At 68.6% G+C, this 54,747-nt stretch carries 57 protein-coding genes and 2 tRNA genes (1 of these 59 only partly in view); 39 read left to right on the top strand and 20 right to left on the bottom strand.

The genetic code is table 11. The annotated features are described in order from the left end of the window. From bchC to MFF01_RS03975, 13 genes are all read left to right on the top strand, one after another. Positions 1-307, top strand: the final stretch of a protein-coding gene (bchC, locus tag MFF01_RS04035) for a chlorophyll synthesis pathway protein BchC (protein ID WP_238222252.1). Its footprint begins 626 nt before the window's first position; 307 of the gene's 933 nt are visible here — the last part of the coding sequence; its start codon lies beyond the left edge, outside the window; the stop codon is at positions 305-307. Continuing rightward, the gene (locus MFF01_RS04030) at positions 304-1,305 is read left to right on the top strand and encodes a chlorophyllide a reductase iron protein subunit X (RefSeq protein ID WP_238222250.1); all 1,002 of its coding nucleotides are present in this window, start codon (positions 304-306) and stop codon (positions 1,303-1,305) included. The genes bchC and MFF01_RS04030 overlap by 4 nt, the downstream gene beginning before the upstream one ends. A 5-nt stretch (positions 1,306-1,310) precedes the next feature. Further along, positions 1,311-2,906 (top strand): chlorophyllide a reductase subunit Y, encoded by a 1,596-nt coding sequence (bchY, locus tag MFF01_RS04025; RefSeq protein ID WP_238222249.1) that lies wholly within the window; start codon positions 1,311-1,313, stop codon positions 2,904-2,906. Next, positions 2,906-4,372, top strand: coding sequence for a chlorophyllide a reductase subunit Z (gene bchZ / locus MFF01_RS04020; RefSeq protein WP_238222246.1), 1,467 nt, complete (start codon positions 2,906-2,908; stop codon positions 4,370-4,372). The genes bchY and bchZ overlap by 1 nt, the downstream gene beginning before the upstream one ends. A gap of 122 nt (positions 4,373-4,494) precedes the next feature. Then, complete coding sequence (locus tag MFF01_RS04015; protein WP_238222244.1) at positions 4,495-4,710, top strand: hypothetical protein; 216 nt, start codon at positions 4,495-4,497, stop codon at positions 4,708-4,710. A 183-nt stretch (positions 4,711-4,893) separates the two neighbouring features. After that, positions 4,894-5,115 (top strand): light-harvesting antenna LH1, beta subunit, encoded by a 222-nt coding sequence (gene pufB, locus MFF01_RS04010; RefSeq protein ID WP_056096638.1) that lies wholly within the window; start codon positions 4,894-4,896, stop codon positions 5,113-5,115. 13 nt (positions 5,116-5,128) lie between these two features. Next, positions 5,129-5,317, top strand: a complete 189-nt coding sequence (gene pufA / locus MFF01_RS04005; RefSeq protein WP_238222242.1) for a light-harvesting antenna LH1, alpha subunit — start codon at positions 5,129-5,131, stop codon at positions 5,315-5,317. 112 nt (positions 5,318-5,429) lie between these two features. Then, positions 5,430-6,254, top strand: coding sequence for a photosynthetic reaction center subunit L (gene pufL / locus MFF01_RS04000; protein ID WP_238222239.1), 825 nt, complete (start codon positions 5,430-5,432; stop codon positions 6,252-6,254). Between the two features lie 16 nt (positions 6,255-6,270). Beyond that, positions 6,271-7,251, top strand: a complete 981-nt coding sequence (pufM, locus tag MFF01_RS03995) for a photosynthetic reaction center subunit M (RefSeq protein ID WP_238222238.1) — start codon at positions 6,271-6,273, stop codon at positions 7,249-7,251. Beyond that, positions 7,248-8,369 (top strand): photosynthetic reaction center cytochrome PufC, encoded by a 1,122-nt coding sequence (gene pufC / locus MFF01_RS03990; protein WP_238222236.1) that lies wholly within the window; start codon positions 7,248-7,250, stop codon positions 8,367-8,369. Before pufM ends, pufC begins: the two co-directional genes overlap by 4 nt. A 371-nt stretch (positions 8,370-8,740) precedes the next feature. Continuing rightward, positions 8,741-8,866 (top strand): type B 50S ribosomal protein L36, encoded by a 126-nt coding sequence (ykgO, locus tag MFF01_RS03985; RefSeq protein ID WP_091972311.1) that lies wholly within the window; start codon positions 8,741-8,743, stop codon positions 8,864-8,866. Positions 8,867-8,986: 120 nt separating this feature from the next. Then, positions 8,987-9,571: a tetratricopeptide repeat protein gene (locus MFF01_RS03980; RefSeq protein ID WP_238222234.1), complete on the top strand. Its 585-nt coding sequence runs from the start codon at positions 8,987-8,989 to the stop codon at positions 9,569-9,571. A gap of 6 nt (positions 9,572-9,577) precedes the next feature. Continuing rightward, on the top strand, positions 9,578-10,576 hold the full coding sequence (locus tag MFF01_RS03975; protein ID WP_238222233.1) for an alpha/beta fold hydrolase: 999 nt from the start codon (positions 9,578-9,580) through the stop codon (positions 10,574-10,576). Between the two features lie 3 nt (positions 10,577-10,579). Here MFF01_RS03975 and pyk read toward each other — a convergent pair whose 3' ends face one another. Together pyk and MFF01_RS03965 are read right to left on the bottom strand one after the other, a co-directional pair. Next, complete coding sequence (gene pyk, locus MFF01_RS03970) at positions 10,580-12,016, bottom strand: pyruvate kinase (RefSeq protein ID WP_238222232.1); 1,437 nt, start codon at positions 12,014-12,016, stop codon at positions 10,580-10,582. Positions 12,017-12,345: 329 nt separating this feature from the next. Then, positions 12,346-12,528, bottom strand: coding sequence for a hypothetical protein (locus MFF01_RS03965; RefSeq protein WP_238223112.1), 183 nt, complete (start codon positions 12,526-12,528; stop codon positions 12,346-12,348). Here MFF01_RS03965 and MFF01_RS03960 point away from each other — a divergent pair. Both MFF01_RS03960 and MFF01_RS03955 read left to right on the top strand, forming a co-directional pair. After that, positions 12,449-13,933, top strand: coding sequence for a methyl-accepting chemotaxis protein (locus tag MFF01_RS03960; protein ID WP_238222231.1), 1,485 nt, complete (start codon positions 12,449-12,451; stop codon positions 13,931-13,933). The two genes, MFF01_RS03965 and MFF01_RS03960, sit on opposite strands and share 80 nt — an antisense overlap. A gap of 375 nt (positions 13,934-14,308) precedes the next feature. After that, positions 14,309-14,671 (top strand): hypothetical protein, encoded by a 363-nt coding sequence (locus tag MFF01_RS03955; protein ID WP_238222230.1) that lies wholly within the window; start codon positions 14,309-14,311, stop codon positions 14,669-14,671. A 76-nt stretch (positions 14,672-14,747) separates the two neighbouring features. Here MFF01_RS03955 and MFF01_RS03950 read toward each other — a convergent pair whose 3' ends face one another. Beyond that, complete coding sequence (locus tag MFF01_RS03950) at positions 14,748-15,149, bottom strand: DUF1036 domain-containing protein (RefSeq protein WP_283207153.1); 402 nt, start codon at positions 15,147-15,149, stop codon at positions 14,748-14,750. A 262-nt stretch (positions 15,150-15,411) separates the two neighbouring features. Continuing rightward, positions 15,412-16,719 carry a glycerate kinase type-2 family protein gene (locus MFF01_RS03945; RefSeq protein ID WP_238222229.1) on the bottom strand — a complete coding sequence of 436 codons (1,308 nt, stop codon included), beginning with the start codon at positions 16,717-16,719 and terminating at the stop codon, positions 15,412-15,414. Between the two features lie 241 nt (positions 16,720-16,960). Here MFF01_RS03945 and MFF01_RS03940 point away from each other — a divergent pair, with 241 nt between their 5' ends. Continuing rightward, a complete protein-coding gene (locus MFF01_RS03940; RefSeq protein ID WP_238222228.1) occupies positions 16,961-17,698 on the top strand; it encodes an N-formylglutamate amidohydrolase in 738 nt (245 codons plus the stop codon). 79 nt (positions 17,699-17,777) lie between these two features. Here MFF01_RS03940 and MFF01_RS03935 read toward each other — a convergent pair whose 3' ends face one another. After that, complete coding sequence (locus MFF01_RS03935; RefSeq protein WP_238222227.1) at positions 17,778-18,050, bottom strand: hypothetical protein; 273 nt, start codon at positions 18,048-18,050, stop codon at positions 17,778-17,780. Positions 18,051-18,267: 217 nt separating this feature from the next. Between MFF01_RS03935 and MFF01_RS03930 the strand changes: the two genes are divergently transcribed. Beyond that, positions 18,268-18,609, top strand: a complete 342-nt coding sequence (locus tag MFF01_RS03930) for a DUF1244 domain-containing protein (protein ID WP_238222223.1) — start codon at positions 18,268-18,270, stop codon at positions 18,607-18,609. Between the two features lie 165 nt (positions 18,610-18,774). After that, positions 18,775-19,041, top strand: coding sequence for a DUF2312 domain-containing protein (locus tag MFF01_RS03925; protein WP_056096607.1), 267 nt, complete (start codon positions 18,775-18,777; stop codon positions 19,039-19,041). 124 nt (positions 19,042-19,165) lie between these two features. Here the strand turns inward: MFF01_RS03925 and MFF01_RS03920 are convergent, their stop codons facing one another. From MFF01_RS03920 to MFF01_RS03910, 3 genes are all read right to left on the bottom strand, one after another. Continuing rightward, complete coding sequence (locus MFF01_RS03920; RefSeq protein ID WP_238222222.1) at positions 19,166-20,689, bottom strand: peptidoglycan L,D-endopeptidase MepK; 1,524 nt, start codon at positions 20,687-20,689, stop codon at positions 19,166-19,168. Positions 20,690-20,952: 263 nt separating this feature from the next. After that, positions 20,953-22,986, bottom strand: coding sequence for a L,D-transpeptidase family protein (locus MFF01_RS03915; protein ID WP_238222221.1), 2,034 nt, complete (start codon positions 22,984-22,986; stop codon positions 20,953-20,955). A 113-nt stretch (positions 22,987-23,099) separates the two neighbouring features. After that, the gene (locus MFF01_RS03910; protein ID WP_238222219.1) at positions 23,100-24,590 is read right to left on the bottom strand and encodes a sigma-54-dependent transcriptional regulator; all 1,491 of its coding nucleotides are present in this window, start codon (positions 24,588-24,590) and stop codon (positions 23,100-23,102) included. Between the two features lie 272 nt (positions 24,591-24,862). Here MFF01_RS03910 and MFF01_RS03905 point away from each other — a divergent pair, with 272 nt between their 5' ends. The 11 genes from MFF01_RS03905 (at position 24,863) to MFF01_RS03855 (ending at position 34,741) form a co-directional block, all read left to right on the top strand. Then, positions 24,863-26,737: a M3 family oligoendopeptidase gene (locus tag MFF01_RS03905; RefSeq protein ID WP_238222217.1), complete on the top strand. Its 1,875-nt coding sequence runs from the start codon at positions 24,863-24,865 to the stop codon at positions 26,735-26,737. Between the two features lie 60 nt (positions 26,738-26,797). Next, positions 26,798-27,022 carry an AbrB/MazE/SpoVT family DNA-binding domain-containing protein gene (locus tag MFF01_RS03900; RefSeq protein ID WP_238222216.1) on the top strand — a complete coding sequence of 75 codons (225 nt, stop codon included), beginning with the start codon at positions 26,798-26,800 and terminating at the stop codon, positions 27,020-27,022. Continuing rightward, positions 27,019-27,405, top strand: a complete 387-nt coding sequence (locus MFF01_RS03895; protein ID WP_238222215.1) for a type II toxin-antitoxin system death-on-curing family toxin — start codon at positions 27,019-27,021, stop codon at positions 27,403-27,405. The genes MFF01_RS03900 and MFF01_RS03895 overlap by 4 nt, the downstream gene beginning before the upstream one ends. Positions 27,406-27,535: 130 nt before the next feature. Continuing rightward, positions 27,536-28,900, top strand: coding sequence for an ABC1 kinase family protein (locus tag MFF01_RS03890; RefSeq protein WP_238222214.1), 1,365 nt, complete (start codon positions 27,536-27,538; stop codon positions 28,898-28,900). A 143-nt stretch (positions 28,901-29,043) separates the two neighbouring features. Beyond that, complete coding sequence (locus tag MFF01_RS03885; RefSeq protein ID WP_238222213.1) at positions 29,044-29,337, top strand: aa3-type cytochrome c oxidase subunit IV; 294 nt, start codon at positions 29,044-29,046, stop codon at positions 29,335-29,337. 117 nt (positions 29,338-29,454) lie between these two features. Further along, positions 29,455-30,594, top strand: coding sequence for a Re/Si-specific NAD(P)(+) transhydrogenase subunit alpha (locus tag MFF01_RS03880; RefSeq protein ID WP_238222212.1), 1,140 nt, complete (start codon positions 29,455-29,457; stop codon positions 30,592-30,594). Positions 30,595-30,611: 17 nt separating this feature from the next. Then, a complete protein-coding gene (locus tag MFF01_RS03875; protein WP_238222210.1) occupies positions 30,612-31,061 on the top strand; it encodes a proton-translocating transhydrogenase family protein in 450 nt (149 codons plus the stop codon). A gap of 3 nt (positions 31,062-31,064) precedes the next feature. Further along, a complete protein-coding gene (locus tag MFF01_RS03870) occupies positions 31,065-32,465 on the top strand; it encodes an NAD(P)(+) transhydrogenase (Re/Si-specific) subunit beta (RefSeq protein WP_238222209.1) in 1,401 nt (466 codons plus the stop codon). A gap of 234 nt (positions 32,466-32,699) precedes the next feature. Beyond that, positions 32,700-34,388 carry a single-stranded-DNA-specific exonuclease RecJ gene (recJ, locus tag MFF01_RS03865; RefSeq protein ID WP_290346172.1) on the top strand — a complete coding sequence of 563 codons (1,689 nt, stop codon included), beginning with the start codon at positions 32,700-32,702 and terminating at the stop codon, positions 34,386-34,388. Positions 34,389-34,514: 126 nt separating this feature from the next. Further along, positions 34,515-34,598: transfer RNA gene (locus tag MFF01_RS03860), tRNA-Tyr, on the top strand. Between the two features lie 69 nt (positions 34,599-34,667). Further along, positions 34,668-34,741, top strand: a tRNA-Gly gene (locus MFF01_RS03855). A 144-nt stretch (positions 34,742-34,885) separates the two neighbouring features. Here MFF01_RS03855 and MFF01_RS03850 read toward each other — a convergent pair. Together MFF01_RS03850 and MFF01_RS03845 are read right to left on the bottom strand one after the other, a co-directional pair. Then, positions 34,886-35,131, bottom strand: coding sequence for a hypothetical protein (locus MFF01_RS03850; protein ID WP_238222197.1), 246 nt, complete (start codon positions 35,129-35,131; stop codon positions 34,886-34,888). A gap of 283 nt (positions 35,132-35,414) precedes the next feature. Continuing rightward, on the bottom strand, positions 35,415-35,882 hold the full coding sequence (locus MFF01_RS03845; protein ID WP_238222195.1) for a CBS domain-containing protein: 468 nt from the start codon (positions 35,880-35,882) through the stop codon (positions 35,415-35,417). 352 nt (positions 35,883-36,234) lie between these two features. Here MFF01_RS03845 and MFF01_RS03840 point away from each other — a divergent pair, with 352 nt between their 5' ends. Next, complete coding sequence (locus tag MFF01_RS03840) at positions 36,235-37,032, top strand: RMD1 family protein (RefSeq protein ID WP_238222193.1); 798 nt, start codon at positions 36,235-36,237, stop codon at positions 37,030-37,032. A gap of 61 nt (positions 37,033-37,093) precedes the next feature. On the opposite strand, the gene MFF01_RS03835 is transcribed toward MFF01_RS03840, so the two are convergent. After that, positions 37,094-37,303: a hypothetical protein gene (locus tag MFF01_RS03835; RefSeq protein ID WP_238222191.1), complete on the bottom strand. Its 210-nt coding sequence runs from the start codon at positions 37,301-37,303 to the stop codon at positions 37,094-37,096. Between the two features lie 268 nt (positions 37,304-37,571). On the opposite strand from MFF01_RS03835, the gene MFF01_RS03830 reads away from it, so the two are divergent. After that, positions 37,572-38,216 (top strand): 2,3-bisphosphoglycerate-dependent phosphoglycerate mutase, encoded by a 645-nt coding sequence (locus tag MFF01_RS03830; protein WP_238222190.1) that lies wholly within the window; start codon positions 37,572-37,574, stop codon positions 38,214-38,216. A 169-nt stretch (positions 38,217-38,385) separates the two neighbouring features. On the opposite strand, the gene MFF01_RS03825 is transcribed toward MFF01_RS03830, so the two are convergent. Further along, entirely contained in the window at positions 38,386-38,838 is a 453-nt protein-coding gene (locus MFF01_RS03825) for a phospholipase A2 family protein (protein ID WP_238222188.1), read from the bottom strand. Positions 38,839-39,147: 309 nt separating this feature from the next. Then, a complete protein-coding gene (locus MFF01_RS03820; RefSeq protein ID WP_238222186.1) occupies positions 39,148-39,309 on the bottom strand; it encodes a hypothetical protein in 162 nt (53 codons plus the stop codon). A gap of 342 nt (positions 39,310-39,651) precedes the next feature. On the opposite strand from MFF01_RS03820, the gene MFF01_RS03815 reads away from it, so the two are divergent. Beyond that, complete coding sequence (locus MFF01_RS03815; RefSeq protein ID WP_238222184.1) at positions 39,652-39,984, top strand: hypothetical protein; 333 nt, start codon at positions 39,652-39,654, stop codon at positions 39,982-39,984. Positions 39,985-40,282: 298 nt separating this feature from the next. Continuing rightward, entirely contained in the window at positions 40,283-41,344 is a 1,062-nt protein-coding gene (locus MFF01_RS03810) for a helix-hairpin-helix domain-containing protein (RefSeq protein WP_238222182.1), read from the top strand. 1,127 nt (positions 41,345-42,471) lie between these two features. Here MFF01_RS03810 and MFF01_RS03805 read toward each other — a convergent pair. Next, positions 42,472-43,008, bottom strand: coding sequence for an Hsp20/alpha crystallin family protein (locus tag MFF01_RS03805; protein WP_238222180.1), 537 nt, complete (start codon positions 43,006-43,008; stop codon positions 42,472-42,474). Positions 43,009-43,314: 306 nt separating this feature from the next. Between MFF01_RS03805 and MFF01_RS03800 the strand changes: the two genes are divergently transcribed. Then, positions 43,315-43,515, top strand: a complete 201-nt coding sequence (locus MFF01_RS03800; RefSeq protein ID WP_238222178.1) for a hypothetical protein — start codon at positions 43,315-43,317, stop codon at positions 43,513-43,515. Between the two features lie 803 nt (positions 43,516-44,318). Here the strand turns inward: MFF01_RS03800 and MFF01_RS03795 are convergent. Genes MFF01_RS03795 through MFF01_RS03780 form a run of 4 tightly spaced genes read right to left on the bottom strand, consistent with a single transcriptional unit; the run spans position 44,319 to position 46,775 of the window. Further along, a complete protein-coding gene (locus MFF01_RS03795) occupies positions 44,319-44,567 on the bottom strand; it encodes a hypothetical protein (RefSeq protein ID WP_238222176.1) in 249 nt (82 codons plus the stop codon). Beyond that, positions 44,564-45,037, bottom strand: coding sequence for a hypothetical protein (locus tag MFF01_RS03790; RefSeq protein ID WP_238222174.1), 474 nt, complete (start codon positions 45,035-45,037; stop codon positions 44,564-44,566). The genes MFF01_RS03795 and MFF01_RS03790 overlap by 4 nt, the downstream gene beginning before the upstream one ends. A gap of 51 nt (positions 45,038-45,088) precedes the next feature. Then, entirely contained in the window at positions 45,089-45,436 is a 348-nt protein-coding gene (locus MFF01_RS03785; RefSeq protein WP_238222172.1) for a DUF1476 domain-containing protein, read from the bottom strand. A 49-nt stretch (positions 45,437-45,485) separates the two neighbouring features. Further along, positions 45,486-46,775 (bottom strand): S41 family peptidase, encoded by a 1,290-nt coding sequence (locus tag MFF01_RS03780; protein ID WP_238222170.1) that lies wholly within the window; start codon positions 46,773-46,775, stop codon positions 45,486-45,488. Between the two features lie 519 nt (positions 46,776-47,294). Between MFF01_RS03780 and MFF01_RS03775 the strand changes: the two genes are divergently transcribed. Together MFF01_RS03775 and MFF01_RS03770 are read left to right on the top strand one after the other, a co-directional pair. After that, on the top strand, positions 47,295-49,895 hold the full coding sequence (locus tag MFF01_RS03775; RefSeq protein ID WP_238223045.1) for a cation-translocating P-type ATPase: 2,601 nt from the start codon (positions 47,295-47,297) through the stop codon (positions 49,893-49,895). Between the two features lie 96 nt (positions 49,896-49,991). After that, positions 49,992-50,849, top strand: a complete 858-nt coding sequence (locus MFF01_RS03770) for a universal stress protein (protein ID WP_238222165.1) — start codon at positions 49,992-49,994, stop codon at positions 50,847-50,849. Between the two features lie 216 nt (positions 50,850-51,065). On the opposite strand, the gene MFF01_RS03765 is transcribed toward MFF01_RS03770, so the two are convergent. Continuing rightward, positions 51,066-51,926, bottom strand: a complete 861-nt coding sequence (locus MFF01_RS03765) for a universal stress protein (protein ID WP_238223043.1) — start codon at positions 51,924-51,926, stop codon at positions 51,066-51,068. A gap of 569 nt (positions 51,927-52,495) precedes the next feature. On the opposite strand from MFF01_RS03765, the gene MFF01_RS03760 reads away from it, so the two are divergent. Beyond that, entirely contained in the window at positions 52,496-52,864 is a 369-nt protein-coding gene (locus tag MFF01_RS03760) for an SPW repeat protein (protein ID WP_238222164.1), read from the top strand. An 84-nt stretch (positions 52,865-52,948) separates the two neighbouring features. On the opposite strand, the gene MFF01_RS03755 is transcribed toward MFF01_RS03760, so the two are convergent. Beyond that, on the bottom strand, positions 52,949-53,536 hold the full coding sequence (locus tag MFF01_RS03755; protein WP_238222163.1) for a biliverdin-producing heme oxygenase: 588 nt from the start codon (positions 53,534-53,536) through the stop codon (positions 52,949-52,951). A 94-nt stretch (positions 53,537-53,630) separates the two neighbouring features. Here MFF01_RS03755 and MFF01_RS03750 point away from each other — a divergent pair, with 94 nt between their 5' ends. Together MFF01_RS03750 and MFF01_RS03745 are read left to right on the top strand one after the other, a co-directional pair. Then, positions 53,631-54,074 (top strand): DMT family transporter, encoded by a 444-nt coding sequence (locus MFF01_RS03750; RefSeq protein ID WP_238222161.1) that lies wholly within the window; start codon positions 53,631-53,633, stop codon positions 54,072-54,074. A gap of 127 nt (positions 54,075-54,201) precedes the next feature. Further along, on the top strand, positions 54,202-54,663 hold the full coding sequence (locus MFF01_RS03745) for a tellurite resistance TerB family protein (RefSeq protein WP_238222160.1): 462 nt from the start codon (positions 54,202-54,204) through the stop codon (positions 54,661-54,663). Positions 54,664-54,747: the final 84 nt, after the last annotated feature.

Raw genomic sequence — 54,747 nt, 5'->3', positions numbered from 1 at the left:
CGGCCTCCTCGACACCCTGATCGGGCGCTTAGGGGCCGGCGGCGAGATCGTGCTCGCCGGATTCTACGAGGCGCCCCTCGCCTTCAGCTTTCCCCCCGCCTTCCTGCGCGAGGCCCGCATCCGGGTCGCGGCGCAATGGAAGCCGGAGGACCTCTCGGCCGTCACGGCCCTCGTCGCCTCGGGGCGCCTGTCCCTCGACGGTCTCGTCACCCATCGCCAGCCCGCCGCCAACGCGGCGCAAGCCTATCGCACGGCCTTCGGCGAGCCCGCCTGCCTGAAGATGATCCTGGATTGGAGTGCCGCATGAACATGCAGCTGAACGGCGCCGCCCTGAAGGCATCCGAGGCCCTGCGCGCCGAGGCCGGCATCGAGCCGGACCCCGTGCCCGTGGCCGCCACCAAGGCGACGCAGATCATCGCGATCTACGGCAAGGGCGGCATCGGCAAGTCGTTCACGCTGGCCAACCTCAGCTACATGATGGCCCAGCAGGGCAAGAAGGTTCTGCTCATCGGCTGCGACCCCAAGAGCGACACCACGTCCCTGCTCTTCGGCGGCCGCGCCTGCCCGACGATCATCGAGACCTCGACGAAGAAGAAGCTCGCCGGGGAAGCCGTCGCCATCGGCGACGTCTGCTTCAAGCGCGACGGCGTCTACGCCATGGAACTCGGCGGGCCGGAGGTCGGGCGCGGCTGCGGCGGGCGCGGCATCATCCACGGCTTCGAACTCCTGGAGAAGCTCGGCTTCCACGAATGGGGCTTCGACTACGTCCTGCTCGACTTCCTCGGCGACGTGGTCTGCGGCGGCTTCGGCCTGCCCATCGCCCGGGACATGTGCCAGAAGGTCATCGTCGTCGGCTCCAACGACCTCCAGTCGCTCTACGTCGCCAACAACGTCTGCTCGGCGGTGGAATACTTCCGCAAGCTCGGCGGCAATGTCGGGGTCGGCGGTCTCGTCATCAACAAGGACGACGGTACCGGCGAGGCCCAGGCCTTCGCGGCCGCCGTCGGCATCCCGATCCTGGCCTCGATCCCGGCCGACGACGACATCCGCAAGAAGAGCGCGAATTACGAGATCATCGGCCGGCCCGAGAGCCCGTGGGGCGGGCTGTTCGCCGATCTCGCCCGGAACGTCCACGACGCGGCGGCCAACCATCCGACGCCGCTCTCTCAGGACGGGCTGCTCGGCCTGTTCAAGGGCGAGGCCGTGGGCCGGGGCGTCACCCTGGTTCCCGCCACCTTCGAGGATATGTGCGGCACGGCCCAGGTCGTGAAGCCGTCCCTCGAAGTCGTCTACGACGAGGTCTGACGCGCATGGCCGTCACCCTCGACATCGCCGATCTCCGCGCCCGCCAGATTCTCCGCGCGGACAAGGAACGCCCGGCCTCGACCCTGGCGGCCCCGGCCGTTCCGGCCGAGGTGGTGAACCTCGCCGCCGCCAAGGGCGACGGCCTCGGGTGCCACGCCGGCAAGGACGCCATGACGGCGGCCGCCAAAGCCGCCGGCATGAGCGAGACCCTCGACCAGTATGCCAAGGACTATCCGAAAGGTCCGCACGACCAGCCGCAGAGCATGTGCCCGGCCTTCGGCTCCCTGCGCGTCGGCCTGCGCATGCGGCGCACGGCGACGATCCTCTCCGGGTCGGCCTGCTGCGTCTACGGCCTGACCTTCACCTCGCATTTCTACGGGGCGAAGCGGAGCGTCGGCTACGTGCCGTTCAACTCCGAGACCCTGGTCACCGGCAAGCTGTTCGAGGACATCCGCGAGGCGGTGTTCGATGTGGCCAAACCCGCCGATTACGACGCCGTCGTGGTGATCAACCTGTGCGTGCCCACGGCCTCCGGCGTGCCCCTGCGGCTCCTGCCGAAACAGATCGACGGGGTGCGCATCATCGGCATCGACGTGCCGGGCTTCGGGGTGCCGACCCACGCCGAGGCCAAGGACGTTCTGGCCGGCGCCATGCTGAAATTCGCCCGCACGGAAGCCGAGCAGGGGCCGGTGCAGGCGCCCCGCGCCGGCCGCTCCGAGCGACCCACGGTGACGCTGCTCGGCGAGATGTTCCCCGCCGACCCCGTGGTGATCGGCGGGCTCCTCGAACCCCTCGGCCTCGCGGCGGGCCCCGTCGTCCCGACGCGGGAATGGCGCGAACTCTACGCGGCGCTCGACGGCGCGGCGGTGGCGGCGATCCACCCGTTCTACACCGCCTCGATCCGCGAGTTCGAGGCGGCGGGACGCCCCATCATCGGCTCGGCGCCCGTCGGCCACGACGGCACCGCCGACTGGCTCGACCGCATCGGCGAGGCCTGCGCCGTCCCCCGCACCGTCGTCGAGGCCGCCAAGAACCGGATGCTGCCGATGATCCGGGGGGCGCTCGCGGCGATGCCGATCAAAGGGCGCATCACCCTGTCGGGCTACGAAGGCTCGGAGCTGCTCGTCGGGCGTCTCCTCGTCGAGAGCGGCGCCGATCTGCGCTACGTTGGCACCGCCTGCCCGCTGACCCCCTATGCCGAGGCCGACCGGGACTGGCTCGAGGCCCGCGGTGTCACGGTCCGGTTCCGCGCCTCCCTGGAGGACGATCTCGCCGCCCTCCTCGACTTCCGGCCGGATCTCGCCATCGGCACCACCCCGGTGGTCCAGAAGGCGAAAGCCCTGGCGATCCCGGCGCTCTACTTCACCAATCTCATTTCGGCCCGCCCGCTCATGGGCGTCGCGGGCGCCGGGTCGCTCGCCAAGGTCATCAACGCGGCCATCGGCAACCGGCACCGCTTCGACACCATGCGGGACTTCTTCGCCGGCGTCGGCGAGGGCCACAGCGCCGGCATCTGGGAAGACGTGCCGAAGCTGCGCAAGGCGGTGGCCAGCGCCCCCCGGGGCAAGTCCGCCCATGATCCGATCGGGGAGATGGCCTGATGCTCGTCCTCGATCACGACCGGGCCGGCGGCTACTGGGGTGCCGTCTACGTCTTCACCGCCATCAAGGGCCTCCAGGTGGTCATCGACGGCCCCGTCGGCTGCGAGAACCTGCCCGTCACTTCGGTGCTGCACTACACCGATGCCCTGCCGCCGCACGAGTTGCCCATCGTGGTCACGGGCCTGGCGGAGGAGGAACTCGGCCGCCACGGCACGGAAGCCGCGATGAAGCGGGCGCATGCGACCCTCGATCCGGGCCAGCCCAGCGTCGTCGTCACCGGCTCCATCGCCGAGATGATCGGCGGCGGCGTGACCCCGGAGGGCACCAACCTCCAGCGCTTCCTGCCGCGCACCATCGATGAGGACCAGTGGCAGGCCGCCGACCGGGCCATGGCCTGGCTCTGGCAGGAATACGGTGCCCGGAAGTTCGCCAGGAAGGGCATCCCGGCAAGACCGGAGCGCAAGGCCGGCGAGCGCCCCCGCGTCAACCTCATCGGCCCGGCCTACGGCACCTTCAACATGCCCTCGGATCTCGCCGAGATCCGTCGCCTCGTCGAGGGCATCGGCGCCGAGGTCAACCTCGCGTTTCCGCTGGGCGCGCATCTCGCCGACGTGCCCAAGCTCGTGAACGCCGACGCCAACATCTGCCTCTACCGCGAGTTCGGCCGGCTCCTCTGCGAGGCCTTGGAACGGCCCTACCTCCAGGCGCCCATCGGCATCCACTCGACCACCAAGTTCCTGCGCTCGCTGGGCGAGATCCTCGGCCTCGACCCCGAGCCGTTCATCGAGCGCGAGAAGCACACCACCATCAAGCCGGTCTGGGACCTGTGGCGCTCCGTGACCCAGGACTTCTTCGGCACGGCGAGCTTCGGCATCGTCGCCTCCGAGACCTACGCGCGGGGCGTCCGGCACTTCCTCGAGGACGAGATGGGCCTGCCCTGCCATTTCGCGGAGTCCCGCAAGGCCGGCGCCAAAACCGACAATGCCGCCATTCGCGAGATGATCGCGAAAAACCCGCCCCTGGTGCTGTTCGGGTCCTTCAACGAGCGAATGTACGCGGCCGAGGCCGGCGCGCGGGCGATCTTCGTCCCGGCCTCGTTTCCCGGCGCCATCATCCGGCGTCACACCGGCACGCCGTTCATGGGCTACTCGGGCGCGACCTACCTCGTCCAGGAGGTCTGCAACGCCCTGTTCGACATGCTCTTCCACATCCTGCCACTCGCCCGCGACATGGATGCCGTCGAGGCGACGCCGGGGCGGCTCCACCGCGCGTTGCCGTGGGACGAGGCGGCGCGTGCGGATCTCGACGCCCTCGTCGACGCCCATCCGGTGCTGGTGCGGATCTCGGCGGCCAAGCGCCTGCGGGATGCCGCCGAGCGCGCCGCGCGCCGCGAGGATGCCCCCCGGGTCACCCCCGATCACGTGGCACGCGCCCGCGCCGACACGGCCCTCGGAGCCGCCGCATGAGCGCGCGCACCCACTCCCTTTCCGGCTGGAACGGCGCGGCGCCGTCCACCCGGTCCCTGCCCGCCGTCGGTGCCCCGTCCGGGGCGCGACCCGCCGCGAACCGCCCACAGGAGACGTGCCCCATGCAACGCTCGCTGAATCCGGTGTCCCGCCTGCATCAGGATGCGGTCCAGTTCCGCCTGATCCTGGCGGCGACCTATCCGTTCTTCCTCGCCGCGGCCTGCGTCCAGCGGGTGATGCCGGCCCACCCCGTCGGGATCGCGCCGAAGCGGCGCTCGGTCTTCGCCGAGGCGCGCAGCATGGCGGTCTCGGCCATCCCCTTCGTCTTCATGGGGTGACCCTGCGTCTTCATGGGATGACCCGCGTCGTCCTGGGATGACTCACCGTTCCGGGTACGGCCCTCGCGGCCGGCCCATCACCGACCTCCCATCCGCACTGGAGGGAAGGACCGCCGAAATCCAGGAGGATCCCGGCGACAGCCGCCGCGCTCGAGCGCGGCCAGACCCACGGAGGTTGAACCGATGGCCAACGGCATAGTCGAGAAACCGAGCAGCCTGTCCGGGCTGACGGAACCCGAAGCCAAGGAGTTCCACGCGATCTTCTTGACGAGCTTCATCATCTTCACGGCGATCGCCGTGGTCGCCCACATCCTCGTTTGGATGTGGCGCCCGTGGCTGCCGGGACCCAAGGGCTACGCGGCCCTGGAGACGGCGGCCCAGACCGTCGCCTCGCTCATTTCCTGAGGAGGACGCATCCATGCACAAGGTCTGGCTCCTGTTCGATCCGCGCCGCACCCTGGTGGCGCTGTTCACGTTCCTGTTCGTTCTGGCCCTGCTGATCCACTTCATCCTGCTCAGCACCGACCGGTTCAACTGGCTGGAAGGCCCGAAGGCCCCGCGCGCGGCGGCCGCCCAGAGCCTCGTCCTGCCGACGATGCCCGCCTGACGGGCACACCCTCGAGCAAGGTCAGCGGGCGGGCGGCCGATCCTTATCGGCCCCCGCCCGCGCCACTCCCAAAAAAACCCGACACGAACCGTGGCGCCGGGAGGGTTTCGCAATGGCGATGCTGAGTTTTGAACGAAAATACCGCGTCCGCGGCGGCACGCTCGTCGGCGGAGACCTGTTCGATTTCTGGGTGGGGCCGTTCTACGTCGGCTTCTTCGGCGTCACGACGCTGTTCTTCTCCGTGCTCGGCACGGCGTTGATCCTCTACGGCGCGGCCCTCGGCCCGACCTGGAATATCTGGCAGATCAACATCGCGCCGCCCGACCTGAAATACGGCCTGGCCCTCGCCCCCCTCAAGGAGGGCGGCCTCTGGCAGATCATCACCTTCTGCGCGGTGGGGGCGTTCTCGTCCTGGGCGCTTCGCGAGGTCGAGATCTGCCGCAAGCTCGGCATCGGCTACCACGTGCCCTTCGCCTTCGCGATGGCGATCTTCGCCTATGTCTCCCTCGTGGTGATCCGCCCGTTGCTCATGGGCGCCTGGGGCCACGGCTTCCCCTACGGGATCCTGAGCCATCTCGATTGGGTGTCGAACACCGGCTACCAGTATCTGCACTTCCACTACAATCCGGCACACATGCTGGCGGTGTCGTTCTTCTTCACGACAACGCTGGCCCTCTCGCTCCACGGCGCCCTGATCCTGTCCTCGACCAATCCGGGCAAGGGCGAGGTCGTGAAGACGCCCGAGCACGAGGACACCTTCTTCCGCGACACCATCGGGTACTCCATCGGCACCCTCGGCATCCACCGGCTCGGCCTGTTCCTCGCCCTGTCGGCGGGCTTCTGGAGCGCCGTCTGCATCGTCATCAGCGGCCCGTTCTGGACCCGTGGCTGGCCGGAATGGTGGGGCTGGTGGCTCAATCTCCCGGTCTGGCGCTGAGAGGGGGAACCGAACCATGGCCTACTATCAGAACATCTTCTCGGAAGTTCAGGTCCGCCCGGTCACGCCGGAACTCGGCATCCCGCTGCCCTCCGGCAAGCATCGCTGGGGCAAGCCGTTCAACTCCTACCTCATCGGCCTGTTCGGCAACTCGCAGGTCGGCCCGATCTACATCGGCTATCTCGGCGCGCTGTCCTTCGCCTGCGGGCTCATCGCCTTCGAGATCATCGGCCTCAACATGTGGGCCTCCGTGAACTGGGACCCCGTCCAGTTCGTGCGCCAGCTGCCCTGGCTCGCCCTCGAGCCGCCGCGCCCGCAATACGGCCTCAGGGTCCTGCCGCCCCTGGCCGAGGGCGGGTGGTGGCTGATCGCGGGATTCTTCCTCACCGCGTCGGTGCTGCTGTGGTGGCTGCGGCTGTTCCGCCGGGCCAAGGCGCTGGGCCTCGGCTACCACGTGCCCTGGGCCTTCGCCTCGGCCATCTGGCTGTTCCTCGTCCTCGGCTTCATCCGGCCGGTGCTGATGGGATCGTGGAGCGAGGCGGTGCCGTTCGGCATCTTCCCGCACCTCGATTGGACCGCCGCGTTCTCGCTGCGCTACGGCAACCTGTTCTACAACCCGTTCCACATGCTCTCGATCGTGTTCCTCTACGGGTCGACTCTGCTGTTCGCCATGCACGGCGGCACCATCCTGGCGGTGAGCCGCTTCGGCGGCGAGCGTGAGATCGATCAGATCGTCGATCGCGGCACGGCCACGGAGCGCGCCGCCCTGTTCTGGCGCTGGACCATGGGCTTCAACGCCACCATGGAATCGATCCACCGCTGGGCCTGGTGGTTCGCCGTCCTCACCACCCTGACGGGCGGCATCGGCATCCTGCTCACCGGCACCGTGGTCGACAACTGGTACCTCTGGGCGGTCAAGCACGGCGTCGCCCCGGCCTACCCGCAGGTCTACGGCCCCATCGTCGATCCCCTGAGCCAGCCCGGAGGGACCCCATGAAGACCTTCTTCGTCGTCCTCGGGGCTTCCATCGCCTTCTTCCTCACGATTGCGATGTTCGGCACCTCGGGCTGGGAGCGGCCCCCGCTCACCACCACGCAGAACGGCTTTCGCGGCACGGGCATGGACCAGGTCCACACCCGGGCGGAAGTCGCGGAGATCCGGGACGCCAACGTGGCGCCCGCCCCCGCCGACCCGGCGGAGGAAGGCGGCGAACTCGCCGGACAGACCTACGAGAACGTCAAGGTTCTCAGCGGCCTCACCACCAACGAGTTCAATCGCCTCATGGTCTCGATGACGGAGTGGGTCGCGCCGGAGCAGGGCTGTACCTATTGCCACAACACCGAGAACATGGCCGACGACAGCCTCTACCAGAAGCGCGTCGCCCGCCGGATGCTGCAGATGACCCAGCACATCAACAGCGACTGGAAGGCGAACCACGTCGGCGGCACGGGCGTCACCTGCTACACCTGCCACCGCGGCCAGCCGGTGCCGGCCAACATCTGGTTCACCAACCCCGGCCCGAACCACACCTCGGGGTTCGTCTCCCGCAACAACGGGCAGAACATGGCCGCCCCCTCGGTCGGCCTGGCGTCGCTGCCCTACGACAGCCTGACGGAGTACCTCGCCGACAAGTCCATTGACAACAACGCCATCCGGGTGAACGCCACCACGGCGCTTCCGACCTCTAAGGGCAAGCCGATCCAGGACGCGGAGAAGACCTACGGCCTGATGATCCATATGTCGGAAGGGCTGGGGGTCAACTGCACCTTCTGCCACAACACCCGGGCCATCTCGAACTGGCAGCAGAGCACGCCCCAGCGCACCACCGCCTGGCACGGCATCCGGATGGTGCGGGACATCAACGGCAACTTCATGGAGCCCCTGACCTCGACCTTCCCGAGGAACCGGCTGGGCGTGCTCGGGGACGTGCCGAAGGTGAACTGCACCACCTGTCATAACGGCCAGAACAAACCGCTGAACGGCGCCCACGTGGTGGACGCCTATCCGGAGCTGACCAAGGTGACGGTGGCGGATGTGGTCAAGACGCCGGCACCGGCGCCAGACACCCCCCCTGCGGAGACGCCGCCCGCGGTGCCGGCCGCTCCCCAGCCCTGAAGATGGCGGCAGGGCCGAGACCCTGCTTCCAATCGACGAAACGGCCGCCGGCACCGCCCGGCGGCCGTCTTGTGTTTCAGGGGCGGCAGCCCTTCGGGGGGCGCTGCCCTTGCCATCGCAGGGCGGTCCGTAAAACCGGTTCCCTCAGCCGTCTATCCTGCCCTCAGGATGACCGCCGCCCCGGGCGGTTTCCGACGACAGCGGGATCAGATTCGCATCGCGCCGCCTTGCCATCCCGTCGCGAATCCTGATAAGGCAACCGCCTTTCCGCGATGCGTCCACACACATCGCCGAGGCCGCCGTTCGGGGTGCCTCGTTCCCGAGACCCTTTGGACAGGCGGCGGGCGTAGAGCCTGGCCGACGTGAGACCGATGAAGATTCGCAACTCCCTCAAGTCCCTCCGTGGCCGTCACCGCGACAACCAGCTCGTGCGTCGCAAGGGCCGCGTCTACATCATCAACAAGACCCAGAAGCGCTTCAAGGCGCGCCAGGGCTGAGGCCCGCTCGCCCGCCTCTCCGTAAGGGCGGGCGCGGCAAGGCGGCGGGTTGACGGCACCGGGCGGGGCGAGGAAGCTCCCCCCATGCCGCACCTGATCCCAGCTCCGAGACAACCTTCGATGTTGCTCAAAGCCGCGCTCGTCGCGGCTTTTTGCGTGGGCGGTGTGCCCGCTGCGGTCGCCCGGCCAGGGCAGGACGCGAAGCCCGCCGAGAAGCCCCGGGCCGCGATCAGCCTCGACGACCTCTACGCCCGCCTCAAGGCGGCGGAGGACGATGCCGAGGCCAAGGGCATCGCCCGCCTCATCGAGCAGCGCCTCGGGCGTTCAGGCAGCGCCACGGCCGACCTTCTCACGGAGCGGGCGCGCCAGGCCATGAGCGGCCACGACTTCCCTCTGGCGATCGAACTGCTCGACCGGGCGACGACCCTGGAGCCGGGCTGGTCCGAGGGCTGGAACCGACGGGCCACGGTGTTCTGGCTCCTGAAGGACCAGGACGGGGCCATCACCGACCTCAAGCGCACCCTGGTGATCGAACCCCGGCATTTCGAGGCCTGGGCGGCCCTCGGGCGGATCTATCTCTCCAGGGACGAGAAGGTCCGCGCCCTGGAGGCGTTCCGCCGGGCCGCAGCCCTGTATCCGCGCATGGACAAGCTGCAGGGCGCCATCGACCGCCTCGTCCCCGATGTCGACGGACGCGACTTGTAGCGCGCCATGATCGTTCTGAAAGGGCTCGCGGGGCTGCTCGGCCTCGTTGCCACAGGGCTCGGCGCAAGTGCCCTCGCGACGCTTCTCATCACCCTATGGATCGAGGGGCGCCACCCGCCGCAGGGGCCGTTCGTGCCCGTGCCGGGCGGGCGGCTCGCCAGCATCACGGCGGGGCCGGACCCATCGGCACGCGGCACCGTCGTTCTCCTGCACGGCGCCTCGGCCAACGCCTCCGATCCAATGGAAGGCGTAGGGCGCCGCCTCGCGGCGGAGGGGTTCCGGGTCATTGCGTTCGACCGGCCGGGCTCGGGCTGGAGCGACCGCCTCGGCGGCGTCGAAATGGCGAGCCCCGCCGCCCAGGGCAACGCCATCGCGGCGGCCCTGGCGGAGATGCGGGTCGGCCCGGCCATCGTGCTCGGCCATTCCTGGTCGGGGGCGCTCGCCACCGCCATCGCCCTCGACCATCCCGAGCGGGTGGCGGGCCTCGTCCTCGCTGCCCCCGTGGCGATGCCGTATCCGCGCATGGGCGCGGTCCCATGGTATTACCGCCTCGCCCTGTGGGCGCCGATGACCTGGCTCATCAGCCATACCGTGGCGACGCCCGTGGGGCTGTACTACCTCTCCCGCGCCGGCGGCGCGGTGTTCCGGCCGCAAGACGCACCGGCGGATTACCTCGCCCGCAGCCGCGCTGCCCTGGTGCTGCGGCCCGGCTCGATCGCCGCCAACCTCCGGGATCTGGCGGGCCTGCCCGCCGCCCTGGCGGCCCAGGCGCCGCGCTACGCCGGCCTCACGGTGCCGACCGTGGTGATCGCGGGCGACGCCGACGCGGCGGTCCCCGCCGAGCGGCAAGCGGTGCCGCTGGCCGCCGCGATCCCGAACGCCCGCCTCGTCCTGCTGCCGGGCATCGGGCACATGCTCCAATACGTCGCCGTGGACGCCCTGGCGGCGGAAGTGGCGCGGCTGGCCGACCGGGTCACGGCGGAGCGGAACCCGGTCGGCCGGTAGATCTCACGCCTTGGCGGCGTGCTCGCGGGTCACGAAGGCGATGCGCACGAGGTTCGTCGCGCCCGGCGTTCCGAACGGCACGCCGGCCACCACGATCACCCGGTCGCCGATATCGGCGAAACGCTCGCGCACGGCGAACTTCGCCGCCCGGAACGCCATGTCGTCGACATCGCTGGCGTCGTTGGTGACGATGGGGTGGGTGCCCCAGCACAGGGCCAAGCGCCGCGCCGTCTCGCGCTTCGGGGTAAGCGCGATGATCGTGGCGTTGGGCCGCGAGCGCGCCAGCCGCAGGGCGGTGGAGCCCGAATGGGTCCAGGCCATGATCGCCGTGAGGTTCAGGGCGTCCACCATTTGGTGGGCGGCGGCCGCGATGGCGTCGGACGCCGTGGCGTCGGGCTCCGAGCGTTGGGCCGTGAGGATGGTCCAGTAGAGGGCGTCGCGCTCAACCTGCTCGGCGATCCGGCTCATCATCGAGATCGCCTCGATGGGGAAGGCGCCCGACGCGCTCTCGGCCGAGAGCATCACGGCATCCGCCCCCTCGTAGACGGCGGTGGCCACGTCCGAGACCTCGGCGCGGGTCGGCACGGGCGCGGTGATCATGGATTCGAGCATCTGGGTCGCCACCACCACGGGCTTGCCCATGCGGCGGGAGGCGCGGGTGATGCGCTTCTGCACGCCCGGCACCTGTTCCAGGGGCATCTCGACGCCGAGATCGCCGCGCGCCACCATGAGGCCGTCGGACACCTCGATGATCTCCTCGAGGCGGGTCAGCGCCTGCGGCTTCTCGATCTTGGCCATGACGAGGGCGCGGCCGGCCGCCACTTTCTTCACCTCGGCGACGTCCTCGGGCCGCTGGACGAAGGAGACGGCGATCCAGTCGGCGCCGGCATTGAGGCCGGCCTCGAGGTCGCCCCGGTCCTTCTCCGTCATGGCGGCGACGGGGATCACGGTGTCGGGGAGCGACACGCCCTTGCGGTTCGAGATGCGGCCGCCGATGACCACCTTCGTCACGGCGCGCCCCTCGGACACCTCCGTCACGACGAGGCGCAGCTTGCCGTCGTCGATGATGACGACGTGGCCGGGCTCGAGGGCCGAGAGGATCTCGGGATGAGGCAGGAACACGCGGGTCACGTCACCCGGCGTCGGATCGCTGTCGAGGACGAAGGTGGCACCGTTCTCGAGGATCGCCGCGCCCTCCGCGAAGGCGGCGACGCGCAGCTTCGGCCCCTGGAGATCCACCAGCACGGCGATGGGCCGGCGCAATTCACGCTCGATGGTGCGGATCACCTCGATTTTCTCGGGCAGCTTTTCGCGGGGGAGGTGGCTCATGTTGAGCCGAAAGACGTCGGCACCGGCGCGAAACAGCTTCTCGATCATCTCCGGCGTATCGGAGGCCGGCCCCAGGGTGGCGATGATCTTCGTGCGGCGCGAACGTTTCAATGGAGTCTCCATCCCGAATGAGGCTCCGCCGGTTTCGAGCGACCGGGCATTGAGCGAAGGGCCACAAGCACCGATGGGGCCAGCGCGTCAAGAACGCGGCGCCGAGCTTAAATCGCGTTCGTGACGGTGCGATGCGTGGTGGACATGCGAACGCGGCCCCGCCGCCGTTGAGAGCGAGGACCGACGCAAGCCCTTTGGACGCCCGCCTCCGTATCCGCAGTGCAGGCCCGGAGCGCGGCGCGCGCCCTCCAATGCGAGAATTCCTCTCTTAAAAGTTGAATCGAGGGGATGATCCCGCTGAAATCTTAACCGGAGCGAGACGTTTTTGATCATGAATGTTTTGGGAAGAGCAAGGCGCGGACAGGGTCTTCGCCCGGAGAGAAATCGGCAGCCTCGTTGCCGACAAAGAGTGATTGAGGAATTCGCCCGCTCATGATCTTCAAGAATTTACGGCGCACCTCGCTGGATACCTCAGCGAAACTTTCGGCCATCGAGCGATCCCAGGGCGTCATCGAGTTTTCCCTCGACGGAACCATCTTGCGGGCCAACCGGAACTTCCTCGACGTGGTCGGTTACGAGCCGGAGGAGATCGTCGGCCGGCACCACAGCCTGTTCGTCGATCCGGTCCTGCGGGAGAGCCGGGCTTATGCCGAGTTCTGGGAAGCCCTGCGACAGGGCACGTTCCAGGCCGCTCAGTTCCGCCGCCTCGGCAAGGGCGGCCGTGAAATCTGGATCGAGGCTTCCTACAATCCCATGCTCGACCGGGCCGGCAAGCCCTACCGGATCATCAAGTTTGCCACCGACATCACCCGACAGAAAGCCGAGGATGCGGACCGCCGGGGGCAGATCGAAGCCATCCACCGGTCCCAGGCGGTGATCGCCTTCGCCCTCGACGGTCGCATCCTGGAGGCCAACGACAACTTCCTCGCCGTCGTCGACTACACCCGCCCCGAACTCATCGGGCAGCACCATCGCCTCTTCGTGGAGCCCGCCCTGCGCGAAGCGCCCGCCTACGTCGCCTTCTGGGAGGCCCTGCGACGGGGCGAGCCCCAGACGGGCCAGTTCAAACGGGTCGGCAGGGGCGGCCGGACGATCTGGATCGAGGCCTCGTACAACCCGATCCTCGATGCCAGCGGGCGCCCCTACAAGGTAGTGAAATTCTCCACCGACATCACCACACAGATCGCCCTACTGGGCGACCTCAACCAGCTCGTCGTACAGAATTTCGGGGCCATCGAGGGCGCGGTGCGGCGCTCATCGGAGGATTCACGATCCGCGACCCAGGCGGCGGGGAGCACCGCCCATAACGTCCAGACCATGGCCGCCGCCACCGAGGAGCTCGCGGCCTCCGTGAACGAGATCGCCCACGGCATGGCCCGAGCCCGCACGGCGACGGACGACGCCCACGGGCAGGTGGAGGCGGCCGGTGCCGTGACGCGCCGGCTCACCAGCACCGCCACCGCCATGACCGGCATCGTCGCATTGATCCAGAGCATCGCCAGCCAGATCAACCTGCTCGCCCTCAACGCCACCATCGAGGCGGCGCGGGCCGGGGAGGCGGGCCGCGGCTTCGCCGTGGTGGCGCAGGAGGTCAAGACCCTCGCGGCTCAGGCGGCCCAGGCCACGCATCAGATCTCGCGGGAGATCGACGGCGTTCAGGGGGCGTCGGAGCAGGTCGCCGGCGCCCTCGAGACCATCCAGGGCTCGGTGGGGACAATGCGCGACTACGTGGTCAACACCGCCGCCGCCATCGAAGAGCAGAGCGTGGTGACCCGCGAGATGTCGACGAGCATGCAGGAGGCGGCCCAGGCGGTCCAGGCCATCGCGCGCGACGCCCTCGCGATCACCGGCTCCATTGAGGAGGTCTCCCGGGCCGTCGATACGACGAAGGATGCCGTCCGCGTCCTCGCCCGCTGAACCCGGCCGGCCGGTAGGCTCACGCCGTCTCCGGCCGCCGGCGTAGCCTCGAGACGCCCGTAGATTGCCCCGATGGCACTCGCCTGCGGGTTCGCCTCGTGGAACGTGCCGACAAAAGGAGCATTGGCCGCATTCGATGGCGAACGGCACCCGCATGGTCTCGGCACGGACCCGTCGCCGTCGGAGTGCCGAAGGAGGATTCGCCAGAGCACGAACCAGAGTCGCCTTAATTTGCGTCAAAAGACGGACTCACTGCCTATAAAAAGAGAGTTATTCTTCTTTCAGTTGAACAATCGATAGGGCTTAAAGCAACCCTTAACGGATGGCCCCCGATCGTTATCCCGGCCGTCCAGCGAGAACGAGGATCGAGATTCCATGGCTCCCTCCGACGCTGCGATCTCTGCCTCGGACGTCGCCGCCATCCGTCGGTCCCTCCGGACGAACGTCGCCCGGCTCATGGATGTGAACGAGCACCTCGCCCGGCAGGTCGCGACCCTCGAGGCAGCGGAGTGGCACGTGAGGGGCCTCGCCTTGCGTGAGACGAGCCGGTCCCTGGAGAAACAGCAGGATCCGGACGAACGCACAAGGCTGGGCGGGCTTCAGGCCGGGACGAACGCTGACTTCCGGCGGATGCGGGAGATTCAGGGGCTGCTGGGCGTGCGGATCGACGCGCTGCTGCGGCAATACGAGGCGCTCTACGGCGCCACCTTCGCGCGGCACGGGACCGGTCGATCCTGAGGCCCCGCCAGAGACAGTCCGGGCACCTGCCGGCGCGGCACTCGGCCAACCGGCTGTCGGGCGACGCCCTGCCCCCTCAGGGCGCCGGCGGCTGGTTCGGGTCCGTAAGCTGGATCGTCCAGCTCTTCTGCTCGCCGGTATCGACCTCGTAGAAGCCGTTGCGGTCGAAGCCCCGCGCCAGGCAATCCTCGACGCCCCGGATCGTGAATTCGCGGTCCTTGGTGCACATGAGCGAACGCCCGGACCATTCGCCGCCACGTGTGTAGTCCAAGGCGTAGACGTAGTAGAACCGCGCCGCCAGCGCGCCCTTCAGCAGGGTCTCGCAGCCCTTGGGCGCCACGTCCCACCATCCCTCGGTCACCCAACCCTGCGTGTCGCGGTAGCCAAGCGCGATGCCGACCTTGCTGGTGGTGAGGTTGCACATGCGCAGATCCGCATGGGCGGGGGTCGCGAGGGCCGCGAAAAGCACGGCTGCCAAAACCTTCGCCCCTCTACGGGCAACAGGATTCGAGTATCGGCTCGGTGGCTGTCTTAGATAGCCTGATGGGCCGGCGTCAGGCTGAACAGGCACCCTCTCCTGGAAGGAGAGGGCTGGGGTGAGGTGTGCGAACCGTCCGGAAAGGTCACACACCTCCCCCTGTCCCTCTCCTCCCAGGAGAGGGGCCCCCCCCCCTCCACCGCGCGTATGCGCCTCTTGGCACGCAGGGGGGGGAGGGCTCGTACGGCGTTGGATCATACTTCTATCCGACAAGGATGACCCGGCAATCGTTGACGTTGGTGCGGGTCGGGCCCGGCTGGACGAGGTCGCCGAGGGTGTCGAAGAACCGGGTCGAGTCGTTGTCGGCGAGCATCGCGGCCGGGTCGAGGCCGGCGGCACGGGCACGCGCCAGGGTGGTGGGATCGACGAGGCCGCCGGCCGGATCCGTGGCTTCGCCGCGCCCGCCATCGGTGCCGTCCGTATCGGCGGCGATGCCGAGGATGCCGGGGGCGCCGTCGAGGGCGAGGGCGAGGGCGAGGGCGTATTCCTGGTTCGGGCCGCCATGGCCCTCGCCCTTGATCGTAACGGTGAGCTCGCCCCCTGAGATGATCGCGACCTTGGCGCCGTCCGCCCGATACGTGAGGGCGAGCTTGGCGTGCTCGGCGGCGACCTCGCGGGCCTCGCCCTCGACGTCGGGGCCGAGCATCACCGGCTCGTAGCCGGCGCGTCGCGCGGCCTCGGCCGCCGCCTCCAGGGCGTCGATGGGCCGGGCGATGATGCGGTACTCGGCCCGGGCGAAAGCGGCGTCGCCGGCCTTCGGAGTTTCGTTGACGGGATCGTTGAGGAGCGCCTTGGCCGTGGCCGGCAGGGGAATGCCGCGGCGCTCGCAGATGGCGCGGGCCTGCTCCAGGGTCGAGGGGTCCGGCACCGTGGGGCCCGAGGCGATCACCGCCGGATCGTCGTGGGGCACGTCCGAGATGGCGAGCGTCAGGATCGAGCGGGCGTTGCGGGCCATGAGGGCGAGGCGCCCACCCTTGATCCGCGACAGGTGCTTGCGCACGCAGTTGATCTCGTCGATGGGCGCGCCCGAGCGCAGGAGCGCCTTGGTGATGGCCTGCTTCTCCGTGAGGGTCAGCTCTCCGGCGGGCGCGATCCAGTTCGCGGAGCCGCCGCCCGAGAGCAGCACCAGGACGTCGTCCTCGGGCCCTGCATCGGCGGCGATCTTCAGGGCGTCCGCGGTGGCGTCGATGCCAGCCTGATCGGGCACCGGATGCCCGGCCTCGACCATGCGGATCATCGGCGCCTCCTCGCCGTAGCCGTGGCGGGCCACCGCGAGGCCGACGATGCGGCTGCCGTCGACGCCGTGCTCCTCCCGATAGAACCGGCTCGCCACGGCCGCCATGGAGCCGCCGGCCTTACCCGCGCCCAGGATGATGAGCCGGCCGGGCCCGGGGGCCGGCAGGTGCGGCACGAGGCAGCGGGCAGGATGGGCGGCGGCGATGGCCTCGTCGAGGATGCCGAGGAGGAGGGCGCGGGGCGCAGCGTGGTCGGCGGAGGAGGGCGCGGTCATGGCGTGTCCGTGTATCGCGGAAGAGGTCGAGGGAGGCCGCCCGGCGTTCCGCGCCGGATCGTGTTGTTCGAAGGCACGGATTCCTTCGGGCCCGATTGTTGCCGTGCCCGCGCTTGTCCGCGATACGTGCTGTGCCCGACGCTCGCCGTCGCGGCAAGCGTGCGATCGCGCGGACACGCCGCGCGACCCGCGCGGCCGGACACTTGCACGGTCCCGCCCGAGCCCCAGGACGCCGCCGCCCATGCTGCCACCCCATCCCGTCGAGACCATTCCGGGCGATCCGGCCCGGGGTCTGCTCCTCGTCTGCGACCATGCCTCGAACCACGTGCCCGACGACCTCGCCCGCCTCGGGGTGCCGGACCACGAATTCGCCCGCCACATCGCCTACGACATCGGCGCGGCGGCCGTGACCCGGCATCTCGCCGCCCTCCTCGGCGCGCCCGCGATCCTCACCCGGTTCTCGCGGCTCATCATCGACCCGAACCGCGGACGGGCCGATCCGACCCTGGTGATGCGTCTCTCCGACGGTGCCATCGTGCCGGGCAATGCCCGCATCGACGAGGCGGGCAAGCTGGAGCGCATCCGCCGGTTCTACGCCCCCTTCGACGCCGCCATCGACGCCCACGTGGCGGCAGCCGAGGCGACGGGCGTTCCGCCGGCGATTCTCACCATGCACAGCTTCACGCCGTACTGGCGCACAGTGGCGCGCCCCTGGCACGTCGGCATCCTGTGGGACCGGGACGACCGCATGAGCGCCCCTCTCATCGCCGGCCTGCGGGCCGATCCCGACGGCCTGACGGTGGGCGACAACGAGCCCTACGGCGGGGGGCTCCCCGGCGACACCATCGACCGGCATGCCATCTCGCGCGGCCTGCGGAACGCCCTGGTGGAGATCCGCCAGGATCTCATCGCGGAGGAGACCGGCCAGATCGAATGGGCGGAGCGCTTCGCCCGGCTCCTGCGGCCGATGCTGCCCTGACCCGACAACTCGGACGCCCACACGAAAACGGCGGGGCTCCCACCCCGCCGTCCAGTCGATCCTGATCTGCGCTTCCGGCTTAACGCGTGCCGCCCGAGGTGCGGCCGTACTGCCAGACGGGAAAGCTGTTCTGCTCGGCATTGCCTTCCTTGGCGGAGGCGTCATTCCGGCGTGGGGCGATGGAGCCGGTGGTCAACGCATCGTCGTCGAGGGCGTGACCGGCGGCGTAGCCCGGCGCCGCATAGGCCGGCACACCGGCGGGAGCGGTGTAGCTCTGGGCCATTACCGGGGAAGCAATCGCGCCCAGGCCCAAGACGGCAGCAGCAACAGCGGAAGCAAGACGGATGGTCATGATGTAGTCCCTTTCAGTATCGCGGTCTCCGTCATCGGGCGGTGGGCCGTGAGTTCTTGTGTAAGACCGATGTAGGCTTGCCCTGGGCTAAATGTCGTGCGGTTTGGCACTCGACCTGGCGCAGGCCCGACGAATCCGAATCGGCGTCGGCGCTTGACGGCGCGTGTTTCGATCCGACCTGTCACAGGGGTTGCCGCATCACGCCGAGGACATGGCCATGACCAACATCAGCACCACGACCGATATCGACACGACCGGACTCGACGCCGCCACGCGCACGGAACTCGAGGCCGCCGTGTTCCGCCGCCTCGTCTCCCACCTGCAGGGACGCACGGACGTGCAGAACATCGATCTGATGAATCTGGCCGGGTTCTGCCGCAACTGCCTGTCGAACTGGCTCAAGGACGCCGCCGACGCCAAGGGCGTGTCCCTCACCAAGGACGCGAGCCGCGAGGCCGTCTACGGCATGCCCTACGCCGACTGGAAGCGCCTGCACCAGTCCGAGGCCACCCCGGACCAGCAGGCGGCCTTCGCCAAGGCGGCGGCGGAGCCGCACTGAGACTGTCCTTGGGGGACCGGCGAAAGCCCGTTCAGGAACAAAAGCTTAAGGCCACCGGCAAGCCCCCGCTGGAGGCTGTAACAACCCGGTAAGCTTGAACGCTTAGTGAAGCGGTTCCGGCGCATTCTCCGGAATGCGCCTCGCCAATCAGGGATCGTGACGACCATGGCCGCTTCCGCCGCACCCGCCGTCGATGCTTCATCCGTCGCCGCCGACCAGCTCAAGAGCTTCATCGAGCGCATCGAGCGCCTGGAAGAGGAGAAGGCCGGCCTCGCCTCGGACATCAAGGACGTCTACGCGGAGGCCAAGGGCACGGGCTTCGACGTGAAGGCCCTGCGCAAGATCATTTCCCTGCGCAAGAAAGACCACGCCGAGCGCCAGGAGGAGGAAGCCATCCTCGAACTCTACATGCAGGCGCTCGGCATGGTGTGATCCGGCCGCCGCCGGCCCTCCTCATCACACGCGGCTCCCCGGTGGGGACCGCGCCTCGCGAAACCACGAAGGCCGCGGCATCCCTGCCGCGGCCTTCGTGGTTTTTTCCCGTGTGGGACGGGCGTCAGCGCGCGCCCGGCACCGGTCGGGTGGCCGAACCCGAGAACCGGCCGGCGGCGAGGTCGTCCCCCGGCGCCCGGGCGGAGAAGCGGGTGGCCACGGCCGCCGGTTGGGTGAGGCTTCCGGCGGGGGCGCCGTCGAGCTTGGCCTTGGTAACGGCGACACGCACGGGCACCGAACGGCTCGCCGGCTCGGACACCCCTTGCGCGGCGGCAGCGAACAGGGCGCGGAGCTGGAGCTTGGGATCGGCTCCAGCCGGAACGAGCCGGGCCGTGACAGGGCTCGGAGCCGGGGCGGGGCTTGGAGCCGAGGCGGGCACGGAACCGAGATTCGCCATTCCGGCCGCGCCGAGGCCCGCGACCTGGATCGAGGGGCGCGGCGGGGGCAGGGGCATGGCGAGGGCGGCAGCCACGGCAGCGAGTTCGGACGGGCGGCGGGGAGGCAAGGGAATTTCGAGGGAGGGCAGGGCCTCGGACGGCGCGAGGTCCGCCGCCTTACCCGTCTCGGGGGCGCCGGCCGGCTCGGCGGTGAGGAGGCTGCGGGCGTCGCGCCCGTCGCGGCGCAGCAGCGCCGACTTGAGGGTGTCGCCCGCTGCTGGGGCAGCGTAGGCGAGGGCCGCGCGGGCACCGGTCTGGTCGTCGGGGTCGGCGCTCGCCACCACCACGGTGGGCTTGGCGCGGGTCCGCGCCACGGGGACGGGGGCCGGAGCGGGCGTCTCGCTGCTGCTGCCGCCGCCGAACAGGCTGGCGAAGAAGCCCCGGATGCTCGGGCCCTCGTCCTCCTCCACCTGCGCCACCTGGGTGATGCCGAGCACGGTACCGCCGCGGGCCAGCACCTCGGCGCGGGCGAGTTCGTAGCCGGATAGGGGCCGGTTGTCGGAAGGTAGGTGGACGGTCTTGCCGTCAGGGAACAGGCGGGCGAGCTGGTCGTGGGTCATGCGCGGCCAGGAGCGCACGGAGCCGACGTCGAGGTGGACGAAGGGCGAGCCGGCGCGGGGATACCAGCCGACGCCGCCGCGCTGCATCCGCATGCCCACGGCGCGGATCTGATCGATGGAGACGTCGGGCAGGTAGAAATCCATCGCCTTGCCGAGCATGTGCTGGCTGTACTCGGCCACCATCTTCGAGCGCCGCCGCAACATGGCGTTGGTGCCGGGCGAGCGATAGGCCGAGACCACGGTGATGGGCTCCTGCGAGCCGACGGAGCGGTAGGCCTCCCACACGGTGTCGAACAGGCGCGGGTCCATCTTGGTCGGCTCGTCGACCCGCCAGTCGCGCAGGAGCCAATTCAGCTGCTCCAGGGCGGCACGGTCGTAGCGGCCGTCGCGCTTGAACGTGACGGTTAGGCTTTCCTTTGTGTGGCTATGGAAGATCGAGAGGGTGCGGGTGTCGCCATTGGCCGCGGCATCCTGTGTGCCGCGCGTGCCGGCGATGAGGGCGAGCACGATGCCCGAGGTGGCGATGGCCGCCCGTCGCAGACGCGGCTGTGGGGACCCCGGCCGTGGTCCGTGTCGCAGGAACTGACGCACGATGGCCTTACCCTCTCGCCAGATCCCGCCTGCCGCGTCGGATCGTGGTGAACGCAAGGTTGCCGAAAACCGTAAACGTCCGGTTATCGGGGCCTCGGCAGTTCACCGGTTGAGTCACCTTATGGCTAAGATCCAACCGTGGCGAAATCGTGCCCCGCCGTGTGCGGGCGCACGACGGGATGTTGTCCCCATCACGTATCCGTGACCGAGCCGTGTGCTCATTCAGTCTCGTTCAACCAAGCCGTGCGCTTGCTCGGCTGGGCCTACCACCAGCCGGCGGAGGGACGCGGCGGCATCGGCTCCCACAGGCCGGGCGAGCCGAACTCCGCCGGCGGACGGGCGGCGGTGCGGGCGGGCCTCGGCTCCCCGGCCTGCACCTCGCGCACAGGCCTGCGCCGGGCCTCAGCGGCGCGCGGCTTCGGCGACACATCGGGCGCGGCGAGCCGCGGCGCTGGGTTTTGGCCGGAGATCTTGGGGCCGGGAATCTTCGGCCCCGGGGCTTTGGCCACCAGCAGGGTGCCGGGCGCGAGGCCGAGGGCGACCTTCATGCGAGCGTCGTAGCCGTAAAGATCCGGCAGGGTGCGGAACACGCCCGCATCGTCCACGTACGCCGTGAAGTAGGCCAGATGCACCGGCAGCTTCTCGGCGAGGCGCACGGTGCGCTCGCCCTTACCGATGAGCTTCTTCAGTCGCTCGCCCGACCAGGCGTCGGGCAGGACCGCGTCGGCGAAACGGAAGGGGTCGTCCACTCGCACGCAGCCGTGGCTGAGCGCCCGGCGCGACGACGAGAACAGCGTCCGGTTGGGCGTGTCGTGCAGGTAGACCGCGTGGTTGTTGGGGAACATGAACTTGATGAAGCCCAGCGCGTTGCGCTCGCCCGGCGGCTGGCGGACCGAGACGTTGCCGTTGCGGTAGACCACCTCGTAGCCGCGCCGTGCCGCGTAGTTCGGGTCGCGGGCGAGGCCCGGCAGGAACTCGTTCTTCAGGATCGAGGGCGGCACGTTCCAGGACGGATTGACGACGGCGTATTCCATCAGCCCCGAGAAGATCGGCGTCGGGCTCTCGACCTTGCCGACGATGACGCGGGCTTCGTCGCGCTTTCGGCCATCCTTGATCACCCGGACCTGGAATTCGGGGATGTTCACCATCACGTAGTCACGCCCGAGGTCGGCCGGGAGCCAGCGCCAGCGCTCCATGTTGACGATGAGGGCGGCCTCGTCGTCGGAGGAGGGCGCGGCATCGGGGCGGCCGAGGGCCGCCACGGTCTGGTGGGTGAGGGTGCCGGTGGCGGGCAGGCCCCGGCGACGCTGGAAGCCGGCGACGGCAGCCGAGACGGCGGCATCGTAGGCATCGGGTTCGCCCGGCGCGGCGTCGAGGGTCCCGGCGCTGCGGATCGGCAGATCGAAGCGGGTGCGCAGGGCCGGCACCCGTGGGTCCTGCATGCCGACCTTGAGCACCGGTCCGGCGGGAAGCTGCACCGTGGGCTCGGCGCCGCCGCCATGGCCACCCCGGGCGGCGGCGAGACGGGCCTTCAGGGCGAGGTAGCCGGCCTGGGACGGGTTGTAGGACTGGAGCAGCGCCCCGGCCTGCGCGCCCGCCGGGGCGATCCGGCCGAGCACCGCGTCGGCGGCGGGCAGGTCGAGGGTCGGCGTGATGAGGCGGGACAGGCTCGGCAGGTGGATGCGCCCGCCCCGGGCGTCGCGGGCATACAGAACCACCGCCGCCGAGAGCTTGAGCTCGGCCTCGGCCACCTGCGCCTCGGTGAGGGGTTGGGTGCCCAGCACCGGCACCGGATAGGCGGCCGCCTTGAGGCCGTCCTCGCCGGCGGCGGCGAGACGTGCCCCGGCCGCCTTGGCGGCCACCGTATAGGCGCCGTCGACGATCCAGGCCGGCTTGAAGGCGCCAAGGGCATAGAACGCCTGGATCGCCTCGCGATCCTTCGTAGTGAGGCGGGCGAGCAAGGGGGCGGGGTCGGCCAAACGCGCCGCGACGGCGGCCCCCAGCGGGTCGCTCGGCACCGGCGGCGAGGCGGGCGCCTCGGCGACGGGGGCGGGGGTCGCCTCAGGCGCCGGAGCAGCCGCCTCGGGTGGAGACGGCGGCATCACGGGGACGGGTTTCGGCGCCTCCGGGGTTGCCGGATCGACGGAGGCCTTCTGCACCACGGATGCGTCGGTCCGCTCCGATGACACTTCCGGCCGGGCCGGCGGGGCTTCGGCGACCTCGGCATGGGCGGCGTATCCGATGCAGCCCGCAACGAGGGCCGACAGGGCGACGGAGGCGGAGCGCGTGACGCCCATGGATGCAGCTCCTCGAGATCGGCGGGCGCCGATCGGCTGAGTTAACGATATCGACTCGCGCGCCGGGTGCGCAACGGCACGCCCCAAAAGGGGGCGGGCCCGGCTGTTCGCCCTCAGGCGGCTTCCTCGGCCTTGTCGTCGCCGTCGAGGCCGAGATCCTTGAGCTTACGGTAGAGGGTGGATCGGCCGATTCCGAGGCGGCGCGACACCTCCGACATCCGTCCCCGGTAGAATTGCAGGGCGAAGCGGATGATCTCGGCCTCGAGGGCATCCATGGTCTTCATCTCGCCGGTCTCCTCGGCGACGAGGCTCATGCCGTGGGGATCGCGCACCTCGACCCGGACGATCTCGCGCACGGGTTCGAGGGCGCCGACCTGGACCAGGGGCTGCATGGGAGCCGCCGGAATCCGCACGTCGAAACCCTCGACCTGGGCGGCGATCTGCGGGAACTCCGTCACGGTGAGTTCGTCCCCGTCGGCGAGCACCACGGCGCGGAACAGGGCGTTCTCGAGCTGGCGCACGTTGCCGGGCCAACCGTAGCGGGTGAGGAGCGCCATGGCCTCGGGGGTGACGGCCCGGACCTTCTTGCCTTCTTCGGCCGCGAACCGGGCACAGAACGACCGCACGAGATCGGGAATGTCCTCGCGGCGCGCGCGAAGCGGCGGCAGGGTCATGGGGAAGACGTTGAGGCGGTAATACAGGTCCTCGCGGAACCGGCCCTGCTTCACCAGATCGAGGAGCGAGCGGTTCGTCGCCGAGATGAGGCGGATGTCCACCCGCACGCTGCGCTTGGCGCCCACGGGGTCGACCTCGCCCTCCTGCAGGGCCCGCAGGAGCTTCACCTGCGCGTCGAGGGGCAGTTCGCCGATCTCGTCGAGGAACAGCGTGCCGCCCGACGCCTCGACGAACTTGCCCATGTGGCGTTCGGTGGCGCCCGTGAACGCCCCCTTCTCGTGGCCGAACAGGGTCGATTCCACGAGGTTGTCGGGGATCGCCCCGCAATTGACGGTGACGAACGCCTTGCCGCGCCGGTCGCCCGAGCCCTGGATGGCACGGGCGAGCACCTCCTTGCCGACCCCGGACTCGCCCTCGATGAGGACGGGGATGTTCGAGCGGGCCGAGCGCTCGGCCAGCCGCGTCACCCGCTCCATGTCGGGGCTCTTCGAGGTGAGGTCCTTGAAGGTGAGAGAGCCGGAAGCACGCCGGCGCATGCGGCGGACCTCCTCCTCGAGGTGATCGACCTTGAGGGCGTTCTTGATGGAAACCTGCAGGCGCTCGGCGCCGGCGGGCTTCACCACGAAATCGACGGCGCCCGCCCGCATGGCCGTGACGACGGCATCGATGGAGCCGTTGGCGGTCTGGACGATGACGGGCACATCGAGGCCGGACTTGCGCATTTCCGCCATGACGCCGAGGCCGTCGAGGCCCCCGGGCATGACGAGGTCGAGGAGCATCACGTCGATGGATTCGCCCGAGCGCAGGGCGGCGAGACCATCGGTGCCGCTGTCGGCGACCTTCGCGTCGAACCCGAGCCGGCGCACCATCGCCTCGGCGAGGCGGCGCTGCACGGGATCGTCGTCGACGATGAGAACCGTTGTCGACATGAGTTACGCCTGGGTCTCGAAGGGGGGCGGCCGCGCCGCGAGGGGGGCTCGTGACACGGCGCCGGACTGTTTCGTTTCGAGCCGCAGGGTGCCCCAAGAGCGTAAAGCCGCGCTTAACGACGATCCGAATCTCCCGAGGTCCGCGCCGTCGACGCCGCACCCACGGGTTTCGCGCGCGGGGCGGTTGATCGCGGACGCCGCCCGCTCGATATCACGGCCCACGGCGCCCGCGTGCCGTGTCCCCGGACCGTGCCCCCAGGAAGCAGCCCATCATGCCGAGCCGAGCCGTCGCCCATGCCCTCCGCGCGGGCCTCGTCGCCACTCCAGACGGTGCCAGCGCCGCCCGGGCCGCCGCCCACGCGGCCGACCTCGGCGCCCTGCCCGAATGGGATCTCGGCGACCTCTATTCCGGCATCAACGCCCCCGATTTCCGCGCCGACCTCGCCCGCGCAGAGACCGTCTGCCGCGAATTCTCCGAGCGCTTCGCCGGCCGCCTCGCCGACCTCGCCACCGGGCCCGACGCCTCGGCGCACCTCGCCGAGGCGGTGCGGGATTACGAGGGCATCGAGGATCTCCTCGGGCGCCTGATGTCGTTCGCCGGCCTCGTCTACTCGGGCGACACCACCGACGAGGCTCGCGAAAAGTTCTACGGCGACACCCAGGAGCGCCTCACCACGGCCTCCGCCCACCTCCTGTTCTTCGGCCTCGAGCTCAACCGCATCGACGACGCCGCCCTGGACGCCGCCATGGCGGACGGGCCGCTCGCCGCCTACGCCCCCTGGCTCGAGGACCTGCGCCGCGAGAAGCCGTTCCAGCTCGACGACCGCACGGAAAAGCTTTTCCTCGAGAAGTCGGTGACCGGCCGCTCGGCCTGGAACCGCCTGTTCGACGGTACCATCGCGGCCCTGCGGTTCCCCGTGCAGGGCGAGCAGCTCACCCTGGAGCCGACCCTCAACCGCCTGCAGGACCCGGACGGGGCCGTGCGCAAGGAGGCGGCCGGGGCACTGGGCGATGTCTTCCGGGCGAATCTGCGCACCTTCACGCTCATCACCAACACGTTGGCCAAGGACAAGGAGATCAACGACCGCTGGCGCGGCTTCACGGATGTCGCCGAATCCCGCCACCTCTCGAACCGCGTCGAGCCTGAGGTGGTCGACGCCCTGGTGGCGGCCGTGCAGGCGGCTTATCCGCGCCTGTCGCACCGCTATTACCGGCTCAAGGCGAAGTGGTTCGGGGTCGAGGCCCTGCCGTACTGGGACCGCAACGCGCCCCTGCCGAAGGTCGAGCAGCGCACGATTCCGTGGACGGAGGCCCGCGACACGGTGCTCGATGCCTACGGCGCGTTCTCGCCCCGCATGGCGGACATCGCCCGCACGTTCTTCGACCGTAATTGGATCGACGCGCCGACCCGCCCCGGCAAGGCGCCCGGCGCCTTCGCCCATCCGACGGTGCCGTCGGCCCACCCCTACGTTCTGGTGAACTACCAGGGCAAGCCGCGCGACGTGATGACCCTCGCGCACGAACTCGGCCACGGGGTGCATCAGGTGCTTGCCGGCCCCAACGGCGCCCTGATGGCGCCGACGCCCCTGACGCTCGCCGAAACCGCGAGCGTGTTCGGCGAGATGCTGACCTTCCGTCGCCTGCTCGCCGCCACCACGAACACCACCCAGCGCCGGGCGATGCTCGCCGCCAAGGTCGAGGACATGATCAACACGGTGGTGCGCCAGATCGCGTTCTACGCCTTCGAGCGCAAGGTCCACCTCGCCCGTGCCGAGGGCGAACTCACAGCGGAGGCGATCAACGCCCTGTGGATGTCCGTGCAGGCCGAGAGCCTCGGGCCGGCCATCGCGCTGGATGCCGGCTACGAGCCGTTCTGGGCCTATATCCCGCACTTCATCCACTCGCCGTTCTACGTCTACGCCTACGCCTTCGGCGATTGCCTCGTGAACTCCCTCTACGGGGTCTATGCCCGCGCCGAGGATGGCTTCGTCGAGCGCTACTTCGCCTTGCTCTCGGCCGGCGGCGCCAAGCCCTACGGCGAATTGCTGGCTCCATTCGGCCTCGATGCCCGCGATCCGGGCTTCTGGCAGATCGGCCTCACCATGATCGAGGGGATGATCGCGGAACTGGAAGCGATGGAGGGCTGAGCAAAGTTTGGCCGAACGCACCTTCCGTTGTACATTGCGTACAACGGAAGGAGGCTCGCCATGAAGCTTGAAGTCAAGAAGATCGGCAACTCCACCGGGTTGATCCTGCCGAAGGATCTGCTCACGAAGCTCAATCTCCAGCAGGGACAGTGGCTTCACGTCACGGAGTTGCCTGACGGCGGTGTGCGTCTGACGCCCTACGATCCCGATTTCGACAAGGCGATGGCCATCGTCGATGACATCATGGACGAGTACAAGGATACCCTGCGGGCGCTCGCACAATGAGTGAGCCCCGTTGGCTGACATCTCAGGAGGTTATGATCGGCCACGAGCGGCAGCTCGTTCGCTTCGGCGGGCCGCCCGGCCTACGCGATGAGAACGCCCTTGAATCGGCCCTCGCACGACCGATCAACACGTGGCGCTACGAGGACGGGGATTTCGCCGCTTTGGCGGCGGCCTACGCATTCGGCCTCGCGCGCAACCACGCCTTCGTCGACGGCAACAAGCGGATCGCCTTCGTTGCCATGGTGGCGCTCCTCCGATTGAACGGCATTCCCTTCAAGCCTGCGCAAGCCGAGGCGACTCTGGTCATCCGCGCGTTGGCGGCGGGTGAGGTCGAGGAGGCTGGCTTGCTGCGCTGGATCCGCGACAACTGGCCCGCCGCCTGACACCCCGCCCGCGCCGCAACGGCGCAGCGCCCTGGCAGGGGGCGTGGGCAGGCTTATCTCAGGCGGGAGCATCGGTTGGGGACGCCTCCGCAACCGGGATTTGAAGCCCCCGCGAGATTCGAACAGCCCGATGGCCGATCACGACAGCGAAGCCAACCGCTTCTCCGCGCGCGCCAGCCGCTATGCCCGCGTCGGCGCCAATGTCGGTGGGGTCGCGGCCCGCATGGCCGGTGCCCGGCTGTTCGGCGGCAAGGAGGCCCCCACCAACGCGGCGGCCCTGGCCCAGGCGCTCGGCGGCCTCAAGGGTCCGATTATGAAGGTGGCGCAACTCCTTGCCACGGTTCCAGATTTGCTGCCGCCCGAATACGCCGCGGAGCTGCAGAAACTCCAGGCCGATGCGCCCCCCATGGGGGCGGCCTTCGTTAAGCGCCGGATGATGGCCGAACTCGGCGCCGACTGGCAGACCCGGTTCCGTGATTTCGACCTGAAGCCGGCGGCGGCGGCGTCCCTCGGCCAGGTCCACCGGGCGACCGCCCTCGACGGGACGGCGCTCGCCTGCAAGCTTCAGTATCCCGACATGCAGTCGGCCGTGGAGGCGGATCTCAAGCAACTGGAGGTGGCCTTCGCCCTCCACCGACGCATGAGCTCCTGGCTCGATACCCGTGAGATCGCAAAGGAAATTGGCGCCCGGGTGCGCGAGGAACTCGACTACGCCCGCGAGGCCAAGCACGCGCTGCTCTATGGCAACGTCCTGCGCGACGTGCCCGAGGTGCGGGTGCCCGACATCCACCACGACCTCTCGACGAAGCGTCTCCTGAGCTTGGGCTGGCTCGAAGGCGAGCGCATCCTGAACTTTTCGCAATCCCCCCTCGAGGTCCGCAACCGACTGGCACGGGCGATGTTCAAGGCGTGGTGGCATCCGTTCAGCCGCGCCGCCGTGATCCACGGCGACCCGCATCTTGGCAACTACACGGTGTTCTCGGAAGGCGGCGAGGCGCAGGGCATCAACCTCCTCGACTACGGCTGCGTGCGCATCTTCCATCCCCGCTTCGTCGGTGGCGTGGTCGACCTCTATCGCGGGCTTCTCGAGAACGACACGGCGCGAATCGTCCACGCCTACGAGGTCTGGGGCTTCAAGAACCTCAACAAGGAACTCATCGAGATCCTCAATATCTGGGCGCGCTTCATCTACGGCCCAATCCTGGAGGACCGCACCCGCACGGTGGCCGACGGGGTCAAGCCCGGCGATTATGGACGGCGGCAGGCCTTCGAAGTGCATCAGGCCCTGAAGGCACGCGGACCCGTGACCGTGCCGCAGGAATTCGTGTTCATGGACCGTGCCGCCGTCGGCCTTGGGGCGGTGTTCCTCCACTTGCGCTCGGAGCTGAACTACCACCGCCTGTTCGAGGCCGAGATCGAGCGCTTCTCCCTCGCCGATCTTGAAACCCGGCAAGGTGAGGCCCTTACCCGAGCGGGCCTCGCCCTGCCTGCGTGACGACTGTTGGGCCGCCTCCCGCCCGGCGTGACAAAATTTCCTTCGTGGCCTTTGCATGGCACGCATGCTGATTGCGGGGGGCCGGGGCATGCGCTAAATCCCCTTGGAACAAACCAAGACAACACCATGGGGACGACCCTGAGATGGCCAGTTTGAAGACCGCGTCCGGCGTGCAGTACAGCCCGGCCATGGATGAGAAGACTCACGAACAGACCTATCGCGGCTTCGTTCGTTTCGTCGAGATCGGCACCAGCGTCGTCATCTGCTGGGTGCTCGCCCTCGCTGTCGGCGGCATCCACGAGGCTTGGATGACCGCGATCCTCGCCGTCATCATCTCCGGTGCGGCCGGGGCCCTCGGTGCCCTCGCGCCAGCCGTGAGCTGGAAGGCGCCCGCGGCGGTCGCCGTGCTGCTGCTGCTGTATCTCTTCTTCGCCTGACGGCTTTGCCTCTTGTTGGCGTGACGTAGCCTCGGGACGCTGGCATACCAGCGTAGAGGCTCTATATTCCTGTCGATTTACGGCGACCCCGAAGGGTGGCCGAGGGGGACTTCCTGAATGCGCATCGCTGTCCTGACAGAGTCGGATCCGGCTGAACCGCGGGTCGCGGCGGTGCCCGAAACGGTCAAGAAGTTCATCGGTCTCGGCGCCGATGTCACCGTTCAGTCCGGGGCCGGCCTCAAGGCCGGCGTGCCGGATGCGGATTACGCGGCGGCGGGCGCCACCATCGCCAGCTCGGCCGCCGATGCGGCCGGGGACGCCGACCTCGTCCTCAAGGTTCGCCGCCCGATGGCCGACGAGATCGGCCTCCTGAAGCGCGGCGCCACCGTCATCGCCATCATGGACCCCTACGGCAACGAGGAGGCCCTTGGCGCCCTGGCTCAGGCCGGCATCGACACCTTCGCCATGGAGCTGATGCCCCGCATCACCCGCGCGCAGGTGATGGACGTGCTGTCCTCGCAGGCCAACCTCGCCGGCTACCGCGCGGTGGTCGACGGTGCCGCCGAATACGGTCGCGCCATGCCGATGATGATGACCGCCGCCGGCACCGTGCCGGCCGCCCGCGTCTTCGTGATGGGCGTCGGCGTCGCCGGCCTCCAGGCCATCGCCACCGCCCGCCGCATGGGCGCCGTGGTCACTGCCACCGACGTGCGCCCCGCCACCAAGGAACAGGTCGAGTCCCTCGGCGCCAAGTTCGTGGCGGTTGAGGACGAGGAATTCAAGCAGGCCGAGACCTCGGGCGGCTACGCCAAAGAGATGTCGGCGGAGTACAAGAAGAAGCAGGCCGAGCTCGTGGCGACCCACATCGCCAAGCAGGACATCGTCATCACCACGGCCCTCATCCCCGGCCGTCCGGCCCCGCAGCTCGTCTCCGCCGACATGGTCGCGACCATGAAGCCCGGCTCGGTGCTCATCGATCTTGCGGTGGAGCGCGGCGGCAACGTCGAGGGTGCCAAGGCCGGCGAGATCGTCACCACGGATCACGGCGTGAAGATCGTCGGCCACCTCAACGTGCCCGGGCGCCTCGCCGCCACGGCGTCGAACCTCTACGCGCGCAACCTCTACGCCTTCGTCGAAACGTTGATCGACAAGGAGACGAAGTCCCTGGCGGTGAAGCGGGACGACGAACTCGTCAAGGCGACGAACCTGACCCATGACGGCCAGGTCGTTCACCCCGCCTTCCAGACTCAATCCTGATTTCGCCGGAGGATACGATGGCCACGCTTTCCCCCGATCAGGCCGCCGAGCAGGCGCGCGGCGCCGCCGCTGCGGCCCGAACCGCCGCAGAGGTGGCGCAACAGCATGCCGCCGCGGCGAAGAGTTACGCCGACGGTCTCTCCCACGGGCTCTCGGCCGTGACCCACGGCGCCGTCGACCCGACGGTGTTCCAACTCGCCATCTTCGTGCTGGCGATCTTCGTCGGCTACTACGTGGTCTGGTCGGTGACGCCGGCCCTCCACACCCCCCTCATGTCGGTGACCAATGCCATCTCGTCGGTGATCATCGTCGGCGCCATCCTCGCCGCCGGCGTGCCGCTCATCGAGCACGGCACCGGCTGGGCCCGCTTCTTCGGCTTCCTCGGCATCGTTCTCGCCAGCGTGAACATCTTCGGCGGCTTCCTCGTCACCCAGCGCATGCTCGGCATGTACAAGAAGAAGGCCTGAGACATGTCCCAGAACGTCTCGGCCCTCCTCTACATCGTCTCCGGCGTCCTGTTCATCATGGCGCTGCGGGGGCTCTCGCACCCCACCACCTCGCGGCAGGGCAACCTGTACGGCATGGTCGGCATGGGGCTCGCCGTCCTCACCACCCTCGTCGGCCATCCGCCGGCGGGCTTCGGCGCCTGGATCATCGTGCTGCTGGGCCTCGCCATCGGCGGCGGCGCCGGCGCGGTCATCGCCAAGCGCGTGCCCATGACCGCCATGCCCCAGCTCGTGGCGGCCTTCCACTCCCTCGTCGGCCTCGCGGCCGTGGCGGGCGCGGCCGGCACTCTCTACGCGCCGCAGGCGGTGGGCATCCTTGAGAACGGCCACATCCACAAGGAGTCGCTGTTCGAGATGGCGCTGGGCGTCGCCATCGGCGCCATCACCTTCACGGGCTCCGTCATCGCCTTCGCCAAGCTCGACGGACGCATGTCCGGCAAGCCGATCATGCTGCCCCAGCGCCATGCCATCAACATCGCGCTAGGCATCGCCCTCGTAGCCCTCATCGCGATCTTCATCGGCACCGAGAGCAAGGCGATCTTCTGGCTCATCGTGCTCCTGTCCTTCGCGCTGGGCGGCCTGCTCATCATCCCCATCGGCGGCGCCGACATGCCCGTCGTCGTGTCGATGCTGAACTCCTACTCGGGTTGGGCGGCGGCCGGCATCGGCTTCACCCTGGGCAACCTCGCACTCATCATCACCGGCGCCCTCGTGGGCTCCTCGGGCGCGATCCTGTCCTACATCATGTGCAAGGCGATGAACCGCTCGTTTATCTCCGTGATCCTCGGCGGCTTCGGCGGCGATGCCGCGGCGGCGGCCGGCGGCGGGGCCGTCGAGACCCGGCCGGTGAAGCAGGGCTCGGCCGACGACGCGGCCTACATCATGAAGAACGCCGAGCGCGTCATCATCGTGCCGGGCTACGGCATGGCGGTGGCCCAGGCCCAGCACTCGCTCCGCGAGATGGTGGACCTGCTCAAGAAGGACGGCGTGGAGGTGAAGTACGCCATCCACCCCGTCGCGGGCCGCATGCCCGGCCACATGAACGTGCTGCTCGCCGAGGCCAATGTGCCCTACGACGAGGTCCACGAACTCGAGGACATCAACGGCGACTTCCCGCAGGCCGACGTCGCCTTCGTCATCGGCGCCAACGACGTCACCAACCCGGCCGCCAAGACCGACAAGACCTCGCCGATCTACGGCATGCCGATCCTCGACGTCGAAAAGGCGAAGACCGTGCTGTTCATCAAGCGCGGCATGGGCTCGGGCTATGCCGGCGTCGAGAACGAGGTGTTCTTCCGCGACAACACCATGATGCTGTTCGGCGACGCCAAGAAGGTCGTCGACGCCATCGTCAAGAACCTCTGATCTCCAGGCGGGCCTCGCCGCGAGGTAGGCCTCGCCCGCACGGTCAGGACAGGATACGGGGTCGGCGTCCATCGCCGGCCCCGTCTTCGTTTCCGGGGCACGGTGGGACTGGAGTAGGGTCCCCGCGTGTCAGACGAGTCCCCCCGCGCCTTCCTCGACGTGTCCCGCTCGATCCTCGGACGGCCGTGGCGCGATCGCTGCGCCGATCCGGCGCTGCAGGCCTACGCCGCCACCATGACGCAGGCCCACGGGTTGCCGGACCTCCTGGCCCGCGTGCTCTCGGGGCGCGGCATCCGCCCGGCGGAGGTCGACGCCCACCTCAACCCGCGCCTGCGCGACCTGATGCCGGACCCCGCCTGCCTCGTGGACATGGAGGCGGCTGCCGCGCGCCTCGCCCGCGCCGTCGCCACGAGCGAGACCGTGGCGATCTTCGGCGATTACGACGTGGACGGGGCAGCGTCCGCCGCGCTGCTCGCCGCCTACCTGCGGGCCTTCGGCCTCGATGTCCGCATCCACATTCCCGACCGCATCACCGAGGGCTACGGCCCGAACGCCGCCGCCGTGACGAACCTATGGGAGGCCGGCGCCACCCTCCTCGTCTGCGTCGACTGCGGCACCAGCGGCCACGCCCCCCTGGAAGCGGCGCGGGCCCTCGGCCTCGACGTCGTGGTCCTCGACCATCACGGAGCCCCCGAGACCCTGCCGCCGGCCGAGGCCCTTGTGAATCCCAACCGCCTCGACGACCTGTCGGGCCTCGGGCACCTCTGCGCGGCGGGCGTTGTGTTCCTCACCCTCGTCGCCCTCAACCGCCGCCTGCGCCATGACGGCGTGGCGAACGCGCGCCTGCCCGATCTCACGGCCGCCCTCGACCTCGTGGCGCTCGCCACCGTCGCCGATGTGGTCCCCCTGATGGGACTCAACCGTGCCTTCGTGGTCCAGGGCCTGAAGGTGATGCGCGGGCGGGGACGCCCCGGCCTCGCTGCTCTCCTGGACGCCGCCGCCTTGAGCGAGGCGCCGGAAGCTTGGCATCTCGGCTATCTCGTTGGCCCACGCATCAACGCGGGCGGCCGCATCGGCGAGGCCGGCCTCGGCGCGCGGCTGCTGACCACCTCCGACGGGGCGGAGGCCGCCCGCATCGCCGCCGAGCTCGACCGGCTCAATCGGGAGCGGCAGACCATCGAGGCCGAGGCCGTCGCCGCCGCCGAAGCCGAGATGGACCATGCGCTGACGCACGACCCCGACCGCCCGGTGCTGGTGACGGCCTCGGCCGACTGGCATCCGGGCGTCGTCGGCCTCATCGCCGCCCGTCTGAAGGAACGCTTCGGCCGTCCCGCCTTCGCGTTCGCCGTGCGGCCCGACGGCACCGCCACGGGCTCGGGCCGCTCCATACCGGGAGCCGATCTCGGCCGCGCCGTGCGGGCGGCGGTGGAAGCCGGTCTCGCCCTCAAGGGCGGCGGCCATGCCATGGCGGCCGGCATCACCCTGGGCAGCTCCGACACCAGCGCGTTCTCGGCCTTCCTCGCCCACGACCTCGCCGAGGCCGTGCGCGAAGCGCGCGCCGTCGAAGCCCTCCTTCTCGACGGTACGGTGAGCGCGGGAGGTGCCACGGCCGAGGTGGTGCGTCTGCTCCAGCGCGCCGGGCCGTTCGGCTCGGGCGCCCCGGAACCGGTCTTCGCCCTGCCGCGGCACCGCATCGTCGACGCGGGACTCGTCGGCAACGGCCATGTTCGCGCCCGCCTGCGCAGCCGAGACGGCCAGACTGTCGGCGCCATCTGCTTCCGGGCGGCCCAAGGTCCCCTCGGGCAGGCCATCCTCGGCGGAATCGGACGCGAGTTCCACGTCGCCGGCACCCTTTCGGTGGACAATTGGCGCGGGGCCGATCGCGCCCAGGTCCGGATCTGCGACCTCGCCCGCATCGAGTGATCCAGCGCCTCAGGACGCCCGAGGCCGCCCGGCAGCGGGGCCGCGCCAAACATTGCCGCGATCCCCGTTGACACCCGCGCAAGGCCTCATCATAAGGACCCGCGCGCTGCCCACGGGCGGCGGTTTGGGGGAATGTCCCGAGCGGCAAAGGGGGCGGACTGTAAATCCGCTGCGTAAGCTTCGTAGGTTCGAGTCCTACTTCCCCCACCAAACGTCTTTCGGGACACGAGCGCTCAGGTTAAGCTCTCCGTCTCGACACTCGGCGGCCTCGGCCCCGATGCGGGTGTAGCTCAATGGTAGAGCAGCAGCCTTCCAAGCTGAATACCCGGGTTCGATTCCCGGTACCCGCTCCACTCGTTCCATCCTGACATCGATAGCGCAGGCCCACCTCTGTCCATTCCGAGGGCAGCGAGACTTCGCCCGGTATAGGCCCAGCCTCAATCGCCCCGTGCCTCTTCCATCGAGGGATCCGAGACGTATTCGACGTTCGGTTCGCCTCAGCCCGATCGGCTGCGGCCCGAGTCCTGCGGCACCTTGCTGGTATGTGCCTCGATCCAACGCGGCGAGAGGATATCGCCAGCCTCCGTAATGATCCAAGGCCGTGCATCGTGCCGGTCGATGGCTTCGGCCGCAGCCTCGAGGGCCTCCCGGAGGGTGGCGAACTCACGGCTTTCGGCCGTGTGCGCGGGCCTGCCTTTCGGCCAGACCGTCATCTCCGCGCGCTGGTCCAGATCTTTCAGCATCCTACGATCGACCCTGCGATCCCATGAGATCGCCGTTCGTGTTCGTCGCAAAACGCCCGCGGCACCGTCGGCTTCACAGCGGGAACCGGGCACGCCCAGGCGTTTTGTGAAGACGCTCCTAAAGACTGATCGCGCGTCGGTCTCGTGACAACTCGCAAAGAATCATCGTCACTGGATCCGCGTCGATCAAGGCTCGGCCCTGTCCGGCGCCCATCGTGCGCATGCGCGCGGAAGGCCTCCCGCCTACGATGGGCGTGACGCGATCCGGGCCACCTCGGGCCTGTCAGCGGTGATGCGCGGAGACGGCCCGCAGGACTTCGCCCGAGAGGTCCTTACCGACCTTGTGCGCGATATCGCCGAGACTCACCATGCCGATGATGTTCTCATCACGATCGGTGACGGGAAGGCGTCGGACTTTCTTCTTTTCCATCGTGTCGATGGCATCGGCGATGTCGTCGTCGGGCGTGCAGCAGACGACCCGGCCGCTCATGATGTCCTTCGCGGTCATCCGATTGAAATCGCCGCCGTTCGCCAGGGCGCGACAGGCGATGTCGCGATCGGTGACCATTCCCACCAGACGCCCCCCGGCCTTGACCGGCAGTGCGCCGATATCGGCATCGCGCATCTGTTTGGCGATGGCGGCCACGGGCGTCGCGGAATCGGCGAATTCCGCACCCTTGTGCATCACATCTTTGACTTTCATCGATGGCTCCTGTCGTCGGATGCTGATCCGGAAGATCATGCGGAGCATGTCGCAGAAGATCTCGACCGAGAGTGCTCTCCCAAATCGCTCGGCCACTGTCGATGCCGGGCAACCCGGTGCGACGGGCATTCCATCGTGGACCTGAATCCGAACCACGCCGGGGATCGCGTCGAACCTAGCGAGCTTCGGGCCCTCCACTGGCTTCCGCGTTGATCTGAATCAACGCGACGGACGACGGTGGGCAGCATCTCCGGGTCCGAACGCTTCGGCCGATCCGTGTCCCTCGACCGGACGTGTTCGATTCGATTCACGACGGCGTCGACAGCCTCATCGGGCGTCGATCTCCGACACGACCCGTGTGAGGTATCAATGCGGCTGGGGGCTCCGCTCGAGCCAGGGCATGCAGCCGGTTGAACCGCAACGCTTGATCGCCCGCGCCCGCATTCTCGGCGATCGCATCGATACGGCGGGTCTCGAACGCAAAGACACGCTCTCGATCAATCCGCTCGCCTTCCGGGCCGGGCGCGGCTTCGCCGTGGTCTTCCGTTACGGAGTCGTCGTCACCGTTGGGCTGTCCCCAATCGAGGAGGACGAGATCGCCGCCGGCCTGCGGATGCGTGTTCGCAGTCCGCTGACGCGCCCGGAGGAAGAGACCGCCACCATCGAGATCGCACCAGAGCACGACGATCAGGTCGTGCCGGGCGGCAAGATCGCCATCCGCCAGCTGACGCCCGAACGCCTGATCGTCATCGCCGACATTCTGGCCAAGAGCACCGCCCTGGCGCAGAACGAGATCGAGGTCGCGGCCGTGTTCGATCTCATCGAGCCGCTGGCGCGGCGCCTCGCTGAGAAGGGGCGTGCGTCCGGGGGGCGCCGGGCCATCCTCAAGCATATCGGGAGCACGCTGCTCGTCCAGCACCGGGTGTCGGGCCGCGTCGCCGTCGAGGAGAAGCCGGACGTGCTCTGGGATCAGTCGGGCCTGGAACGCCTCTACGCCCGCACTGAGGACGAATACGAGCTGCGGGAGCGGACGGCCACCCTGCATCGCAAGCTCGCCGTGATCAGCGAGACGGCGACCGTCCTCACCGACCTGATCCAGACGAACCGCTCCCTCCGCCTGGAGGTCGTGGTCGTCCTGCTGATCGCCCTCGAGATCGCGATCAATCTCCTCCCGCTGGCGCATGCCCTGAACCGGTGAGGCCGCGGCGCCGAGGGGGGGTCGTAGGGCCCGGCATCGGCGCGCGCTTTGCGCGAGATATCTATTCGTCCCCCATCTCCTCGTGTTCGACGAGAGCGTCCTCCGCAGCAGAATCCCTGATGTAATCCGCAAGATCTTCAAGGATGACTTTAATCTGCTTTTCCGTCGCGATGATCTGGTATGCGTCTCCGGTCTCATCCTCGATGGTGAGCAGGCATCCGGACGGCGTTTCCTCCATGAGGATTTGATCGAGCTTTCTGATCGGGCTCATGGCGTCGGGCCCTCCTGCAGCCATTTCGCGACCGACGTGATCGTGAGACTTTGTCAACAGATGACCAGACCGGCGTTGATTTCGATCAAGGCCAGCCGAAGCCGCCCCCATCCCTCAATGTGAATCATCGCGATCGTCGCCCCGACCGGATGCATCTCCCTCGATCCATCGCAAGCCGAGCCGATGGCGCCGCGGTGCGCGAGACCGCGCACCGGATCATTGATCCGGGGTGGCTGTCTGCGTAGACAAAGCCGCGCAGGGAGAAACCATGTCATCCGCAGTCAGAACACTCGTCCTCGTGCGGCATGGGCAAAGCACCGACAACGAGCACAACCTATTCTCCGGGTTTCGCAATCCGGGTTTGACGGCACGGGGTGTAGCAGAGGCGAAGCGCGCTGGGCGTAAGCTGAAGGAGCTCGGGTTTCACTTCGACATCGCGTTCTCGAGCAAGCTGGATCGGGCGCAGCACACCCTGGCGCTCATGTTGGAGCAGTTGGAGCAGGCTGATCTCCCGGTCCGGTCCGAGAGCGCGCTGAACGAGCGGGATTACGGTGAACTCTCGGGCCTGAACAAAGCGGAAGCGCGCAGCCAGTGGAGCCCGGAACGAGTTCACCTCTGGCGCAAATCCTACGATGCGGTTCCCCCGGGCGGTGAAAGCCTCGCCATGACGGCCGCCCGGACGGTTCCGTTCTACAAGGAGGTGCTCGCTCGAAGCGTTCAGAACGGGCAACGGGTGCTGGTCGTCGCGCACGGCAACTCGCTTCGCTCCATCGTCATGCATCTCGAGGCCATGAGCCCCGAGGCCCTGATGGACTTCAACATCACCACCAGCGAGATCCTGATCTACAGGTTCTCGGAGACCGGCGCGGTGCTCGGGAAAACCTCCGTCGTCGCTCCGTCCACGCTCGGATGATCGCGGGACCGGCCGATCTTCGAGCCCGGAGGTCCGGGCGCTGAACCCTGATGTCGCGATAGGAGCCCATCGTTGCCCCGCCCGTCGCCCACTGCCCCGACCGCATCACTCGAACGCTAGGCCAGAATACCCGACCTGAGCACTTGTCCCGCCTCGCCCAGGCGTCGGTTCAGCCCCTCGGAAAGGGCATGCTCGACCCGGGAGTGATTTTACTGCGCCGTTGCTGACCCGCACGACGGCCAGGGACGCCGGAGCGATCCCCTTCCGCCTCGGCCACCATCGTGTTCGGATCGAACGGGAGGAGGGCCGCGCCGGCCGCAACGAAACCCGCCAGTGCCCGTAGATCGTCCGGCAGTCGTGGATCGCGGGAGAGGCGATCGGCCTCCCATTGCAGACGAAGGTTGCAGCGACGGGAGGGCAGGGCGCTCGCGGGATAACAGGCGTCGTGGCGGGCACAAGCGGCGTCGAGGGCATCGACCGGGGGTAGGGGCGCGTTGTTGCCGGGACCGCAGTAATTGCCGTGAAAGAGGAGCGCCGGCCCTCCCCCGGCGGGCTGCGCCTGCGCGAGACAGGTCATGCCGAGCCAAACGGCGAGCAGATATCCGACGGTCCGATAGGTCATGATCGCGTTCCTTTCAAATGGTCTCCGCACGCTCGGCCGCTCAGGTCCGTGACCGTGAGGAAGCCTCAGAACATGACGGCCAACCCCATCCAGACGCCGTTGGTGCCTCACGGGCCGATAACGATTCGGACGGCACGATCGAGCAGCCCCATATCGACGGCCATGACACGGGTCCGATCAGGATGGGTCATTAATAGCAGTAACCTCTGTAAGAGGGCCGGATATACGGCCCGCAGCACGCGCCATAACAGGATTCGTATGAGTAATAGGGATCATAAGGTGCCCGCGATGCGGCGATTGCCGCCCCGATCAAGCCCAGCGCCGCTCCTGCCACGACGGCCCCGTCCGCACCGTGCCGATAGGAGCGACCGTGGTACCGATGGGCATCGCGATGGACGTACCGATGATATCCATGGTGATGTCCTGAATGACCGCGATAGCCCGCACGGGCCTCAGGCGCAGAAGCAACAAGCAGGTTTCCCGCCGAGATTACGGCCGCAAGGGACAGTGCGAAGGTCTTCATAGCATCTCCGATGCGAAGTCTGGCTCGATCCGTCGCATGGGCGCGGCCCGATCCTATCGCGCGCGTCTCGTCGGAAGGCGCTTCAGCATTCAGCGACTTCTTTAGCGGAACCCAGAGACCTGGCACTTGAGCTGGATCAAGGCGTCCGCAGGGGGAAAAGTGAAAATCCTGATCTTTACGGGATCTTCCCATACAGAAGAGAAGATCGGCCCTGCCAAGATCCGATCCGACAAAATTCATTGAGGCGACCACGGATCGAAATCAGGTCAGCGGTAGATGGGAGCGAGATCATGTCCCAGGTTCAAGCAGAGACTCAAACGCCGCTTCCGCCCGAGGCCGCGCATCCCGCGCGGAGCGATCGAGAGAACTTCGCCGGACGGGTTCGCCATCAGGTTGGTGATTATATCCACGACATCTCGGACGGTCTGAAGACCGTTTCGGAACGCGGTCAGCATTCCTATCAACAGGCCGCGCATGCGGCGAAGGCCGACGGTGCCGTGCTCACGGGACTCGTCGTCGGAGGCGCCATCGGCTTTGCGACCGCATGGCTGATCTTCGCCCGTCACGCCGTCTCGGGCGAGTTCGTGGCACGGCGCATGAGCCGAAGCAGCGAGTACCATTAGCATCGCTCCGAAAGGTGAGCGGCGGCTTTCGGGGCAAGACGATGTCAAACAAGAACTCCCCATCATCGCCCCGAATACCGTATTCGGGACGATGATCTGGAGTTCGGCAGCGCCCGGAATGTCGGCGTCTCGGGGCTCGGCCGAGGGTGGTCCCTGGAAAATCGGCTGCGGCGGTGGAGGTTTCGGCGAGCGACCGGATCGTTCGTTTCACGCAGCGGCGGGGCCGCAGATGCGCGCGCGAGGCGAGGGGGCGGTGTCGGCCCGACCGGTCACGTGGCGAAACGACGGGAGTGGAGCGATGAACGGGCTCGGCAAGGACGCTCTCCGCACGGACGCGCTCGGCACTCGCCTTACGCCCCGCTCCTCACCGGCGCGGCGTTCACGACCGCCGCCGACCGGCAACCAAGCGATCGCCGACCGCCTGCGCGAAGCGGCGGATCTCATCGAGGCGACGCAAGGTGAAGTTTTCCGCGTCGCGGCCTATCGGAAGGCCGCCGACTCCGTCGTGCATCTGGATCGCGATCTTCGAGAGATCGCGCGAGGGGGACGCGACGCCTTGGAAGCGATCCCGGGTGTCGGTCGCTCAATCAGCCGGACGATCATGCAACTGCTCGAAACAGGGCGCTGGCCCTACCTCGAGCAGCTGCGCGGCTCGGCCGATCCGGTTCGTTTGCTGTGCACGGTTCCCGGTGTCGGACCGGTGCTGGCCGAGCGCATCGCCGACACGCTGCACGTCTCCACGCTGGAACAGTTGGAGCTTGCGGCTGAGCGGGGGGAACTCGCCGCCGTGCCGCGTTTGGGGCCGCGGCGGATTCGGATGCTGCGCGCCACCGTGAACGCGATGCTCTCGCGGATCAGGCGACCCGACCGGAGGCCCGACCTGGAGCCGCCTGTGTCGATGCTGCTCGATGTCGATCGAGAGTACCGTGCACAGAGCGATGTCCTGCCCAAGCTCGCGCCGCGGCGCTTCAACCCCGGTGGCGTGCCTTGGCTGCCCGTTCTGCACACCCGGCGCGGCGAATGGATGTTCACGGCGCTGTATTCGAACTCGGCGCGGGCTCATGAACGCGGCAAGCAGCACGATTGGGTGGTGATCTCGTTCGGCCTGCACGGGGGAGCGGATGGACAGCGCACCGTCGTGACGGAAACCCACGGGGCGCTGATGGGCCGTCGAGTGGTTCGAGGGCGCGAGGGCGAATGCGCGGCGCATGAGGTGTCGACGCGCGGCACCCTGGCCGCCCCGGCCGCGATCGCCAGGCCATCCTACGGGCCGCCACCCCTCGAAAAGGAACCGCCGCCCGAAGCGCGATTGGGGCCGCACTCACCCGGTGCCGTTACGGAATCACGGAGCGATCGATGAGCGTCGCCAGCCATCCCGATCCGACACCCGCCAACTCCTATCAAGCCCCCGCACATCCCCCGGAACCGCCACCGGCGGCGCCGTCGGGCGTGCCGTCCGCACCATCCGAGCTGCCATCCGAGGGGGAGCCGTTGGGGGTCCCGCCGGACCTGCCATTCGAGATTCCGAGTTCTCCTGCGCGGCCTCAATCGTGGGCGTCGTCGTATCGGCCGCCCGGCCAAAGCTCCATTGTCGCGAAACACCGAATGCCCGGTGCGTGCGGCGCCGATGTCGGCCATCGCGGATCGTCCGGCCACCGGCGCGGCCGCCCGGGCGACGCGAAACCTCATCGGGCGGCTGATGCGCGCGGCCTTCGCCCCGTGCTCGTGCCGCCTGGCCTCGGGACCGGACAGCCTTCACGCGTGGTGGAAACCCAGGTCGTTCAGAGATGCGGGGATCCGCGCTATCAGTCGCGCGTCCCGACGCGGTTGACGCTGTGTATCGAGCCCTGCGCCAAGGATCCGTCACGCTTCAACTGGACGGTTCGGCACGATCGGCACATCCTTCTGTGTTCACTGTATTCGTTGCCGAACCAAGAGACCGCGCAACGCGCTGGTCGCGCGGCACTGCAAGACGCCGCGACCCTCTGGCAGGATAGCCATTAGAATGACCACACATGCAAAGGATCTCGGAGTGCCTTACAAAACTTCCGGTCGCGGTCGGCTCTCGCTCTGGGCACGGCGGCTGCAGCGGGAGTTTCGTAAGAGACGCTGAGATCGCTAGACCAGGATCAAAGTATATCCGGCTCTCAGGTGCAGGATTGGGCATGCGATGGCCTCGACCGGGCCGGCGCGTTCGCGAACCTCGGCGCTCCGGGGCGGGAAGTTGATGGAAGGCGGGACCTCGAGCGATTTGTCGACGTCTTCGTCAAGCCCCCGTACATCACTTCTTGCGATCGCCCCCATCGCGCGTTCCTCTTCGCCGGAACGGCCGCGCTGAGGCACGACCCGCACATTGAGCGGTGCTCCGAGCGCGCGGGCGACCTCGACGGCAATCGGAACGTCGCAGCGCCGGAGCACTCATGGAAGCCCGCGACGCCGCCGACTTCACCGGCAGAATTGGGCGGCCCTGGAGTACGATGAGGTACGCTAAGCGGCTTGGACCGCGATTGTCTTCTCGGCCTTCGCTTCAGCCGCCTTGGGCACGATGATCGTCAGGACACCGTTCTTGAGGGTCGCTTCGATCTTGTCGGCATCGGCACCGGATGGCACCGGAAACGACCGCTGAAACGCGCCGAAGCGACGTTCAGACAGGTAATATCCCTCGTGCTTCTCTTCCGTCTCGTGCTTCTTTTCCCCCCGGATGGTCAGCATGCCATCGGACACTTTCACCTCGATGTTCTTCTCGTCCATGCCGGGAACATCGGACGTGATCTCGTAACGGTCCGGTTTGCTCACGATGTCGGCCGCCGGGGTCATCGGCCAAAGCGACCCGTTGCCGAGAAGGAGCGCGCCATCCCCGCCCGAGAGGCCGAAGGCGACGCGTCGCAGACTTTTCCCGAGGTCGTCGATAAAGTGATCGATGTCGCGGCGCAAAGTCTCCATCGGCCGCCACTCCGTAGAGGGAGAGGCACGCTCCGCTAAGCTCTCGGTCTTGACCGCCAATTTCGTACCCGAGTCAGCCATGGGACGCTCCATCAATGGGAAGAGCCGCTATCGATAGAGCCGGCCGGTGGATCGAAAATTGATTTGTCTCAACGAACGCTCGACAATGCGTGGCACTCATGATCCGAGAAAGCTTGGGGGCACTGACGCTCGTCCTGTCGATGCATGGCGTTGCCCGGTACCATCTTCGCACGGGCCTCGACGGCATCCTCCTCATGGTTACAATCGCATCCATTGCTTCGTGCGCTTCGCCTTGAAAGCAATGAGTGGGAAAACTGAAGCTTCCTGATTTCGGACGATCGCGTCTTATCGAACGGGGGACGGAACATGCCGGTCGAAACTCTGAATCGCCAGCTCGAGGAAGCCTTGCGTCAGCCGACGGAAGCGCGCCGCCAGGAGGCCATCGTCCATGTTCTGGCACGAGCGATCCGCGAGGTCGCGTCGCTTCAAGGTCGAGTCGCAGACCTCGAGCAGCGGGTGAAGCACAACGACGAGACGGGAACACCCGCCAACATCTGTGTCATCTGAGCCTCACTGGTCGGCACGAGCCCGCGACGGCGGTAGCAGCGGCGCGGAATCCGACCTCACCGATCGAGACACGACGCTCCGACGATGCCGCGGCCCATCCGTTGCGTCGCGACGGAGCGATCCGGAGCCGCTCGCGTCTGGACGGGCGTAGAATCGTGCGCGCCATCATCTCGAACACCTTATGGGCGCGAGAATCATCAAGGAGTCGAGCAGTGTAAGACTGTTTGGCTTCTACGAAACACCATGCCTGGCGGCCCGCCGGCGGACAACATCGGCATAGATGAATCGAAAAAAGATCGGTTGGGATTTTGCCTCCCGTGCACTCCGATCAGATAACGAAAGCAGTGTTGCACCGATTTCAGCATCGACAGAAGCGACGGTTTTCCGCTCGCGCGAAGAGTTCCGAACATGCGATCCTGAATTCAGCGGGCCATCTTTTCGCGAACTCCGTCGCGGACGATGCCCAGACGCCTCATACGCCAGAGGACAGGTCGAGGCCGGAGCCGCCAGGATGATGCGAAGGCCCGCCGCATCCCACCGGACGAGGCTGGAGGCTTACAAACCGGAGCTACGAATGGCGTCAGATCTTACAACTCGGATCTTCAATTCTGCTGCGCTCCCGGGATGACGGGTGGCGGCGCCAAACTTGGAATGCGATCGCCTGCTATCCGCAAAGCAGCAGAGCACTCTGGGTGATCCTGTCGACGATGAAAGAAACCGATCTGAAGCCTCTTTCGATCGTCCAGCGACGAACGCTGTTCAGAGCAGGACGCACCGATCCCCTCTCGAGAAAAGCTCTCGGATCAGTCTCCGAGGCCCAGCGGGATCGTGTCCGCAGCCTGATTGAAGTTGGTGCTGGCGTGGGAACCGGGGCCCGCCGTTCCGGTGTCCGTCGGCCGCCCCCAACGGTAAAGGAAGCGATCGGCCTCGCGAGCCCAGGCGAGGGGCAGGTCCAGCCAGACGGTGCGCCAGAAGGTCAGCCAAGCTTGTCCTGCGACGTCGAACTCGGTGGGCTGTTCGTTGCCGTGAGGGGCCGGAGGGATCTGCGTCATGACCGCTCTCCGATGATCGTGCGCTCGATCCGGGCAACCCGGAAGGTGTGGTAGGCGTCGTCGCCGGCCTCGCGGATCGAGACGTATTCGCCTTCGACGAAGGCGTGCGTACCGAGGCGGTAGCCGGCCTCGTCGTCCTCGTTCGTCCAGTCCTCGTAGTCGATGAGCCAGGTCGCGCCGCCCTCGCCGCCGGCGCGGTGCACGAGCCGGCCGTGCCGGTCGGGCTCGCCCGTCCAGAAGCGGCGGACGCGACAGCGGTCGCGGGCCTCGTGCCAGAGCGCCGCGTCGAGGCGGCCGTCCGGTCCGAGGGGGGCCAGGATCTCGTAGCCGCGCCCGGCGCTGCCGTCGGGGTGCTGTGGGCAGCGAGCCAGCGTCAGCGTCACCCGGTGCAGCCTGGCGGGAGAACCGGATCGGGCCGGATGGCCGCGCGGGTTGGCGGCCTCGGCCGGTTCACGTATTCCCTGGGGCATGGCGTCTCTCCCGTTTGCCGTCGTGGTGGAGTCCGTACGCCGGCAAGCCCCCTAGACGGAGGAGCCTTGATCCAGCCGAAGGCCGACGCGCTGCTCGGCGCGCACGAGGGCGAGGCAGCGCTCCATCTCCCGGCGCAGGGCAGGCAGCGTCTCCTCGATCCCGCAGGCACGAAGGTCCGCCTGCAGGCGAGCGAGCAACGCTTCGTCGCTCGCCACGGCGCCGTCCTCGGTGATGGAAGCCACGTAGCCGGCGACCGCGTCCTGAGTCAGCCGCATCCGCTCGCCGGCCCAGGTCGCCAGCAGGCGATTGCGTTGGGCACGGGCCCTAAAGCGCAACTCCTCCTCATGGGCGAAGTGGCTCTCGAAGGCCCGCTCGCGCTCGTCGAACGTCGTGCTCATGGGATGCTTCACCTGTCCGAACATGTGAGGCCACGTCGAAACCGATCGCTCACTCTCGGCCCACCGGGGCGCGCGCACCTTGAGGCAGATCAATGTTCCGCGAGCGGCGGCCGGGGCTTTCGGACACGGCCGCGAGGTGCCGCAACGCAGCCATCAACGGGGCATCGCGAGCCGGATCGAGGCGGGCATCCTCGACGATGCCATCCTGCAGGGATTCAGCATCCCGCCCGGGACGCCCGGTCAGCATCGCATCGTCGGGCCGCGTCGCGGCATCGACAGCCCGCGTGACCGCGAGGTCGGGCTCGATGCCGTTTCCCTGCACCCTGCGGCCCGCCGGCGTGACGACCCAGGCCGTCGTCAGGCGCAGGCCGCGCCCGCTGCGATGGACATACGTCGTCTGGACGGCGCCCTTGCCATAGGTGCGTGTGCCGACAACCGTCGCGCGTCGATGATCCTGCAAGGCGGCGGCGACGATCTCGGCCGAGGAAGCGGTATCGCCGTCCACGAGCACGACGAGGGCGCGGCCGTTGACCAGGTCCCGTCCGCCGCGGTCGAGGGCGAAACGCTCGATGTCCTCGGGAGCGCGTCCGACCAGGCGCACGATCTCCCCCCGGTCGAGGAACACTCCGGCGACCGCCACGGCCTGCACGACGAGGCCACCCGGATTGCCACGCAGGTCGAGGATGAGGCCGGTGAGCGCATCGGGCCCGATATCGGCCATGAGGTTCGCCAGGGCCTTGAGCAGCCTCCCCGTGGTGAAATCGTCGAAGTGGTCCACCCCGACATAGCCCACGCGGCCGAGGGCGCGCATTCGGACGGGGTGCAGGGGGAGCCATTCCCGGGTCAGGACGACCTCGGTGGCGGCGCGGGCCTTCGGAAGAACGACCCGCAGGCGCACGGTGGAGCCCGGCTCGCCGCGCAGGCGGTCGACGATCCTGGCGCGTTCGAGGTCGCCAATGGGGTTGCCGTCGATCCGCTCGATGACGGTCCCACCCGTCAGGCCGGCCCGTGCCGCAGGCGCGCCGGGCAAGGCGGACCGGACGCGCCCGCCCGCCTCGACCTCGGCCCCGATCCCGACGTAGCTCCCGGTATCCTCCTCATCGAATGCGCGAAGCTCGGCCGCGGTGATATACTGCGAGTACGGATCCAACGACGCGACCATCCCGGATATCGCCGCATCCACGAGCTGGCCGTCGCTGCGCACTTCGACGGCCTTCGTCCGGACGGCGTGGAACACCGCTCCGAACACGGCGGGCGCCCCGTAGGAGCCTCTGGGGAATTCCCTGGTCCCCAGCCCTGCATCCGAGGATACCGTACAGGCCAGAATGGCGCCGGCCATGCCCGAAACACCGGCCAGCCACCAGGATCCATGACGAGTTAGGCCAAGGATCGCCCGTGGTGCCGGTCGCGCTTCGTTCGAGCCGGGCATGGTCTGGCCTCGGGGATCTGCACCCGCGGGAAAACCCGGCAAGCAAGCCCAGACTCCGTTCGCCGTCGCCTTGAGATGGATCAAGGTTCGGAGCGTCCCGCGCGGACAGGGTCTGTGCTTGGTCCCTTTCGGAGCATCGCATGATCCGGCGCCTCTCCCCCGCAGCCGTGGGTGCCCGGGGCGCTCGCGTCGCCGCCTGCGGACCGGCATCGATCCGGATGGCCCGCCGACGCACACGACCCGATCGCCCGCTCCGGCGTCGCCGCCTCGATGGGCGCGGAGTGCGGACTGGAATCGCCCTCGGTGCCGCCCCGGATGTCTACCCGAATGCCGCACGCCCGGACGGCTCGCGGCATGCTTGAACCGGGACCACCCATCGAACCCGTGACGTCAGGGCCGCAGGGCGCGTTCGAACCTGCCGGGCCGGGCATGGCGCAGATCCACGCCGCGCCGGTCGCGGACGTTCCGGGGGCGTTCGGAACCTGCCTGCGCTCGGGCCTGTCGGACGCGGAGGCCAGGCGACGGCTCGCACGCTACGGCCCGAACGTGATCGCCGCGAAGGAGAAGACCCGCCCGCGCGCCCTGCTCGTCCACCAGCTCGCGAGCCCCGTGGTCTACCTGCTCGCGGCGGCGGGTGTGCTGTCGTTCGCCTTCGGCGATTGGCAGGAAGGGATGGCCATCATCGCGGTCCTGGCCATCAACAGCGGCCTCGGATTCTTCACCGAGTTGAGGGCGGCACGGTCCATCGAGGGATTGCGGGCGCTCGGGGGGCGCTCGGCCCGCGCGCGCCGCGACGGACGCACGCGAGGGCTCGCCGCCGAGGAGCTCGTTCCAGGGGACATCGTGCTGCTCGAGGGCGGCGATGCCGTCCCGGCCGACATCCGGCTGGTCGAGGCGTCCAACCTGGGGGCGGACGAATCCCTGCTCACGGGCGAGTCCGTGCCGGTCGACAAGACGGCGGATCCGGTCGGCGCGGACACGCCCGTCACGGAGCGTGCGTCGATGCTGTTGCGCGGCACGCTGATCACCCGCGGCAGCGGCACCGGTGTCGTCGTGGCGACGGGATCGGAAACCGAACTCGGCGCCGTCTCGCGCCTCGTCGCCCAGGCCGAGCCGGACAGGTCCCCCCTGGAGCGGCGCCTCGAGCGCCTGTCCGGCCAGATGGTCTGGGTGATCCTGACCCTGGCCCTTGCTCTCGTCGGCGTCGGGGTCGCGACCGGCAAGGACCTTCGCCTCATGATCGAGGCGGGGATCGCTCTGGCGGTCGCGGCGATCCCGGAGGGGTTGCCCATCGTGGCGACCTTAACCCTCGCCCGCGGCATGTGGCGGATGGCCCGGAAGAACGCCTTGATCGAGCGCCTGTCGGCCGTCGAGACGCTCGGCGCCACTACGGTGATCCTAACCGACAAGACCGGCACCCTGACCGAGAACCGGATGACGGTGCGGCGGCTGTCGCTGCCCTTGGGCGAAGTCGATTTGACCGATCCGAGTTCCGGGGCCGCCGGTGGGAGTGAACGTCTGTTTCAGGTGGCGGTTCTCTGCAACGACGCCACCCTCGGAGAAGGTCCGGTCGGAGACAGCGGCGACCCAATGGAGCAGGCGCTTCTGCGGGCGGGGCTGTCCGTCGGATTGAAACGGACGGCGCTCGTGCGCGAGCGGCCGCTCGTTCGGAAACATGCCTTCGACGCCGCCCGCCGCATGATGGCCACGGTCCATGCATCCGGATCGGACCACCTGACCGTGGTCAAAGGGGCTCCGGAGGCCGTGCTGGCCGCCTCGCGGCACGTCGACGATGGGACGGGTGCCGTCCCCCTCGACGACGCGGCCCGGTGCCTGTGGCGGCGCCGGGCCGAGGAACTGGCCAGCCGGGGCCTGCGCGTGATCGCCTGTGCCGAGAAGACGACCGAGGACGCGACGGCGGATCCCTTCGGCGGGCTCGTCTTTCTCGGGTTGATCGGGTTGGAGGATCCGGCGCGCGAGGGCGTCCCGGACGCGCTGGCGGCCTGCCGCAGGGCCGGTATCCGGGTGATCATGGTCACCGGCGACCACGCCTACACGGCCCTCAGCGTCGCTCACGCGGTCGGGCTCGCCCGTCCGGGGGACCGGGTGATGGAGGGTGGTCTCCTCGGCGACGGACGCGACCGCCTGGACGAGGTCGCGGTCTTCGCGCGCGTGAGTCCCGCCGACAAACTGGCATTGGTGAAAGCCTATCAGCAGGGCGGTGAGATCGTCGCCATGACCGGCGACGGAGTCAACGACGCCCCGGCCCTGAAACAGGCGGATATCGGCGTCGCCATGGGGCGGCGCGGGACGGACGTGGCGCGGGAGGCGGCCGCCATGGTGCTCCTCGACGACGCCTTTCCGACCATTGTCGGGGCGGTTCGCGAAGGGCGGGTCATCTTCGACAACATCCGCCGGTTCGCGGCCTATCTCCTGGCCTGCAACCTCAGCGAGATCATGGTCGTCGGGCTGGCGATCCTCTCCGCCCTGCCGCTCCCGATCCTGCCCTTGCAGATCCTCTACCTGAACGTCGTGACCGACGTGTTCCCGGCCTTCGCCCTGGCGATGTGCGAGGGGCGGGACGACCTCCTCGCCCGTCCCCCGCGCGCCCCGAAGGAAGCCATCCTGGAGCGTGCGCAGTGGGTGCGGATCGTTGCGCACGGCGCGCTCATGACGGGCGCGACCTTCGCCAGTCTCGCGGCGGCCGATGCCTGGCTTGCCCTCGACCGCGCCGCCGTCGTCACCGTGACCTTCCTGACGCTCGCCTTCGCGCAGCTCTGGCACGTGTTCAATATGCGGGCTTCCGCGTCGGGTCCGCTACGTAATGAGGTGACGCGCAATCCATGGATCTGGGCCGCACTCCTCATCTGCACGGGATTGCTCGTCGGTCCGGCTTACGCGCCTCGGGTCGGAACCGTACTCGGCCTCGTGCCGCCCGATTCGTCCATGTGGGCGATCGTCCTCTGCGCCAGCCTCCTGCCCGTCCTCGTCATCCAGATCGGCACGATGGCCCTGGCCGGGCGCCGGTGAGCCGCGCGGGCGGAGCGGTCGCTCACATTGCGATGGGTCAACGCGCTGCGTTCCGGCGGTGGCAAGCTCGAACACGAGAACCCACCGAGGCCCCGCATGCCTTCGCCATCCCCGTCCTCCCTGTCGCGAATCCGCGATCTCCTCGTGTGCCTCACCGAGGAGGGAGGCGACGACGAGGCCGGGACCGCGTTGGCCTACGGCCTTTCCCTGGCCGCCGCCGCGGGGGCCCACCTCACCGTACAGTCCTCGGCCCATCGCATGACCGTGGTCGCCGGCGCGGCCTGGGGAATCGTCAACGGTCTCGTCGCCGGCGAGAACCGGCGCCGGCATGCGCTCGCGCAGGCCGGCGCCGAACGCGCCGCGGCGGAGGCGGCCGGTTCGGGCGTGATCTGTACCACCGAGGCACCGGCGCTCGCCTACCCGGACCTGCTCGCGCGCCTCGTCGGACAGGCGCGGCTCGCCGACCTGACGATCCTCGACAGCGAGGCGAGGGACGTCGCTCTCGACCGCGACCTCATCGACGGGGTCCTCTTCCGGAGCGGGCGGCCGCTCCTCGTCGTCCCGCCCGGCCATGACGTCGCGACGCGGCGGATCATCATCGCCTGGGACGGCAGCGCCCAGGCGGCCCGGGCCGCCCACGATGCACTGCCGTTCCTGTGCGCCGCCGACGCGGTGGAGGTCGTGTCCATCGTCGGCGAGAAGGATCTGTCGACATCCGCGACCGCCGCCGCGTTCGCCCCACACCTCGCGCGCCATGGCGTGAGGGTTTCCGCGAACGACCTGCCGGTCGTCGGCGACGTCGCCGAAACCCTGAGAACCCACATCCGTCACTTCGGCGCCGACATGCTGGTGATGGGCGCCTACCGGCATTCGCGCCTCCAGGAGTGGTTCCTCGGCGGCGTGACGCACGCCCTGCTGGGTCGCAGCCCCGTGCCCCTGTTCCTGGTGCACTGACAGAGGGAATTCCTACGGGCGGGCTAAAGATCGGCATCGGACGGTGAAGATCGAGGGAGCAGACCGGAATCACGTGCGAATTCATCGACGACGACCATCCGCACCGGATGTTCGATCCGGGGTTCGATGGTTCACGCGTCACCCCCGAGGGGAGGGAGGCGCTTCAGGCCAACCCGCTGCCGGCCCCACCAAGGTGCGCCATGATCCATGTCCATCTCAATGCGCCAGGAACAGCGGAGCAGGACTGCCGCGCAGGAGCGAGCGTGTGACGCCGCCGAAAAAGAACTCCCGGAGGCGCGAATGGCCGTAGGCGCCCAGCACCATCATGTCGGCGTGGAACATCTTCGCCTGATTACGCAGCGTCTCCGCGACGTCACCCACCACCGGCACGTCGACGACGGTGACGTTCACGCCGTAGCGCGCGAGATGGGGTGCGAACTCGGCGCCCGGCACAGATGTATGAAGCGCTTCGGTCCCCGCGACGGACACGATCTCGACAACGTGCGCCGCACGGAGGAACGGCAGGGCGTCGTTGGCGGCCCGCGCCGCCTGGGCGCTGCCGTCCCAGGCGACGATGATCCTCCGCCCGGTGAAGGCATCGTGTTCCGGCGGCACGGCAATGACCGGGCGCCCGCTTTCGAACAGCGTCTTCTGGATGGTCTCGCGATCAAGGTCGTATGTCCCGAGCCCCGCGTCGAGGACGGTCAGGTCAAACAGGCGCGCCTGGAACGCCAGTCGACCGACGACATCCGGATACGGCAGGCTCGGGGCCTCCGTCGTACAGACTACGCCGGCCTGGGCCGCTTCGCCGGCCGCGCGGTCCGCGACGGCCCGAGCCAGATCGTCGAGGCGGCGGTCGATGAGGGCCATTCCATCGTCATCGAAGGTGCCGAGCCAGGCTTCGTCGCCCGAGAGGCACCACGAGGCCGATTGAACCGTGAGGTGAGCGCCCGCGGCTTTCGCGAGCGTCAGCCCGTATCCGATTGCGCTCGACCTCTGCTCGCGCTCCGTTTCGATGGTCGTGCCGACGAACACATCGCGGATGACAGCGAGCGGGGATGGAGAACTCTTGGACATCGTTCGTCTCCGGATGGGGTCGTCCCCAAAATCGAGCGGGACCGAACGATCGGCCTTGATCCACCTCAAATCATCGCCGACGCGGGACCGGTGCAGGCCATTCTCCGCCGCACGGCTCACGCAACCGCACGTTTCGATTCCTCCTTCATGTCGTCGAACCTCAGCTCCTCCAACTCCGTCATGGACCACGATCCGCATGCGGCCCGCTCCCTGCTCGACGGCGAGGGCTTCTCGGTTCGGGCCTTCGTCATGGCGAGGATCTTCCGAAGGCTTTTTCCGGCCTCGGACTCCCATGCGTGTTCATAGATCGGGCCATGCCCGGTCTCTGCGGCCTCATCGGGCGGAGGCGGGCGAAGCGGCTCGGTTGCGAACGCCGTCCGGAGCGTGGCGGCATCCTCGATGCGACTTCGCCGCGCTACGGCGGTCGCTTGACCGCGATTCTGGCTTGACTTGGATCAAGGCAGCTCGGCCGCCGCGAGGCGAACGTTCTTGAATGGAAACGGCAGGGTTCTGTCGTTCGGCTCCCGTCGCCTTCGTAAGCGGGCAGCCTGTCATTCGAGGAGATTTCGATGCGCACCATCGAAAACCGAACCGAGGACGCGGTCCTGAATGGCCTGAACGTGTTTTTGGGGATCGCCCTGTTTCTCGCCCCCTGGTACCTCGAACTGAGCAGCGAGACCGCCGCGGCCCGCAACGCCTTCATCTGCGGTGCCGCGATCTCCGTCATCGCCATGCTCGCGCTCAGCAAGTCCTACGATTGGGAGGAATACCTCAACCTCGCCGTCGGCGCATGGGTGACGGCGGCACCGTGGGTGCTCGGCTTCGCGGATGTGAAGTTTGCCACGGGTGTGCACGTGATCATCGGCCTTGCCGTCATCGCGCTCTCGGGGTTCGAGCTCTGGCGGCTGTACCAATCCCCTGAGGCGCGCTCCGTGTGATCCGTCGTCCGCCCCAGCGACTACTCCCGACAGACCAGCCGCCGATTCCCCGGCGCGAACATCGTCGCCTTCTCGGCCTGCCCGTCAGATCCCTTGAGCCGCCTCGAACACCGAGAATGCCCTGAGGGCTCCAACAACGGCGCCGCCGGCCTCCGCAGGGGGTCGCGCCGCGAGCCAGGCGGCGAAACTCGGCCACAGGCGCTGGCCCTCTCCGTGCCGGAGGAAACGGGTGTTGTCGCGGACGCGGGCATCGGAACTGGCCAGGGCCCGGCGCAGGAGAAGTTGACCGCCGAGACGCGAACCTTCGAGGACGTAGAGCAGCCCGGCGGCTTCGGCTTGCGCCGGCGGCTGCGGTGAGGCCGACGCCGGCGGCAGCGGGCGGCCGAGGGCGGCGAGATCGGCCAGGATCGCGTCGGTACGACGGCGCGCCGGCCAGTCGGGCGGCAACACGCCCTCGGCTGCGCGATCCAAATCCGCCTCGAGGGGCACCAGGGCGACCGCCATGGCGCTGAGGAAGCCGCCGTAATCCTTCAGGTCCCCGAAATCGTGGTTCTCCCAACCCGCGTCGAGGCGGCGATGCGCGTCCGCCGTTGCCCGCCGCAGGTGCCCCCGCAGGTCGTGGCCGGCTCCTTCACGGACGGCTGCGTCGTCGCGTCCCATTTCCTTCGTCATGTGTGACCGCCGCTGCCCTACTTGTTCTAGTGACCGTGCCCTATCCGGCGCGGATCGACAGCGCCGAGCCGGCCCCTTCGAGCGAGGATTCCCCATGTGGTACCTCTATGGCCTCGCGCTTCTGGCCGGCATCGCCAACGCCGTCCAGGGCGGCACCAACGCGACCCTCGCCAAGACCCTGGGCCAACCCTTCGCCGCCGGCCTCGTCGTGGCCCTGGGGACCGGCTCCACCCTGCTCCTGACGGGTCTAGCCCTTGGCCGCCTGCACCTGCCGGCCCTCGCTCAGGCCGCGCAGGTTCCGGCCTGGGCCTGGTTCGGCGGATGTCTCGGCGCCCTCGTGGTCCTGTCGCAGTTCTTCGCCGCACAGGCCATCGGCGCGGCCCCGTTCCTTGCAATCCTCGTCACCGCCGGGGTCGCGACCTCGATCCTCCTCGACCATTTCGGCTGGATCGGCTTCACCGTCCATGCGGCGAGCCTGTGGCGGATCGTCGGCGGACTCCTCATGGTCGCGGGCGTCACCCTCGTAGCCCTGTTCTGACGTACCGCCTGGGGCGATCCCCCCGCCTCAAACCCCTTGCCTTCCCGACGCGGACGGGCGAGGTCCCCGGCACCATATCGGGAGGCCGACGCTGCCCCGGTCACATTCCGCTGATGAACATCCTCCCATGAACATCTTCCAAGACATCGTCGCCCGCTTCAGCCAGACCGTCACCGCCTATGCGGGCGACACGGTCCTCATGCAGGCCATGGTCTCGGCCGCCGCCAACGTCATCGTCGCCGATGGCGAGGTGGCCGGCGAGGAATTCGATACGGCGCTCGCCGGCATCCAAGCCAATCCCATCCTGGAGAAGGGCTACGACCGGTTAATGCTGGAGAGCGAACTCTACGACGGCATCGCCCGGGCGCGGACGCGGGCAGGACGCGCAGAGAACCTGCGCCGCGTCGCGGGTCTCCACGAGCGCAGCGAGACGGACCGTGCCGCCGCCTTCCTGGTCGCAGCCGATGTGGCCGATCTCGACGGCATCTCTCCCCTCGAAGCGGCGGCCCTCGACGAGATCGCCGAGGCTCTGCGCGTCGACAAGACGGCGCTCCTCGGTGCTTCCCCGGTCAAGCGTCCCCTCGCCTAGGGGCCGCTTCGAGGTCCGCGCCGGGGACCGGCCAAGGGACCCGATTGTCGGCAAAGCCCTCGATCACGGGCAAAGCCCTTGATC

This window comes from Methylobacterium adhaesivum, from assembly GCF_022179065.1.
GTDB classification, from domain to species: domain Bacteria; phylum Pseudomonadota; class Alphaproteobacteria; order Rhizobiales; family Beijerinckiaceae; genus Methylobacterium; species Methylobacterium adhaesivum.
This window is presented reverse-complemented; position numbering and strand designations above follow the sequence as displayed.

Excerpts from the sequence above, each read along its gene's own strand:
- MFF01_RS04030 (WP_238222250.1), top strand. The coding sequence starts at position 304 with ATGAACATGCAGCTGAACGGCGCCGCCCTGAAGGCATCCGAGGCCCTG.
- bchY (WP_238222249.1), top strand. The coding sequence starts at position 1,311 with ATGGCCGTCACCCTCGACATCGCCGATCTCCGCGCCCGCCAGATTCTC.
- bchZ (WP_238222246.1), top strand. The coding sequence starts at position 2,906 with ATGCTCGTCCTCGATCACGACCGGGCCGGCGGCTACTGGGGTGCCGTC.
- MFF01_RS04015 (WP_238222244.1), top strand. The coding sequence starts at position 4,495 with ATGCAACGCTCGCTGAATCCGGTGTCCCGCCTGCATCAGGATGCGGTC.
- pufB (WP_056096638.1), top strand. The coding sequence starts at position 4,894 with ATGGCCAACGGCATAGTCGAGAAACCGAGCAGCCTGTCCGGGCTGACG.
- pufA (WP_238222242.1), top strand. The coding sequence starts at position 5,129 with ATGCACAAGGTCTGGCTCCTGTTCGATCCGCGCCGCACCCTGGTGGCG.
- pufL (WP_238222239.1), top strand. The coding sequence starts at position 5,430 with ATGGCGATGCTGAGTTTTGAACGAAAATACCGCGTCCGCGGCGGCACG.
- pufM (WP_238222238.1), top strand. The coding sequence starts at position 6,271 with ATGGCCTACTATCAGAACATCTTCTCGGAAGTTCAGGTCCGCCCGGTC.
- pufC (WP_238222236.1), top strand. The coding sequence starts at position 7,248 with ATGAAGACCTTCTTCGTCGTCCTCGGGGCTTCCATCGCCTTCTTCCTC.
- ykgO (WP_091972311.1), top strand. The coding sequence starts at position 8,741 with ATGAAGATTCGCAACTCCCTCAAGTCCCTCCGTGGCCGTCACCGCGAC.
- MFF01_RS03980 (WP_238222234.1), top strand. The coding sequence starts at position 8,987 with ATGTTGCTCAAAGCCGCGCTCGTCGCGGCTTTTTGCGTGGGCGGTGTG.
- MFF01_RS03975 (WP_238222233.1), top strand. The coding sequence starts at position 9,578 with ATGATCGTTCTGAAAGGGCTCGCGGGGCTGCTCGGCCTCGTTGCCACA.
- MFF01_RS03960 (WP_238222231.1), top strand. The coding sequence starts at position 12,449 with ATGATCTTCAAGAATTTACGGCGCACCTCGCTGGATACCTCAGCGAAA.
- MFF01_RS03965 (WP_238223112.1), bottom strand. The coding sequence starts at position 12,528 with ATGACGCCCTGGGATCGCTCGATGGCCGAAAGTTTCGCTGAGGTATCC.
- MFF01_RS03955 (WP_238222230.1), top strand. The coding sequence starts at position 14,309 with ATGGCTCCCTCCGACGCTGCGATCTCTGCCTCGGACGTCGCCGCCATC.
- MFF01_RS03945 (WP_238222229.1), bottom strand. The coding sequence starts at position 16,719 with ATGACCGCGCCCTCCTCCGCCGACCACGCTGCGCCCCGCGCCCTCCTC.
- MFF01_RS03940 (WP_238222228.1), top strand. The coding sequence starts at position 16,961 with ATGCTGCCACCCCATCCCGTCGAGACCATTCCGGGCGATCCGGCCCGG.
- MFF01_RS03935 (WP_238222227.1), bottom strand. The coding sequence starts at position 18,050 with ATGACCATCCGTCTTGCTTCCGCTGTTGCTGCTGCCGTCTTGGGCCTG.
- MFF01_RS03930 (WP_238222223.1), top strand. The coding sequence starts at position 18,268 with ATGACCAACATCAGCACCACGACCGATATCGACACGACCGGACTCGAC.
- MFF01_RS03925 (WP_056096607.1), top strand. The coding sequence starts at position 18,775 with ATGGCCGCTTCCGCCGCACCCGCCGTCGATGCTTCATCCGTCGCCGCC.
- MFF01_RS03915 (WP_238222221.1), bottom strand. The coding sequence starts at position 22,986 with ATGGGCGTCACGCGCTCCGCCTCCGTCGCCCTGTCGGCCCTCGTTGCG.
- MFF01_RS03910 (WP_238222219.1), bottom strand. The coding sequence starts at position 24,590 with ATGTCGACAACGGTTCTCATCGTCGACGACGATCCCGTGCAGCGCCGC.
- MFF01_RS03905 (WP_238222217.1), top strand. The coding sequence starts at position 24,863 with ATGCCGAGCCGAGCCGTCGCCCATGCCCTCCGCGCGGGCCTCGTCGCC.
- MFF01_RS03900 (WP_238222216.1), top strand. The coding sequence starts at position 26,798 with ATGAAGCTTGAAGTCAAGAAGATCGGCAACTCCACCGGGTTGATCCTG.
- MFF01_RS03895 (WP_238222215.1), top strand. The coding sequence starts at position 27,019 with ATGAGTGAGCCCCGTTGGCTGACATCTCAGGAGGTTATGATCGGCCAC.
- MFF01_RS03890 (WP_238222214.1), top strand. The coding sequence starts at position 27,536 with ATGGCCGATCACGACAGCGAAGCCAACCGCTTCTCCGCGCGCGCCAGC.
- MFF01_RS03885 (WP_238222213.1), top strand. The coding sequence starts at position 29,044 with ATGGCCAGTTTGAAGACCGCGTCCGGCGTGCAGTACAGCCCGGCCATG.
- MFF01_RS03880 (WP_238222212.1), top strand. The coding sequence starts at position 29,455 with ATGCGCATCGCTGTCCTGACAGAGTCGGATCCGGCTGAACCGCGGGTC.
- MFF01_RS03875 (WP_238222210.1), top strand. The coding sequence starts at position 30,612 with ATGGCCACGCTTTCCCCCGATCAGGCCGCCGAGCAGGCGCGCGGCGCC.
- MFF01_RS03870 (WP_238222209.1), top strand. The coding sequence starts at position 31,065 with ATGTCCCAGAACGTCTCGGCCCTCCTCTACATCGTCTCCGGCGTCCTG.
- recJ (WP_290346172.1), top strand. The coding sequence starts at position 32,700 with ATGACGCAGGCCCACGGGTTGCCGGACCTCCTGGCCCGCGTGCTCTCG.
- MFF01_RS03850 (WP_238222197.1), bottom strand. The coding sequence starts at position 35,131 with ATGCTGAAAGATCTGGACCAGCGCGCGGAGATGACGGTCTGGCCGAAA.
- MFF01_RS03845 (WP_238222195.1), bottom strand. The coding sequence starts at position 35,882 with ATGCTCCGCATGATCTTCCGGATCAGCATCCGACGACAGGAGCCATCG.
- MFF01_RS03840 (WP_238222193.1), top strand. The coding sequence starts at position 36,235 with ATGCAGCCGGTTGAACCGCAACGCTTGATCGCCCGCGCCCGCATTCTC.
- MFF01_RS03835 (WP_238222191.1), bottom strand. The coding sequence starts at position 37,303 with ATGAGCCCGATCAGAAAGCTCGATCAAATCCTCATGGAGGAAACGCCG.
- MFF01_RS03830 (WP_238222190.1), top strand. The coding sequence starts at position 37,572 with ATGTCATCCGCAGTCAGAACACTCGTCCTCGTGCGGCATGGGCAAAGC.
- MFF01_RS03825 (WP_238222188.1), bottom strand. The coding sequence starts at position 38,838 with ATGACCTATCGGACCGTCGGATATCTGCTCGCCGTTTGGCTCGGCATG.
- MFF01_RS03815 (WP_238222184.1), top strand. The coding sequence starts at position 39,652 with ATGTCCCAGGTTCAAGCAGAGACTCAAACGCCGCTTCCGCCCGAGGCC.
- MFF01_RS03810 (WP_238222182.1), top strand. The coding sequence starts at position 40,283 with ATGAACGGGCTCGGCAAGGACGCTCTCCGCACGGACGCGCTCGGCACT.
- MFF01_RS03805 (WP_238222180.1), bottom strand. The coding sequence starts at position 43,008 with ATGGCTGACTCGGGTACGAAATTGGCGGTCAAGACCGAGAGCTTAGCG.
- MFF01_RS03800 (WP_238222178.1), top strand. The coding sequence starts at position 43,315 with ATGCCGGTCGAAACTCTGAATCGCCAGCTCGAGGAAGCCTTGCGTCAG.
- MFF01_RS03795 (WP_238222176.1), bottom strand. The coding sequence starts at position 44,567 with ATGACGCAGATCCCTCCGGCCCCTCACGGCAACGAACAGCCCACCGAG.
- MFF01_RS03790 (WP_238222174.1), bottom strand. The coding sequence starts at position 45,037 with ATGCCCCAGGGAATACGTGAACCGGCCGAGGCCGCCAACCCGCGCGGC.
- MFF01_RS03785 (WP_238222172.1), bottom strand. The coding sequence starts at position 45,436 with ATGAGCACGACGTTCGACGAGCGCGAGCGGGCCTTCGAGAGCCACTTC.
- MFF01_RS03780 (WP_238222170.1), bottom strand. The coding sequence starts at position 46,775 with ATGGCCGGCGCCATTCTGGCCTGTACGGTATCCTCGGATGCAGGGCTG.
- MFF01_RS03775 (WP_238223045.1), top strand. The coding sequence starts at position 47,295 with ATGGCGCAGATCCACGCCGCGCCGGTCGCGGACGTTCCGGGGGCGTTC.
- MFF01_RS03770 (WP_238222165.1), top strand. The coding sequence starts at position 49,992 with ATGCCTTCGCCATCCCCGTCCTCCCTGTCGCGAATCCGCGATCTCCTC.
- MFF01_RS03765 (WP_238223043.1), bottom strand. The coding sequence starts at position 51,926 with ATGTCCAAGAGTTCTCCATCCCCGCTCGCTGTCATCCGCGATGTGTTC.
- MFF01_RS03760 (WP_238222164.1), top strand. The coding sequence starts at position 52,496 with ATGCGCACCATCGAAAACCGAACCGAGGACGCGGTCCTGAATGGCCTG.
- MFF01_RS03755 (WP_238222163.1), bottom strand. The coding sequence starts at position 53,536 with ATGACGAAGGAAATGGGACGCGACGACGCAGCCGTCCGTGAAGGAGCC.
- MFF01_RS03750 (WP_238222161.1), top strand. The coding sequence starts at position 53,631 with ATGTGGTACCTCTATGGCCTCGCGCTTCTGGCCGGCATCGCCAACGCC.
- MFF01_RS03745 (WP_238222160.1), top strand. The coding sequence starts at position 54,202 with ATGAACATCTTCCAAGACATCGTCGCCCGCTTCAGCCAGACCGTCACC.